Source organism: Luteimonas sp. RC10 (assembly GCF_014192745.1).
In the GTDB taxonomy this organism is placed as follows: Bacteria; Pseudomonadota; Gammaproteobacteria; order Xanthomonadales; family Xanthomonadaceae; genus Luteimonas.
In genome coordinates this window covers 170,587-226,962 of record NZ_JACHYJ010000001.1, presented here as the reverse complement: position 1 = coordinate 226,962, position 56,376 = coordinate 170,587, and the positions used below count along the sequence as shown (strand labels likewise).

Annotated in this window: 48 protein-coding genes (2 of these 48 cut by a window edge); 24 read left to right on the top strand and 24 right to left on the bottom strand. The window is 68.6% G+C overall.

Annotation, left to right across the window (positions count from 1 at the left end; translation table 11 throughout):
- Window positions 1-952, bottom strand: partial view of a pteridine-dependent deoxygenase gene (locus FHW73_RS00930; RefSeq protein ID WP_183425345.1) — the 5' portion only. The gene continues 59 nt to the left of window position 1, outside the view; only the first 952 of its 1,011 coding nucleotides appear in the window; its start codon is at window positions 950-952; its stop codon lies beyond the left edge, outside the window.
- 17 nt (window positions 953-969) lie between these two features.
- Window positions 970-2,337, bottom strand: coding sequence for an NAD(P)/FAD-dependent oxidoreductase (locus FHW73_RS00925; RefSeq protein ID WP_183424835.1), 1,368 nt, complete (start codon window positions 2,335-2,337; stop codon window positions 970-972).
- 146 nt (window positions 2,338-2,483) lie between these two features.
- Here FHW73_RS00925 and FHW73_RS00920 point away from each other — a divergent pair, with 146 nt between their 5' ends.
- The 11 genes from FHW73_RS00920 to FHW73_RS00870 all read left to right on the top strand — a co-directional run bounded on the left by FHW73_RS00920 (window position 2,484) and on the right by FHW73_RS00870 (window position 10,955).
- Window positions 2,484-2,753 carry a phosphopantetheine-binding protein gene (locus tag FHW73_RS00920; RefSeq protein ID WP_183424834.1) on the top strand — a complete coding sequence of 90 codons (270 nt, stop codon included), beginning with the start codon at window positions 2,484-2,486 and terminating at the stop codon, window positions 2,751-2,753.
- Entirely contained in the window at window positions 2,750-3,433 is a 684-nt protein-coding gene (locus FHW73_RS00915) for a ketosynthase (RefSeq protein ID WP_221187381.1), read from the top strand. Before FHW73_RS00920 ends, FHW73_RS00915 begins: the two co-directional genes overlap by 4 nt.
- 109 nt (window positions 3,434-3,542) lie before the next feature.
- Window positions 3,543-4,253 (top strand): lysophospholipid acyltransferase family protein, encoded by a 711-nt coding sequence (locus FHW73_RS00910; RefSeq protein WP_183425343.1) that lies wholly within the window; start codon window positions 3,543-3,545, stop codon window positions 4,251-4,253.
- Between the two features lie 4 nt (window positions 4,254-4,257).
- Entirely contained in the window at window positions 4,258-4,566 is a 309-nt protein-coding gene (locus FHW73_RS00905; protein ID WP_183424833.1) for a hypothetical protein, read from the top strand.
- Window positions 4,563-5,543 carry an acyltransferase gene (locus FHW73_RS00900; RefSeq protein ID WP_183424832.1) on the top strand — a complete coding sequence of 327 codons (981 nt, stop codon included), beginning with the start codon at window positions 4,563-4,565 and terminating at the stop codon, window positions 5,541-5,543. Before FHW73_RS00905 ends, FHW73_RS00900 begins: the two co-directional genes overlap by 4 nt.
- Complete coding sequence (locus tag FHW73_RS00895) at window positions 5,500-6,177, top strand: LolA-related protein (protein WP_221187380.1); 678 nt, start codon at window positions 5,500-5,502, stop codon at window positions 6,175-6,177. The genes FHW73_RS00900 and FHW73_RS00895 overlap by 44 nt, the downstream gene beginning before the upstream one ends.
- Window positions 6,174-8,585, top strand: a complete 2,412-nt coding sequence (locus FHW73_RS00890) for an MMPL family transporter (RefSeq protein ID WP_255492535.1) — start codon at window positions 6,174-6,176, stop codon at window positions 8,583-8,585. The genes FHW73_RS00895 and FHW73_RS00890 overlap by 4 nt, the downstream gene beginning before the upstream one ends.
- Window positions 8,582-9,016, top strand: coding sequence for a phosphotransferase (locus FHW73_RS00885; RefSeq protein WP_183424831.1), 435 nt, complete (start codon window positions 8,582-8,584; stop codon window positions 9,014-9,016). Before FHW73_RS00890 ends, FHW73_RS00885 begins: the two co-directional genes overlap by 4 nt.
- 80 nt (window positions 9,017-9,096) lie before the next feature.
- Entirely contained in the window at window positions 9,097-9,828 is a 732-nt protein-coding gene (gene fabG, locus FHW73_RS00880) for a 3-oxoacyl-ACP reductase FabG (protein ID WP_183424830.1), read from the top strand.
- A gap of 88 nt (window positions 9,829-9,916) precedes the next feature.
- A complete protein-coding gene (locus tag FHW73_RS00875) occupies window positions 9,917-10,405 on the top strand; it encodes a hypothetical protein (protein WP_183424829.1) in 489 nt (162 codons plus the stop codon).
- An 85-nt stretch (window positions 10,406-10,490) separates the two neighbouring features.
- On the top strand, window positions 10,491-10,955 hold the full coding sequence (locus FHW73_RS00870) for a hypothetical protein (protein ID WP_183424828.1): 465 nt from the start codon (window positions 10,491-10,493) through the stop codon (window positions 10,953-10,955).
- A 75-nt stretch (window positions 10,956-11,030) separates the two neighbouring features.
- Here the strand turns inward: FHW73_RS00870 and FHW73_RS00865 are convergent, their stop codons facing one another.
- From FHW73_RS00865 to FHW73_RS00850, 4 genes are all read right to left on the bottom strand, one after another.
- Complete coding sequence (locus tag FHW73_RS00865) at window positions 11,031-12,674, bottom strand: tryptophan 7-halogenase (RefSeq protein ID WP_183424827.1); 1,644 nt, start codon at window positions 12,672-12,674, stop codon at window positions 11,031-11,033.
- An 82-nt stretch (window positions 12,675-12,756) separates the two neighbouring features.
- Window positions 12,757-13,587: a glycosyltransferase family 2 protein gene (locus FHW73_RS00860; protein WP_183424826.1), complete on the bottom strand. Its 831-nt coding sequence runs from the start codon at window positions 13,585-13,587 to the stop codon at window positions 12,757-12,759.
- The gene (locus FHW73_RS00855; RefSeq protein ID WP_183424825.1) at window positions 13,584-14,360 is read right to left on the bottom strand and encodes a beta-ketoacyl synthase chain length factor; all 777 of its coding nucleotides are present in this window, start codon (window positions 14,358-14,360) and stop codon (window positions 13,584-13,586) included. The genes FHW73_RS00860 and FHW73_RS00855 overlap by 4 nt, the downstream gene beginning before the upstream one ends.
- Window positions 14,357-15,556 carry a beta-ketoacyl-[acyl-carrier-protein] synthase family protein gene (locus FHW73_RS00850; protein ID WP_183424824.1) on the bottom strand — a complete coding sequence of 400 codons (1,200 nt, stop codon included), beginning with the start codon at window positions 15,554-15,556 and terminating at the stop codon, window positions 14,357-14,359. The genes FHW73_RS00855 and FHW73_RS00850 overlap by 4 nt, the downstream gene beginning before the upstream one ends.
- 126 nt (window positions 15,557-15,682) lie before the next feature.
- On the opposite strand from FHW73_RS00850, the gene FHW73_RS00845 reads away from it, so the two are divergent.
- Window positions 15,683-16,378, top strand: coding sequence for an ElyC/SanA/YdcF family protein (locus FHW73_RS00845; protein WP_183424823.1), 696 nt, complete (start codon window positions 15,683-15,685; stop codon window positions 16,376-16,378).
- 58 nt (window positions 16,379-16,436) lie between these two features.
- Here the strand turns inward: FHW73_RS00845 and FHW73_RS00840 are convergent, their stop codons facing one another.
- The 3 genes from FHW73_RS00840 to FHW73_RS00830 all read right to left on the bottom strand — a co-directional run bounded on the left by FHW73_RS00840 (window position 16,437) and on the right by FHW73_RS00830 (window position 21,110).
- Complete coding sequence (locus FHW73_RS00840) at window positions 16,437-18,242, bottom strand: DUF885 domain-containing protein (RefSeq protein ID WP_183424822.1); 1,806 nt, start codon at window positions 18,240-18,242, stop codon at window positions 16,437-16,439.
- 67 nt (window positions 18,243-18,309) lie between these two features.
- Window positions 18,310-18,762 (bottom strand): cytochrome c oxidase assembly factor Coa1 family protein, encoded by a 453-nt coding sequence (locus FHW73_RS00835; protein WP_183424821.1) that lies wholly within the window; start codon window positions 18,760-18,762, stop codon window positions 18,310-18,312.
- 71 nt (window positions 18,763-18,833) lie between these two features.
- On the bottom strand, window positions 18,834-21,110 hold the full coding sequence (locus FHW73_RS00830) for a S9 family peptidase (RefSeq protein WP_183424820.1): 2,277 nt from the start codon (window positions 21,108-21,110) through the stop codon (window positions 18,834-18,836).
- A 1,224-nt stretch (window positions 21,111-22,334) separates the two neighbouring features.
- On the opposite strand from FHW73_RS00830, the gene FHW73_RS00825 reads away from it, so the two are divergent.
- From FHW73_RS00825 to FHW73_RS00815, 3 genes are all read left to right on the top strand, one after another.
- Window positions 22,335-22,727, top strand: coding sequence for a hypothetical protein (locus FHW73_RS00825; protein WP_183424819.1), 393 nt, complete (start codon window positions 22,335-22,337; stop codon window positions 22,725-22,727).
- Between the two features lie 88 nt (window positions 22,728-22,815).
- Window positions 22,816-23,115, top strand: a complete 300-nt coding sequence (locus FHW73_RS00820; RefSeq protein ID WP_255492534.1) for an RHS repeat-associated core domain-containing protein — start codon at window positions 22,816-22,818, stop codon at window positions 23,113-23,115.
- Window positions 23,116-23,898: 783 nt separating this feature from the next.
- Window positions 23,899-24,255: a hypothetical protein gene (locus FHW73_RS00815; protein WP_183424817.1), complete on the top strand. Its 357-nt coding sequence runs from the start codon at window positions 23,899-23,901 to the stop codon at window positions 24,253-24,255.
- Window positions 24,256-24,328: 73 nt separating this feature from the next.
- On the opposite strand, the gene FHW73_RS00810 is transcribed toward FHW73_RS00815, so the two are convergent.
- The 3 genes from FHW73_RS00810 to FHW73_RS00800 all read right to left on the bottom strand — a co-directional run bounded on the left by FHW73_RS00810 (window position 24,329) and on the right by FHW73_RS00800 (window position 28,356).
- The gene (locus tag FHW73_RS00810) at window positions 24,329-24,679 is read right to left on the bottom strand and encodes a hypothetical protein (protein ID WP_183424816.1); all 351 of its coding nucleotides are present in this window, start codon (window positions 24,677-24,679) and stop codon (window positions 24,329-24,331) included.
- Window positions 24,680-24,755: 76 nt separating this feature from the next.
- Window positions 24,756-25,451: a glutathione binding-like protein gene (locus tag FHW73_RS00805; protein WP_183424815.1), complete on the bottom strand. Its 696-nt coding sequence runs from the start codon at window positions 25,449-25,451 to the stop codon at window positions 24,756-24,758.
- A 295-nt stretch (window positions 25,452-25,746) separates the two neighbouring features.
- Window positions 25,747-28,356: an exo 1,3/1,4-beta-D-glucan glucohydrolase gene (locus tag FHW73_RS00800; RefSeq protein WP_183424814.1), complete on the bottom strand. Its 2,610-nt coding sequence runs from the start codon at window positions 28,354-28,356 to the stop codon at window positions 25,747-25,749.
- A 195-nt stretch (window positions 28,357-28,551) separates the two neighbouring features.
- Here FHW73_RS00800 and FHW73_RS00795 point away from each other — a divergent pair, with 195 nt between their 5' ends.
- The gene (locus FHW73_RS00795; RefSeq protein ID WP_183424813.1) at window positions 28,552-29,559 is read left to right on the top strand and encodes a LacI family DNA-binding transcriptional regulator; all 1,008 of its coding nucleotides are present in this window, start codon (window positions 28,552-28,554) and stop codon (window positions 29,557-29,559) included.
- Between the two features lie 176 nt (window positions 29,560-29,735).
- On the top strand, window positions 29,736-31,166 hold the full coding sequence (locus tag FHW73_RS00790) for a sugar porter family MFS transporter (protein ID WP_183424812.1): 1,431 nt from the start codon (window positions 29,736-29,738) through the stop codon (window positions 31,164-31,166).
- A gap of 164 nt (window positions 31,167-31,330) precedes the next feature.
- Here the strand turns inward: FHW73_RS00790 and FHW73_RS00785 are convergent, their stop codons facing one another.
- Window positions 31,331-32,338 carry a cupin-like domain-containing protein gene (locus tag FHW73_RS00785; RefSeq protein ID WP_255492533.1) on the bottom strand — a complete coding sequence of 336 codons (1,008 nt, stop codon included), beginning with the start codon at window positions 32,336-32,338 and terminating at the stop codon, window positions 31,331-31,333.
- Window positions 32,339-32,457: 119 nt separating this feature from the next.
- Window positions 32,458-35,418: a TonB-dependent receptor gene (locus tag FHW73_RS00780; protein WP_183424810.1), complete on the bottom strand. Its 2,961-nt coding sequence runs from the start codon at window positions 35,416-35,418 to the stop codon at window positions 32,458-32,460.
- A 221-nt stretch (window positions 35,419-35,639) separates the two neighbouring features.
- On the opposite strand from FHW73_RS00780, the gene FHW73_RS00775 reads away from it, so the two are divergent.
- Window positions 35,640-36,548, top strand: a complete 909-nt coding sequence (locus FHW73_RS00775; protein ID WP_221187379.1) for an NAD(P)/FAD-dependent oxidoreductase — start codon at window positions 35,640-35,642, stop codon at window positions 36,546-36,548.
- 57 nt (window positions 36,549-36,605) lie between these two features.
- Here FHW73_RS00775 and FHW73_RS00770 read toward each other — a convergent pair whose 3' ends face one another.
- The 5 genes from FHW73_RS00770 to FHW73_RS00750 all read right to left on the bottom strand — a co-directional run bounded on the left by FHW73_RS00770 (window position 36,606) and on the right by FHW73_RS00750 (window position 43,233).
- The gene (locus tag FHW73_RS00770) at window positions 36,606-39,269 is read right to left on the bottom strand and encodes a TonB-dependent receptor (RefSeq protein ID WP_183424809.1); all 2,664 of its coding nucleotides are present in this window, start codon (window positions 39,267-39,269) and stop codon (window positions 36,606-36,608) included.
- Between the two features lie 202 nt (window positions 39,270-39,471).
- Window positions 39,472-40,761 (bottom strand): AGE family epimerase/isomerase, encoded by a 1,290-nt coding sequence (locus FHW73_RS00765; protein ID WP_183424808.1) that lies wholly within the window; start codon window positions 40,759-40,761, stop codon window positions 39,472-39,474.
- Window positions 40,758-41,741 (bottom strand): carbohydrate kinase, encoded by a 984-nt coding sequence (locus FHW73_RS00760; RefSeq protein WP_183424807.1) that lies wholly within the window; start codon window positions 41,739-41,741, stop codon window positions 40,758-40,760. Before FHW73_RS00760 ends, FHW73_RS00765 begins: the two co-directional genes overlap by 4 nt.
- Window positions 41,741-43,048 (bottom strand): sugar MFS transporter, encoded by a 1,308-nt coding sequence (locus tag FHW73_RS00755; protein ID WP_183424806.1) that lies wholly within the window; start codon window positions 43,046-43,048, stop codon window positions 41,741-41,743. The genes FHW73_RS00760 and FHW73_RS00755 overlap by 1 nt, the downstream gene beginning before the upstream one ends.
- Window positions 43,045-43,233, bottom strand: a complete 189-nt coding sequence (locus FHW73_RS00750; protein ID WP_183424805.1) for a hypothetical protein — start codon at window positions 43,231-43,233, stop codon at window positions 43,045-43,047. The genes FHW73_RS00755 and FHW73_RS00750 overlap by 4 nt, the downstream gene beginning before the upstream one ends.
- Window positions 43,234-43,341: 108 nt before the next feature.
- Between FHW73_RS00750 and FHW73_RS00745 the strand changes: the two genes are divergently transcribed.
- From FHW73_RS00745 to FHW73_RS00725, 5 genes are all read left to right on the top strand, one after another.
- The gene (locus tag FHW73_RS00745) at window positions 43,342-45,657 is read left to right on the top strand and encodes a GH92 family glycosyl hydrolase (protein ID WP_255492601.1); all 2,316 of its coding nucleotides are present in this window, start codon (window positions 43,342-43,344) and stop codon (window positions 45,655-45,657) included.
- 367 nt (window positions 45,658-46,024) lie between these two features.
- The gene (locus tag FHW73_RS00740; protein WP_183424804.1) at window positions 46,025-46,675 is read left to right on the top strand and encodes a TIGR00645 family protein; all 651 of its coding nucleotides are present in this window, start codon (window positions 46,025-46,027) and stop codon (window positions 46,673-46,675) included.
- Window positions 46,676-46,811: 136 nt separating this feature from the next.
- Window positions 46,812-48,992 carry a DNA helicase II gene (gene uvrD / locus FHW73_RS00735; RefSeq protein ID WP_183424803.1) on the top strand — a complete coding sequence of 727 codons (2,181 nt, stop codon included), beginning with the start codon at window positions 46,812-46,814 and terminating at the stop codon, window positions 48,990-48,992.
- A 102-nt stretch (window positions 48,993-49,094) separates the two neighbouring features.
- Window positions 49,095-49,541, top strand: coding sequence for a universal stress protein (locus FHW73_RS00730; RefSeq protein WP_183424802.1), 447 nt, complete (start codon window positions 49,095-49,097; stop codon window positions 49,539-49,541).
- Window positions 49,542-49,702: 161 nt separating this feature from the next.
- Window positions 49,703-50,185 (top strand): hypothetical protein, encoded by a 483-nt coding sequence (locus FHW73_RS00725; protein WP_183424801.1) that lies wholly within the window; start codon window positions 49,703-49,705, stop codon window positions 50,183-50,185.
- A 71-nt stretch (window positions 50,186-50,256) separates the two neighbouring features.
- On the opposite strand, the gene FHW73_RS00720 is transcribed toward FHW73_RS00725, so the two are convergent.
- Window positions 50,257-50,502, bottom strand: a complete 246-nt coding sequence (locus tag FHW73_RS00720; RefSeq protein ID WP_183424800.1) for a hypothetical protein — start codon at window positions 50,500-50,502, stop codon at window positions 50,257-50,259.
- Window positions 50,503-50,686: 184 nt separating this feature from the next.
- Between FHW73_RS00720 and FHW73_RS00715 the strand changes: the two genes are divergently transcribed.
- The gene (locus FHW73_RS00715; RefSeq protein ID WP_183424799.1) at window positions 50,687-52,756 is read left to right on the top strand and encodes a S46 family peptidase; all 2,070 of its coding nucleotides are present in this window, start codon (window positions 50,687-50,689) and stop codon (window positions 52,754-52,756) included.
- A gap of 117 nt (window positions 52,757-52,873) precedes the next feature.
- On the opposite strand, the gene FHW73_RS00710 is transcribed toward FHW73_RS00715, so the two are convergent.
- The 4 genes from FHW73_RS00710 to FHW73_RS00695 form a co-directional block, all read right to left on the bottom strand.
- Window positions 52,874-53,914 carry an oxidoreductase gene (locus FHW73_RS00710; protein ID WP_183424798.1) on the bottom strand — a complete coding sequence of 347 codons (1,041 nt, stop codon included), beginning with the start codon at window positions 53,912-53,914 and terminating at the stop codon, window positions 52,874-52,876.
- Between the two features lie 8 nt (window positions 53,915-53,922).
- Window positions 53,923-54,216: a DUF2782 domain-containing protein gene (locus FHW73_RS00705; RefSeq protein ID WP_183424797.1), complete on the bottom strand. Its 294-nt coding sequence runs from the start codon at window positions 54,214-54,216 to the stop codon at window positions 53,923-53,925.
- A gap of 71 nt (window positions 54,217-54,287) precedes the next feature.
- Window positions 54,288-55,952, bottom strand: coding sequence for a TPM domain-containing protein (locus FHW73_RS00700; RefSeq protein WP_183424796.1), 1,665 nt, complete (start codon window positions 55,950-55,952; stop codon window positions 54,288-54,290).
- Window positions 55,953-55,983: 31 nt separating this feature from the next.
- Window positions 55,984-56,376, bottom strand: the end of a protein-coding gene (locus FHW73_RS00695) for a DUF3667 domain-containing protein (RefSeq protein ID WP_183424795.1). The gene runs 393 nt beyond the window's last position; only the last 393 of its 786 coding nucleotides appear in the window; its start codon lies off the right edge, out of view — the gene reads right to left on this strand; the stop codon is at window positions 55,984-55,986.

Genomic DNA, 56,376 nt, shown 5'->3' with positions numbered 1-56,376 from the left:
CGTGCAGCAGGACCCGCGGCACGTCAGTGCCGAAGCGGGCATCGAGGGCGTCGGCCACGATCGGCAGGTCCTCGGCATCGCGCACGTAGACCTTCAGCCGCGATCCTGCACCGAAGGCGTCCGGCAAGCCGGGGCGGCGGGTGCGCGCCGAGGCGATCAGCGCGTCGAAATTGGTGAAGGTCTCATCGAGTTGGGCCAGCAGTTCGCCCTCGTGCAGCGAGGCGTGCCCGACGACGCTGGCCGTGCCCGAGAGCATCAACGGCATCGGGCTGCCTTCGGGCGGCAGCATTGCCCGCGCGAAGCTGGGTGCCTGCGGCCCGTACTGTCGCGGATAGCGGTAGGCGCTGACCTGGCGCGGGTTCTCCACCGGCGTGCCGGGCAGGCGCGCGGCGAGCCAATAGATCTGGATCGTGCGCGCCGCGTCGCAGCGGCCGATCGCGGTCGCGGCCGGCAGGTGCGAGGTGTCGAAATCGCCCAGGCCGCGGGCGCGGCCGACGCAGAACTGGCGATAGCGCTCGGTGTCGCCGTCGCCCAGCGTGATCGCATCGAGGTAGTTCCAGATCCGCAGCAGATGCGGGTGGTCGCCGGCTTCGACGAAGCGCGTGAGCTGCCGGTAGGCGTGCTCGGCCGCCAGCGCGATGCCGCTGTGATCGCCTTCGCCGGTGTGGCCGGCAGGCTCGTCGACCTCGATCGCGCCGAACAGCAACGCGCCGTCGCTCGACCAGGCGATCTCGCCGTCGCGGCCGCTGCGGACCGGCGCATGCGCGTGCCAGACCTCGACCGGCGCGGCGCCATGCGGCTGCAACGGCACGCGCAGCCAGCGCGGATCGTCGATCCTGGGCGCGTCATCGCCGAAGCCAAATGCCGCGAGTACGTCGGGCTGGGCGAGCAGTTGCGCCGGGTCCTGCCCGTGCACGTACTCCACGCGCAGCCGCGGCAGTGGATGCGGCATCACCGGTGCGGGGCGGCTCACGGGTTGCCGCCGTGCAGCGTGTCGCCGCGGAAGGCGACGCGGGCCTGGCGGCGTCGCGTGCGCCAGCCGCGCAGCGCCTGCGGTGCGATCGCGATCGCATTGAGCGCATAGATCATGCGGAATACGTACAGGCGCCAGCGCACCGCCGCATTGTCGAAAACGTCTCCGGCCAGCATTGAGATCACCGCCTGCTCCAGTTGCAGATCGTTGCGGGGCGCCGAGAACAGCCGCTGCATGACCGGCGTGTTGAAGCGATAGATGAACCACGTGAAGTGTCGCAGACCGCGGTCGAGCCGGGCCTGCATTGCGCGCTGCAGCCTGGCCTCGCGTGCCGGCGTGCGCAGCGACGCATCGACCAGTGCCGCGGCCTGCCGGGCGCTGTCCATGGCCAGAAACACGCCCGACGAAAAGATCGGATCGACGAACGCGTAGGCATCGCCGATCAGGATCCAGCCCGGCCCGGCCATGCGCGTGGCGGCATACGAGTAGTTGCCGGTGGCGTGGACCGGGGCGATCCGCTCGGCGCCTTGCATGCGCGCGCGCACGGCCGGGTTGGCTTCCAGCGTGCGCATCAGCAGCGTCTCGTTGTCGATGCGGCCGCCGTCGGCGCTGCGCTGGCGCAAGTATTCGGGCAGGCACACCGCGCCCACGCTCATCACATCGTCGGGCAGCGGGATGAGCCAGAACCAGCCATGCTCGAAGCGCGCGATCGTGATGTTGCCGGCATCGATGCCGGGCTGGCGGGCCACGCCACGGAAATGGCTGAACAACGCCGCCGACTGGTGCGTCGGATTCTTGCGCTTGAGCCGGCGCTGCGCCGCCACGACGGTATCGCGGCCGCTGGCGTCGATCAGGTAGCGCGGCCGCAGCGCCAGCGTGCTGCCGTCGGCTTTGATTGCATCCACTCGTTCAGGCCGGCCGTCCGCGCCGAACGCCACGTGCACCACGCGCGTGCACGCGTGCATGTCCGCGCCACAGGCGCGTGCGTGCTCGAACAGCAACTGGTCGAACTGGTCGCGGCGCACGTGCACGGCGGCATCGGGGCCGGGCGTGAGCGTGCGGTTGAAGCGGAATACATGGCTCTTGGCCTCGCCGGGCAGCGGAAAGTCGGCGCCGGCCTTGTGCACGCCGATCGCGCGGACCTGGTCGAGCACGCCCAGTTCTTCGAGGATCGGCATGTTCATCGGCAACAGCGACTCGCCGATGTGGAACCGGGGATGGGCGTCCTTCTCCAGCACGACCACCTGGTGACCAGCGCGCGCGAGCAGGGCCGCCGCGGTGCTGCCGGCCGGCCCGCCGCCGATGATCACCACGTCGGCCTGCAGAGCGGGAGCATCGGTGGCAACGGTCGGGGCGGGGGTCATCCAGGGAAACAGCGGTCGGCCAGAGCAGGCGCGCATCATAGCGGAAGGCCGGTGGACCGCTGCGCGGCAGGGGCGGCGGCACCGGGCGCTTGCGCGGCCAGGCCCGATGCCGGATCGTGGCGACCTGCCCACCGATGGAACACCGCATGTCCGCACAAACCGAGGCCGAGCACGCGCTCGCGCAGTTGCTGGTCGAAAGCCTGAACCTGGAAGATGTCCAGCCCGGCGACATCGATCCCGAGGCGCCGCTGTTCAATGCCGGGCTGGGCCTGGACTCGATCGATGCGCTGGAGCTGGCATTGGCAGTGAGCAAGCGCTACGGCTTCCAGCTGCGTTCGGACAATGACGAGAACCGCAAGATCTTCGCCTCGCTGCGGGCGCTGTCGGCGCACGTCGAGCAGCACCGCACCACTTGATCGCCCTGCTGCAACTGCTGCTGGCCCTGGGCTACGCGGTCCTGGCCCACCTGGCCAGCCTGTGGCAGCACGACGGCTGCGCGCTCGCCGCGCTGGGCCTGCTGATCGCGATGCTGCTGGTCGAACCGCTGCTGCACCGCCGGCTGTGGGCGTTTGCGGCGCTGCCCCTGGCCGGCTGGGGGGCGTACGCGCTGTACGACGCCGGCCAGGCCGCCTTGCCGTTGCTGCTGGTGCCGGTGGTGTTCGTACTGGCGATCGCCTGGATCTTCGCGCGCACGCTGCGCCCCGGCGTCGAGCCGCTGATCACCCGGATCGTGGCCGGGATCGAGGGCGGCGATCCGCAGGACATCGCACCGGATCTGCGGCGCTACACCCGCAGTCTGACCGCGGCCTGGGCGGCGGTGCTGGTGGTGATGGCGGCGGCCAACCTGGGATTGGCGCTCGTGGCGAGCCCCGGCGGGTTGCTCGAGCGCCTGGGGATCGCCTCACCCTGGCCGATCACCCCCGAGCAGTGGTCCTGGTTCGCCAATCTGCTCAACTACGGGGTCATTGGCGGCTTCTTCGCGCTCGAGTTCATGGTCCGCAAGCGGCGCTTCCCGGGCCGCTACCACAGTTTCGCGGATTTTCTGCGCAAGCTCGTGGGCCTCGGGCCGGTGTTCTGGCGCGACCTGCTGCGCTGAACCCGGGGGAGCACGCGCAGTCCGGGCGCGATCCCCGTATCCTAGCGCCCCAATGGAATACCGACAGACCCGCGCCGAGACCGGAGCGGCGACCTTCACCGCCCTGCCGATGCTCGCGTTGAATGCGCTGCAGTTCCTGTTCACCCTGCTCTGGACGGCGGGCTGGATCAGCGTGGCCCTGTGTCTGCAGACGGTCACCGGACGCAGCGGGCTGGCGCTGGACATGGCGCGCACGCGCTGGGCGCCGGGCCTGATTGGGCCGGCTGGCGGGTTGACGGTCGAAGGCGCCGACGCGGTCGACTGGTCGCGGCCGTATCTGGTGGTCGCCAACCACGAGTCGCTGCTCGACATCTGCGTGTTGTTCATGGCCGTGCCGGTGCCGCTGCGCTTCCTGCTCAAGGAGGAAATGCGGCGGGTGCCGTTCCTCAATCTCTACGCCCGCGCGACCGGCATGCTGTTCATCAGCCGCGACGACCGCCGCGCCGGCCCGCAGTTGCGACGCCAGGTCGCCCAGGTACTGGGGGCGGGCCATACGCTGTGCCTGTTCCCCGAGGGCACGCGCTCGCGCGACGGCCGGCTCGGCGAATTCAAGTCCGGCTCGTTCCAGGCCGCGATCGATGCCGGTGTCGACGTGCTGCCGATCGCGTTGCATGGCACCGGCGCGGTGCTGCCGGTGCAGGGGTTCTTCCGTGTTCGCCGCGGGCCGATGCGCGCCGTGGTCGGGCAGCCGATCCCGGTCGCCGGCCGCACCGGCGCTGCCGGCCGCCAGGCGGTGGCGCAACAAGCCCAGGCCGCGGTCGCCACGATGCTGGAGCGTTGAGGTGGTGGCTGACGCTCTCCTCGTCGAGGCGACGCATCCCTGCCTGCCCGGCCATTTTCCCGGGCGGCCGGTGGTGCCGGGTGTGGTGATCCTCGACCGCGTGGTCGCGGCGATCGAAGCGCTGCATGGTCCCTTGGGTGCGCTGCGCCTGCCGCAGGTGAAGTTCGTGCAGCCGCTGCTGCCCGAGCAGACCGCGGCGATCCGGCTCGAGCCGATCGCGGGGCAGGGGCCGCGCTGGCGGTTCCGGGTCGAGCGTGACGGCACGCTGCTGGCGTCGGGCGAGATCGCCGCGGCGAGCCCGGCATCGGCATGAGCAGCGAGTGGAAGCGCCGCCGCGAGGGCGGCGGGCGGTTCGCGCTGTCGCTGATCCGCAACATCGGCCGATGCTGTGGGCGCACGCCGGCGCGCGCGCTCCTGTATCCGATCACGCTGTACTTCCTGCTGCGCCGGGGCGCGGAGCGACGCGACTCGCGGGCCTACCTCTCGCGGGTGTTCGGCCGTCCTGCGACGCTGGGCGAGGTCGCGCGCCATATCCATACCTTCGCCGCGACGATCCTGGACCGGATCTATCTGCTCAGCGAGTCCACGCGCCGGTTCGACGTGCGCACCGAGGGCTTGCCGACGCTGCACCGGCATCTCGAAGCCGGACGCGGCGTGCTGCTGTTCGGCTCGCACCTGGGCAGCTTCGAGGTGCTGCGCGTGCTCGCGCGCCAGCGTCCCGACACGCCGATCCGCGTCGTGCTCGACCGCGCGCATGGCCGTGCGGTGACTGAATTGCTCGAGGCGCTCAACCCCGAAGTCGCCGCGACCGTGATCGATGCCGGCGCCGATGGGCCTTCGGTCGCGCTGGCGATCCAGGGCGCGCTGACCCAAGGCGCGATGGTCGCGCTGCTGGTCGATCGCAGCCAGGAGGGCGGTGCGACGCTCGAGGTGCCGTTCTTCGGTGCGCCGGCGCCATTTCCGGTCGCGCCCTGGTTGCTTGCCTCGGTGCTGAAGGTGCCGGTGATGCTGGCCTTCGGCCTGTACCGCGGCGGCAATCGTTACGACCTGGTGTTCGAGCCTTTCAGCGAAGGCGTTGATCTACCGCGGCGCGAACGCATGCACGGCGTGGCCGCACTCATCTGCCGTTACGCCGCGCGTCTGGAGCATCATGCGCGCAGCGCCCCCTACAACTGGTTCAATTTCTATGACTTCTGGAAACGCGACGCCCGCGCTTCGGTGGCGGACGCCTTGCCTGCTGCTGGCGATGCTGTGCCTGGCTCCGACCTGGAGCGCGGCGCAGACAGTTGATGCCCCGCTGCGTGCCGGCCAGTCGCGCGATCGTGTGCCGACGCCGTCGGCCGTCGCGCCGCGCAGCGTCGATGCCGACTGGATCCTGCAGCGGTTGACCCAGTCCGGGCCGAGCGCGACGCCGTTCGTGGAATTGCGCACGTCCTCGATGCTCAAGCGGCCGCTCGCTCTGGTCGGCGAGTACCGCCGCCCCGATGCCGGCACGCTGGTACGCGAGGTGCGCAGCCCCTACGCCGAGACCACGACGATCCGCGCCGGCGCGGCGACGATCGCGCGCGAAGGGCGCGCGCCGCGCACGTTCTCGCTCGCACGCGTGCCCGAGCTGGCGGCACTGCAGGACAGCTTCGGCGCGCTGCTCGCTGGCGATCGTACCGCGCTCGAGGCGCTGTATGCGCTCCAGGCCGATGGCGTGCCTGCCGACTGGACCTTGCGATTGACGCCGCGCGATCCGCGCGCCGCCAGCCGGCTGACCGCGATCGTGCTGCGCGGCCGCGATGCCGAGCTGCGCTGTATCGAGACCCAGCCCAAGCAAGGCGATCCCCAGCCGACGCTGCTTGGCGGAGCCGCGGCCGATGCCGCGGCGGTCGATTCGCCCGAGGCCGCGCGGCGGCTGTGCCACGACGTGCCGCGTTGAGCAGGGGGCCGGGCTTTCGCGAACGGCTGCTGCAGCGGCCGCGCCTGCGGCTGGGCCTGGCCGTCGCCTGGCTGCTGGCGCTGGCTGCGCTGAGCTGGGTGGCCGGGCAGGCGCTGGAGTTCAGCGGCGACCTGCGCCGCTTCCTGCCCGATGCGCGCACACCCGAGCAGCGGCTGCTGATCGACGAACTCGGTGACGGGCCGGGCTCGCGACTGCTGATGCTGGCGATCTCGGGCGAGGCGCCCGAGGCGCTGGCCGCGCGGTCGCGCGCGCTGCACGATGCGCTCGCCGGCGATGCGCGGTTCACGCTGGTGACCAATGGCGGCGAGGCGGGACTCGAGGCCTTCCCCGAGCATCTGCTGCCCTACCGCTACCTGCTGACCGATTCCTTCGACCACGCGCCGCTGGATGCCGACACCCTGCGTGACGCGCTCGATGCGCGCTTGCAGGATCTCGGCTCGCCGGCCGCCGGACTCGTCGAGCCGCTGTTGCCCTCCGATCCCACGCTCGAGGTCCTGGCCCTGGCCGAGGCCTGGCAACCGGCCGGCGCCCCGCAGCGGCTGCACGAGGTCTGGTTCGACCGCGCCGGCACCCATGCGCTGTTGCTGGTGGAGACCCGTGCCGCCGGCTTCGACCCGACCGGTCAGCTCGATGCGGTCGGCACGATCCGCGAGACCTTCGCCGAGCAGGCCCGCGGCAGCGCGGCCAGGCTTGAGGTCGTCGGTCCCGGCGCGTTCTCGGTCGATATCGGCAGCCGGACCCAGACCGAGGCGCAGCGCATCGGCCTGGTCGATACGCTGGGCCTGATCGTGCTGCTGCTGATCGCCTATCGCAGCTGGAAGATGCCGCTGCTGGGCGTGCTGCCGCTGGCAAGCGCGGGCATCGCCGGCCTGACCGCCGTCGCACTGCTGTTTCCCGGCGGCGTGCACGGCATCACGATCGCCTTCGGCTTCACTCTGATCGGCGTGGTCCAGGATTATCCGATCCACTTCTTCAGTCACCAGCGTGCCGGCCTGTCGCCCTGGCGCAACGTGCGCGGCCTGTGGCCGGCGCTGTCGACCGGCGTGATCGCCACCTGCATCGCCTATGCGACGTTCCTGTTCTCCGGCGTCGACGGCCTGCGCCAGTTGGCGGTGTTCACGATCGCGGCGCTGGTGGTGGCTGCGTTGGCCACGCGCTACCTGCTGCCGGGGCTGGTCGACCCGTCGCCGCCCGACATCGCCGCGTCGCTGCGGCTGCAACGGCTGTGGCACTGGATCGAGACGCTGCCGCGGCCGAAGTGGTCGCTGGCCGTCCTCGCGCTGGCCTCGGGGCTGGCGATCGCGTTCGCGCCGGGCGAGGTCTGGCAGAACGACCTGTCCAAGCTGACCCCGGTCGATGCGGCGTCGATGCAGCGCGATGCCGAGCTGCGCGCCGAGCTGGGGGCGCCCGACGTGCGGTTTGTCCTGGTCGCGCAGGCGCGCGAGCGTGACGCGGCGCTGGCGGCGACCGCCGCGCTGCGCCCCGAGCTCGATGCGCTGGTCGCCAACGGGCGGCTCGACAGTTACGACATGGCCGCGCGCTACCTGCCCAGTGCCGAGCTGCAGCGCGTCCGTCAGGCCGCATTGCCCGACACTCCCGCGCTGCGCGCGATGCTCGCCGATGCACTGGCCGGCTCTGCATTCAACGACGATGCCTTCGAGCCTTTCGTCGCCGATGTCGCGCGCGCCAAGACCGCACCGCCGCTGACCCGTGAGGACCTGGCCGGCTCGCCGCTGGCGACCGCGGTCTCGGGCCTGTTGCTCGAGCGCGACGGCCGCAGCACCGCGCTGGTCTCGCTCAGCGGCCTCGACGAACCTGCCGAGATCGCCGCCATTGCCGCTCACGCCCAGCAGCGCAGCCCCGGCGTCGAGCTGCGCCTGCTGGACATGAAGGCCGCGTCCGAATCGCTGGTGGTCGAGTATCGCGGCCGTGTCGTGGCTGCGATGGCGGTCGCGCTGGTGTTGCTGATCGCCACGGTCTGGATCGCGCTGCGCAGTCCACACCGTGTCTGGCGGGTGCTGTTGCCGACCCTGCTGACGCTGCTGGTCGTGATCGCGGTGCTGCGCCTGGTCGGCGTCGAACTGACCCTGTTCCACCTGGTCGCGCTGATCCTTGCCGCGGGCCTCGGCCTGGACTACGCGCTGTTCTTCGAGCATGCCGGCGACGACCGCGACGACCAGATCCGCACCTTGCACGCGATCGTGGTCTGCACCCTGATGACGCTGCTGGTGTTCAGCCTGCTGGGGCTGTCGTCGATCCCGGTGCTGCGCGCGATCGGCAGCACGGTCGCGCTCGGCGTGGTCTTCAATTTCGTGCTGTCGTTGCTGGTCGCGCGCCACCGCGGCGCGATCGAGGCTGCACGCTCGGAACAGGGACCGACCGCATGACCGGGCTCGATCGCGACGCCATCGCCTCGATGATCCCGCACCAGGGCGCGATGTGCCTGTGGGACACGGTCGTGGCCTGGGACGCGGCCAGCGTGACGCTGCGCAGCGCCGGCCATCGCGCGCCCGACCATCCGCTGCGCAGTGACGGCCAGCTGCGCGCGCTGCATCTGTGCGAATACGGTGCGCAGGCGATGGCGGTCCACGGCGGCCTGCGCGCGCGTCAGGCGGGTGGCCGGGTGCGGCCGGGCATGCTGGTCGCGCTGCGCGGCGTGCAGCTGCACGTCGCCCGCATCGACGACCTCGCTGGTGACCTGGACTGCGTGGCCGAGGTCCTGGTCGAGTCCGACGACAGCCAGCAGTATGCATTCCGCATCCGCTGCGATGGCGTGTTGCTGGCCGAGGGCCGCGCGGCAGTCATGCTGGGGACGTGAGGGGCGCATGGCGTTGCGGATGGCCCAGCCGCCGCGACGCCCGCTTCAGCGCATCACCAAGGCGAGGCTAGAATCGCCCCATGAACACTTCCAGCAAGCGCGCGCTCGTCACCGGCGGCAGCGGTGACCTCGGCGGTGCGATCTGCCGGCGTCTCGCGGCCGATGGCCACCACGTCATCGTCCATGCCAACGGCAATCGCGCCCGGGCGCAGGCGGTCGTCGATGCGATCGCCGAGGCCGGCGGCAGCGCCGAAGCCGTGGTCTTCGATGTCGTCGACGGCGAGGCCACGCGCCGCGCGCTCGAGGCATTGCTCGAGGCCGGCGCGATCCAGATCGTCGTCAACAACGCCGGCATCCACGACGATGCGCCGATGGCGGGCATGTCCGAAGCGCAGTGGAAGCGGGTCATCGACGTCTCGCTGCACGGCTTCTTCCACGTCACCCAGCCGCTGCTGCTGCCGATGGCGCGCAAGCGCTGGGGCCGCATCGTCAGCGTGTCGTCGGTCGCGGCGGTGCTTGGCAACCGCGGCCAGACCAACTACGCCGCGGCGAAGGCGGCATTGCACGGCGCCTGCAAATCGCTGTCGCGCGAGATGGCCAGCCGCGGCATCGCCGTCAACGTGGTCGCGCCCGGCGTGATCGCCGGCAGCATGGCGCAGGACGCGTTTCCTGAGGACATGGTCAAGCAGATCGTGCCGGCGGGGCGCGCGGGCACGCCCGACGAGGTCGCCGCGCTGGTCGGCTTCCTGTGCTCGGATGCGGCCGGCTACATCAACGGCCAGGTGATCGGCATCAACGGCGCGATGGGCTGAGCCGCGGTTACGGCGCGTGACCCCGATGTCCGCCCCCGGCCGTTCGCACACGGGACCGCGCCGGCCACGGCGTCCTCGGGAGGACCCCATGCGCTACCCCCTGCTGTTGACCGCCCTGCTGGCCGCGGGCCTGCTGCCGGCCCATGCGCGCGACCTGATGCGGCTCGAGGTACCGGTGCCGGTGGTCGCGGGCGCCGACATCGACGCCGAACTGCTCGAGCGTTGCAACATCGATGGCAACTTCACCCAGGCGCTGGTGCGCGAACTGCGCAAGGTCGCCGAGCCCGCGCAGGCGCCATTGGCCGACATGCGAGGGCGCGTGCTGAGGGTCGAGATCATCGATGCACTGTGGAGCGGCAACTGGTTCATCGAGCACACCCAGACGCTGCGCGTGCGCGGCGCACTGTACGAGGACGGCGTGCGGGTGTCGGGCTTCAACGGCGTGATGCAGGGTCACGGTGGCGGCCTGACCAGTGGGTGTTTCCAGATGAATGCGAATTTCCGCGCACTGACCTGGCATATCAAGCGCTGGCTGCGCAATCCGGTGGACGGCGCCCGGATCGGGCAGGGCGGCTGAGCCGGCACCATCCACGCCGGCTTCAGGTCGGGCGGGCGATGATCGGCCGGCGCCCATCCGGGCACCTACGAGTCGAGGCACCGCCATGCGCATCGTTCGCACCCTGTCGCTCCTGCTGGCCGTGGCGGCGATCGCCGGCTGCGCCAGTTCCCACGTCCTCACCGGCACGCCGCGCGCGCCGATCGATCCGGCCCAGGTCCGGATCTACCACGGCCCGCCGCCGGGTCACTACGAAGAGATCGCGATCCTCAACACCAGCAGCGGCGCGCTGACTTACGGCGAGCAGAACAAGACCGACTCGGTGCTGCAGAAGCTACGCAACGAAGCCGCCAAGCTCGGTGCCAACGGCGTGCTGTTCCAGGGCACCGCCGATGGCGAGCGCAGCGGCGGCGTCAGTGTCGGCGGCGGCCTGGGCCGTGGTGGTGGCCGGTCGTTCTCGGCCGCGGGCGTTGGCGTGGACATCAGCCCGCGCCAGAAGTACGCCAGCGGCATCGCCATCTGGGTCGCCAATCCGCCGCCGCCGGGACCCATGCCGCCGCCGGCGCGCTGATTGCCGCAAGCCGTCGAGTCTTCGCCAGAACCGCGGCAGCGCGTCCCCGCCGGCCGCGCGGGAACGATGGCGGGGTCAGGCCGCGTCGGCGTACCAGAGCGGGGGGAGCGAGGCCGGCGTATCGCCGGTCTCTGTCAGCAGCGCGTCCAGGCCGTGATCACCGATGTGCGGGTGCTCGGCGCGGGCCCGAGTCAGGATCTCGCGGGCGAGATGGCGCATGCGCAAGACGTTGTCGCCGACGCGCGTCACGAACGCATCGGTGTCGAGCGTATCGCCCAGCGCCCGGTTCATCTCGCGGAACCAGTCGATGCCGAACTGGTCGAGCAAGCGCGTCTGCGGCGACGGTCGTCCGCTGTTGCGTTCGCCCCATTCGCGCAGCAGCGGCTGCAGCGCCAGATTGAGTGCGCGGGCTTCATTGAACGACGGCCGCAGGCGCCCCAGCGTCGCCAGATCGGTCAGCCGGTCGGCGAAGAACAATGGCGCCAGTACCGCCCAGTAGTAGGTGTAGTCCCAGATCACCTTGAGCGGCATGACCTGGGCATCGCCGAACAGCGGGTACTGGTCCTGATAGAGCGTCAGGGTGTTTTCGTAGAACGAGAAGTACAGCTGCTGGTACAGCTCGGCATGGCGGCTGACGTCCATGCCGGCATGCGACTTGCCGATCAGGTCGCAGATGTAGGTGTTGCTGATCGCGATGAAGTCGCTGCCCGGCGAGTAGAACGGATCGAGGAACAGGCCCGCCTCGCCCGTCAGTGCCCAGCGCTGCCCGGAGAACACCTGCTTCACGCCGTGGGAAAAATGGCGCAGGAACAGGAAGTCCTGCAGCGTATGCTCAGTCCGATCAAGGCTGGCAGCCACCTGCGGCTGGTGGGTGCGCAGCCAGTCCATCGCCTTGGCGTGGGTGTTCATCGTCTCGAGCGGGTGCATCTTCGCGTCGCAGACGATGCCCAGCGAATGGGCGCCCGACGATAGCGGGATCAGCCAGAACCAGTAGCCCGGGCCGCACATGTGGTTGGTCGAGCGCCAGCGGTCAGGCGGGTCGCAGCGCTGCAGCCAGCGGGTGTCCTGCGACCAGGTGTTGGGATCGACGATGCCGTCCACGCGCCACCACACCGCGTTGGCGTCGTGATCGTTGGCCTGTGCCAGCCCGAGCTTGCGCTTGAGCAGGCCGGCGCGTCCGCTGGCATCGACGACCCAACGGCAGCGCACCTCGCGCACCGCGCCGTCCTGCTCGATACGGACGACGTGGTCGCCATCATCGTCGGCCAGGTCGATGCCGCGCACGATCGCGCCGTCGTCGAAACGCACACCGCTGGCGCGCACACGCTCGCCCAGGTGGTTCTCGAACCGGCCGCGATCGATCTGCCACGATGGTGTGGGCATCAAGCGGCTCACGCCCATTTCGGTGCAGCGATCGACGCGATCGGCGCCTTCGGAGAAGAAGAAGCGGAAGCCGAACTTGCGGATCTGCTCGGTCTCCAGATGCTCGCGCAGTCCCAGCACGTCGGCGAAGTAGTGCGCGCCGATCTCGACGGTCGACTCTCCGACCTTGTGCGCCGCCTCACGTACCGGGTGGGATTTGCGCTCGACCACCGCCACCGACAACGTGGGCTCGCGGTCGCGCAGTTGCAGCGCGAGGGTCAGACCGGCGAGCCCGCCCCCCAGGATGAGGACATCGACCGGGGCGTCGGCTGTATCGGAAGCGGGAAGCGTGGGCATCGTGCGGACCGTCCTGGGTGCGTCGGGGGAAGGCATCGGAACCGGAAGCGGGAGCAGCGTAACGCAGGCGGCGCGCGATGGCTCAGCCGGCCTGCGGCGAGCCGGGCGCGGCCGCAGGCTCGGGGTCGGGGGCGAGTGCGCCGGAATCGAAGATCACCGGCGGGTGCCGGCGCTTGCGTCGGTAGACATCGATCAGATGGCCATGCGCCAGCACCTGGCCGACGACGTGCGAGGTGATCTGGTAGAGGTCGTGGAACAGCCGGAAATGGCTCTTGCGGAACTGTTCGTCGGAATCGACGCTGTGATAGCGCGTCTCGACCGGCACCGACACCACGCCGCAGCCGAGCTGGCGTGCGGCCGAAATCAGGATCTGGGCTTCGAACACGAAGCCTTCGCCAGGCACATCCTGCAGGGCCAGCACGTTGGCCGGATACAGCCGCTGGCCGCTCTGGCTGTCGACCAGTCGATAGCCGCAGCCCCAGGCGATCCCCCAATCACCGAAGTCGTTGCCCAGGCGCCGATACCACGGTTGGGTACTGCGCTTGCGCAGCCTCGCACCGTTGACGATGCAGTTGGGGTGGTGATTGGCGGCCTCGATCAGGCGCGGGATGTCGCTGGCGCGATGCTGGCCGTCGCCGTCCATCGTCACCACCGCGGCGAAGCCGCGGCGCCGGGCTTCCGCAAAACCTGCGCGCAAGGCCGCGCCCTTGCCCATCCGGGACGCGTGGCGCAGCAGCGTCACCGGCAGCGCAGCGACGATGTCCGGCGTGGCGTCGTCGGAGCCGTCGTCAACGACGATCACATGATCGCAATGCGTCAGCGCGCCACTGACGACCTCGGCGATCCGCAGTGCCTCGTTGAGCGCGGGCACGACCACCGCGACATTGCCGCGGTGCAGAGGGAGCGCGGTCATCGCAGAATCTCCAGCGCCAGCTCGCGGTGCGGGCCCGCACGCAGGACCGCGCCGTCGCTTCCGGTGGCCAGGGCATCGAACAGGGGCAGCATCTGCGCCATCGCATTGCGCGGTGCGCGCGCCGACAGCGGCCCCGGTGCGGCGCTGGCATCGCCATCGCGCAGCGACGCCGACAGCCGCGGGCCATCGCCCTCGCGCGTGAGCACCAGCGCGCCGCCGAGCAGGCCTTCGCTGGGCGACATCGTCGACAGCAGGCCACTGGCCGTGCCGTCGTAGGCCACCAACAGCACCGCCTCGCTGCCAGCCGCGAGCTGCAACATGGCTTCCACCAGGCCCTGCGCAAACGTGGCGTCGTAGGCGCTGATCGCGGTTGCGGCCTCGGTACATCCTGCGCCGATCGTCCAGTAGCCGGCCGCCGCGTTGTGCACCGAGTTGTGGAACTTGGTCGGCGAGATCGCGGTCGGGTCCTGTGCGAGCGTTTCGCACATGTAGTCGGTGATCGCCAGTTCGCCGTGGGTGGAGGCGAAGACTGACGGCAGCGACGCCGGGTCGCGGCCGGCCGCCTGGCAGGCGGCAAGCGCCACCTCCAGTGCGACCGCGACCGAACCGGGCGCACGTCGTCGCTCGTTGGGTGCGAGCAACTGCGGCGATGGCCGGGTGGGTGCGGCGTCGGGCAGCGCGCCGGTGGCGGCGAAGGCCTGCGCGGCGGACCAATCGGGCAGGCCGTCGTTCCAGAAGCCGATCCCGGCGATGCTGGCAGTCAGCGCGCTCATGCGGCCGCCTTGCCGAACAACAGCGCGCAGTTGTTGCCGCCGAAGCCGAACGAATTGTTCATGGCGTAGTCGATCGTGCGCTGGGCATTGTCGAACCGGATCTGCGGCCCGCATGCCGGGTCGCGCACCTGCGATTCGAGGATGCCCGGCAGCAGGCCGTGCTCGAGCGCGGTCAGTGCGAACACCGATTCGACGATGCCGGCCGCGCCAAGTGTGTGGCCGGTCCAACCCTTGGTGGAACTGGCGTGCAGGGTGGCGGGGAACAGGGTGTCGACCGCGCGCGCTTCGACCGCGTCGTTGGCCGGGGTCGAGGTGCCATGCAGGTTGAGATAGCCGACCTGGCCGGCATCGATACCGCCACGAGCGAGCGCGCCCTGCATCGCCAGGATCGCGCCCAGGCCTTCGGGGTGCGGCGTGGACATATGGTGTGCATCGCTCGATTCGCCGTAGCCGCGCAGTTGCAGGCCGTCGTCGCCGCGCGCCGGGCGCTCGAGCAATGCGAAACCGCCGGCCTCGCCGAGCGACAGCCCGTCGCGCGCGGCATCGAAGGGCCGGCAACGCTCCCGCGAGACCAGCCCGAGTGCGTTGAAGCCGAACAGCACGCTGCCGCACAGCGTGTCCACACCGCCCACCAGCGCCGCGTCGACCACACCCGCCTCGATCATCCGCGCCGCCTGCGCGAAGACCTTCGCGCTCGACGAACACGCGGTCGCGACCGTGATGCAGGGGCCGCGCAGCCCGGTGGCGTGTTGCAGGAAATCGCCCAGCGAATGCGGGGTATGCACGATCGGCCGGGCCAAGTCGTCCGGGAACCGGCGGGTGCCGTCGTCGCCGGTCACCGCGCGCGCGTAGGCCTCCTCGCTGGCGCCGATGCTGGCGGTCGAGGTGCCGACCACCAGCGCGACCCGGTCGGCGCCGTGGCGTGCCACCAAGGCCTCGAGCGCGTCGGGCAGGCCGTCCTGCTGCAGTGCCAGCCAGGCCAGCCGGTTGTTGCGGCATTCCCAGCGCGCCAGGGCGGCTGGCAGCGCAGCGTCCTCCAGCCCGTCGACGCGGCCGATCCAGGTGGGCAGCGGCGTCGCACCGAAATCATTGCGGCGCAGACCGCCCCTGCGTTCGCGCAGGGCCTCGCGCTGCGCCGCTGCGCCGCGGCCCAGTGCGGTGGTGGCGGTGTAGGCGCGGATGGCGACGGGCGGCATCGGCGGCAACGATTGCGATGGGGGCACGCGGGGGGTCCGGCTCGGGAAGCGGCCGAGTATAGCCACCGGGCGTGAGGCTAGAATTCAGGGCGCACCCCAGTACCGCCGCCGCGCAAATCCCTTCCCATGTCCCGTCCTCGCCTGCTGCATCAGTTGCGCCTGCTCGTCGATCGCGATGCGCTGCATGCGCTGGTGGTGGCGGGCAGTGCCTGCGTGCTCAGCCTCGGCCTGGTCTACGTGGGCTACGTGGTGCACGTGTGGCGGGTCGCGCGCAATGCCCCCTGCGCGCCGGCGCGCGGGGACTGCGTGTTGCTGTTCGGCAAGCACGCGCCCGGTGGCCGGCTCGACGCGGATTTCCAGGCGCGCCTGGCCCGGGCCGCGACACTGTGGGATGCGCGCGCGCCGCGCAGCCTGCTGCTGCTTGGCGGCGGGCCCCAGGGTGCCCCGACCGAGGCGGCACTCGCCCGTGAGGCGCTGCTGGCGCGCGGGATCGCCGCCGATGCGCCGCTGCTGCTGGAGGACCGCTCGCGCGACACCCTGCAGAATCTGCGCAACGCGCGTGCGCTGTTGGCGCAATCGACCGGGGCGCCCGTGGGTCAGGTCACCCTGCTCAGCAGCCGCTACCACTTGGCGCGCTGCGCATTGCTTGCTGGCCACCTGGGCCTGGACTGGGAACTGTGCGCCGCCGAGCCCGCGCTGTCCTGGCGCCCGACGACCTGGTGGCGGATCGCAGGCGAGGCCGCGTATCTGTGCTGGACCGACGTGGGGATGCGCTGGGCCCGGCTGATCGGTCACCGCCGGATGCTCGCGCGGCTGGGCTAGAGCGGCGATCCACCAGACCACGCTCGCGGACGCGCTTTGCGCCCGCGAGCGGCCGACGCTAGCGCGCTGTCCGCCCCCGTTGCGCGGGCACGAACCGGGTCTCCACGGCCTCCGCCAACTGGTCGGGCGGCAGCAGGCCCTGGTCGAGCAGGAAGTTGTTGAAGGCCAGGCGATCGAAGCGCTCGCCCAGTGCCAGCTCGGTGCGCATGCGCAGTTCGAGGATGCGGGTGTAGCCGTAGAAGTAGCTGGTCGCCTGGCCGGGTGCATTGACGGTGTAGCGGTCGAGTTCCTGACGCGCCATCGCCGGCGACAGCATCACCTCGTCGGTCAGCACGCGGCCGGCGCGCTCGCGGTCGATCAGGCCCAGGTTGAGCATCGGATCGAGCATCGCGCGGGCGGCGCGCAATAGGCGGAACTGCAGCGCGATCAGCTGGCCGTCGAGCGGCTCGTAGGGCACCAGTTCTGCCTCGGCGTACAGCGCCCAGCCCTCGACGTTGACCGAATTGAACGCGAACATCGAGCGCGCCAGCGACACTCCGCGCTCGACCATCGCGGTGAACTGCAACTCGTGCCCCGGGCGGCCTTCGTGCGCGGACAACGTCCAGCGCACCGCATCGAAATTGAAATCATCATAGGCCGCGTGCTCGCCGTCTCCGCCCGGATTGCCCAACGGCAGCACGAACGTGCCCTGCTGGCCGGTATTGCCGACCAGCGGCGCCGGGCGGAAATGCGGGGCGGGTTGCGCGGCCGATTCCGCGGGCGAGCCCAGGCGCATCTGCATCGCCCGCTGCGGCACGTCGACAATGCGCTCGCGCGCGATGATCGGATCGATCGCATCGATCACGTCCCGATAGCTCGCCTCCAGACGGTCGTCGGGAATCGCATCGCGCTTGAGCGCGGCGATCACCTCGCGATAGTCGGTGGCGGTGATGCCGTTGTCCTTGGCGACCAGCGGCGCGAGCTGTTGCATCTGCGCGCGGATCTCCATGAAGGCCAGTTGCGCGCGCTGCATCAGCAACTGCGGGTCGATATCGGTGCCGTACTGCTTGAGCCCGAAGGCATAGAGCTCGGGCGGTAGGCGGGTGTCCTCGCGGGCCTTGGGCAGCACGACGGTGCGTGTCCACTGCGCGTAGTCGGCGATCTCCTTGGCGATCGCGTCCAGTGCCGCGTCCGCGCCCTCGACCTTGTACTCAGCGAACAGGTCGCGGATGCCGGCGGCATAGGTGTCGGCGCTTTCGAGCGCGCGCTCGACCTCGCGGCGCGTGGGCGGCAGCAGCGTCGTGTCCGACAGACGCTCCTCGTAGCGCTCGCGCGCCAGCCGCGTGATCGGCACGCTGCCGGGCGCGAGGCCCGCGTAGCGTTGCAGGCGCGCGAGTGCATGGCTGCGCCGCTCGGGTGGCGTCTGTGTCGACAGCAGGGCATTGATGCCGTTGAACACCAGTTGTGGCGCATCGGTCCACGGCAGCAGGAACCGCTCCTCGAGCAGGCTGCCCTCGATGCTGTCGTCGATGCTCTTGAGCAGGATCTGCAGATCCTGGCGCACGTTGGCGTCGCGCTCGAGCTCGAGCTGGGTCTGCAGCCTCGCGCGTGCACCGGTGATCGCCTCGCGGTAGCGGCGGGCATGATCGGGACCGAGGTCGGCGACCTGGTCGTCGTAGCCGGGCACGCCGAAGAAGCCGACCGATTCGGGCTGGAACGGGGCCTGGGCGTCGATCAGGATCTGCGCGAGGTCATTGCTGCGGGCGACCCAGGCCGGCCCGGCCAGTTGCGCCGCGGACGCTGTCGCGGCGGCAGTGTCGGCATGGGCACCGGCCGCGAACGGCGTGGCGAGGGTCAGGGCGATGGCGAGGACGAGCGGCTTCATGGACAAATCCGGCGGCGACGATCGGGTCACCGTAGACGCCGCGCCCCGCGTCGGCAATGCCCGGAAGTCAGGGCGCGATCGCGGGCTCGCCGACGCCGGTTGCCTGGTCCACCAGGGTCACCATGCCGTCGTCCGTCGCCTTGATGAAGAACAGCGAGCCGTAGCGCCATTGACCGCGTTTGCGCTTGGCCTCGACATACAGCGTGCCCTGACCCTTGGGCCCGGTCAGGGTCACGATGAGCCCGGCCTCGCCGGTACCGCCGCCGAGGGTCGAGGTGTTGATACTGCCTGCCGGCAGGAAGCCCTCGGTCATCGGTTCGCCGATCAACGCGATGACCTCCCGGTCCGCACGGGCGCGCGCGACCGCATCCTGGTAGACATCCGAACCGACCAGCGTGCTGCGCACTCCGAACAACAGGACCGCGATTGCGAGCGCGGCCAGCGCGATCGCGGTCACGATGGCCACGGGCAAGGCCCACTTCCAGTGCCGCTGCCACCAGCCGCGCGAGGGCGTCGGCATGGTGTGTGGCGGGGTGGGACTGGGGGGCAACGGCGGAGGCATGGCGGACATGTGGATGGCTCGCGGTGCGGTCAGGGCGCGAGGCAGCGCTGCAGGAAGGCCTCGGTGGTGCGATAGCGATGCAATGCGTCGCGACCGCGCAGGCCGTGCTTGGCGCCGGGGTAGGTCATCAGCTCGAACGGCGTGCCGGCCGACTGCAGCTGGCTCATCAGCTGCGTGGCATTGGTGAACAGCACATTGTCGTCGGCCATGCCATGGATCAGCAGCAACGCATTGGGCCGGATGTTGTCGGCGTGCGTGAACACGCTGGCTTCGCGATAGCCGTCGCCGTTGGTCTTGGGCAGCCCCATGTAGCGCTCGGTGTAGTGCGTGTCGTAGAGCGCCCAGTCCGCGACCGGTGCGCCGGCGACGCCGCAGGCGTAGGCCTCGGGTGCCTTGGACAGCAGCATCAACGTCATGTAACCGCCGTTCGACCAGCCGTTCACCGCGATGCGGTCGCCGTCGACCCACGGCTGCGCCTTCAGCCAATCCACGCCGCGGACCTGGTCCTCGACCTCGACCGTGCCCTGGCGCCGGTAGAGCGCGCCGACAAAGTCGCGGCCGCGCCGCGGCGTGCCGCGATTGTCGAGCGAGAACACCACGTAGCCGCGCTGCGCCAGGTACTGATGGAAGCTCGCGTCTGCGCGTCCGGGCCAGGTGTCGAGCACGGTCTGAGAGGCCGGACCGCCGTAGACGTACACCACGACCGGGTAACGCTTGTTTGCGTCGAAGTCCGCGGGCCGGATCAGCGAATAATGCAGCGGCGTACGCCCGTCGGCCGCGGTCAGCGTGCCGAACTCGGTGGGCAGGTGCGCGGCCCGATAGGGCGCATAGGGGTGGTCGGCCGCGGCGAGGTCGTTGTCGACCAGCGTCGCGACCTTCGTGCCGTCGGCGCGGTGCAGCGCGATCTGCGGTGGCGTCGTGGTGTTCGACCAACTGTCGACGTAGACCGAGGCATTGCGCGCGAAGCTGGCGCTATGCATGCCCGGCTCGGTCGACAGCGCCGTGTAGGCCTGCCGGCCGTCGAGGCCAACGCTGTAGAGCCGCGACTCGGTCGGCCGGGCGACGGCCTTGCCGTCCTCCAGTGCCATGCCCGCGCGGAAGTACACACGCCCGGCGGCCTCGTCGACGGCCAGCAGCGCATCGACCGGCCAGTCGCCGCGCGTGAGCTGCGTCGCCCGGCGTCCGTCCTCACTCATCAGGTACAGGTGTTGGAAGCCGTCGCGCTCCGACGACCACACAAAGCGGCCATCGGCGAGGAACCGCAGGTCGTCGTGCAGCGGCACCCAGGTGCGACTGCGCTCGACGAGCAGCGTGCGCTGGCGGCCGGTGGCGAGCGTGGCCTCGATCAACTCCAACGTCTGCTGGTCACGAGACTGGCGCTGGAACGTCAGGCGTTGCGGGTCGCGCCACTGCACGCGGGCAAGATAGATGTCCGGATCGCGTCCGAGGTCGACGGCGGTCGCAGTGCCGCCCTGCGGCGCGATCACGTGGAGCGAGATGCGCACATTGTCGTCGCCGGCCGCCGGATAGCGCTGCTCGACGACATCGGTGCGATCGGGATAGACCTCATAGCGCTTCTGCACCGGCACCGGCGACTCGTCGATGCGCGCATACGCGATCGCGCTGTCGTCGGGCGCCCACCAGTAGCCGGTGTGCCGGTCCATTTCCTCGTCGGCAACGAACTCGGCCACGCCATTGCCGATGGTCGCGCTGCCGTCGGTGGTCAGTCGGCGCTCGGCGCCGCTCGCCAGATCCACGACCCACAGATCGCGCGCCCGGACGAAGCTCACGAAGCCGCCACGCGGCGAGACCTTCGGGTCGGTGGCGAACCCGCCGCCTTGGGTCAGCTTGCGGACCGCGTCGCGCCCGGTCTTGGCCAGATCGTAGAGATACAGTTCGCCGCCGAGCGGAAACAGCAGCGTGCGCGCATCCGGCGCCCACTGGTAATCGACAATGCCCGACTGCCCGGCGATACGTTGGCGCTCACGTCGGGCCTTCTCCTCGTCGCTGAGCGTCTCCTCGCCGGGCAGCACGACCTTCGAGTCGACCAGCATGCGGGTCTGCCCGCTGGCGATGTCGTACTCCCACAGGTCGAGCTGATTGCGGTTCTCGTCCTTGCCGCGCAGGAACGTCACCCGCGACCCGTCCGGCGCGACCTGCGGCTTGAGCAACGTCGGTCCCGACAACGGCGCATCGCCGGTGATCGCCTCGAGCGTGAGGCGGCCGTCTGCAGGCGGTGTTGTGGCGAGCGCGTCGGTGGCGGTGGTGGCGAGCATCAGAGCGGCAGCAGCAAGGACGGAGCGCATGGCGGATCCAGTGGAGCGGGGAGGGGAGTGTAACGAGCGGTGTTGTGCAGGCAGGTGGCGCATCGCACGTGGGTTTTTCAGTTCCCATTCACTGATGTGAAGTGATATCTTCACATGTGTATTGGTATCGCACTTAAGTGCGACTCCGATTAGGCACAAGCGCGTATTTGCGCGCGGACAATCAGGGGTAGAAAGACATCGAATGGGATTTCCCGCCAAGCCGAGGATGGCATGTCGAACTATGTTATTGGTGTCGCGCGGAACGGAACAGCCGCGACCGCACGATCCGGTTTGTTGACGGTGCAATGACGCAGGAAGCTGTTGATAGGAATGCTCAATTGGGAGTCGGTGTTGGTCAGATGCTGTCGCATCCTGGTCAGACAGCGGCGGCGCTAGCTGCGGTCGTTTCTAATTACCCGGTACAAGTGGCGAGCCGTTTTGGCTCGGGTGTTGCGGTAGGTGCCTTCTTTACGTCTTATGTTGGTGCAGCTACGACTGCTATGGCGGGTTATGGGTCGGCATTTAAGGCGGCTCATCAGAATCCTGGCGCCATAGCTATAGCTGCAGTTGTTGGTGAGGAGATGTGCCCGTGAAAACTTTGTGGAAGTTCTCTTGCCCATCTTGTGGGTCGCCAGAGCAAAATTTCACTGCTGTTGGGGCATTAGGGCGTGTCATTAGGAAGAATTGCGAAAGATGTGGTGCGAAAATAAAATCGGAGTTAAGTTTATCGAAGTATGTTTTTATGGTTTCCTATATTAACTTGATTGCTGCTCTAGCACTTGCTCCCATGGTGATTATGTTGGTTGCTGGGCGATGGGGTTTGGCGCTAGCGTTTGGTGCTCTGTTTTTTGTTCTGGTGTGGCCGCCGGCCATGATGATTCACGCTCGCAACGCAGTCGCTCTTGACTAAGGAAAGAGGGGGCATGGCGAGTGGTAGCGACTGTGACTTCCTTGTATCTCCTGGTGTAGGCGCTGAAGAGTTTCTGAAGATGATTCCACGCGGTGTGTGATTGCAATCGGCGATGAGTAGTGCCGTTGCGTTGGGAGCGCTTTTGGCCGCCGCTTGTACATAAGCTGGCGCTCGGTCGGTAAAACCAAAGAGAGCGATATTATTCGGTCGAGATTGGCTTTGTCAATAATCTGGGTCGGCTTCTGAGACGGTGGGGGGGCCTGGTGGAGATGCCGCTCCCCAGTTGGCCTTGGTTGCGATTCTGGAGGCGCTCGATGGGCGGTGGCCCTATATTTCTAGTCCTGATTTTTTGTGGTGCGGCAGCTGTTGCCTTTTTTGGTTGGGTAAGCAGGCTGCATTTGGTGGCGGATCGTAAGCCGGTGGACGTAGACGATCTCTATCTTTCTGTATCCAGCAAGGTAGACATCGCGGCGTTGCGCGCAGTTATGCGAGGGGTTGGTGAGTCCTATTCCATAAACCCAGAGCTTATTCGGCCAGAAGATCCACTATCTGGATTTATCAAGGCCGACTCTTGGCTCTTGGGCGCTGGAACGGAGCGTCTAAATGAATGGTTGGCTGATAACCGACTGGATGCTCATTTGGCGTCATCCTTGACGGTGCTCGAGCTCGCGCAAGCCTTGGAAGATTCCCGTCGGTCTTCCAATTGATCGGACGCCGCTGAAGCAGGTAGGCCGATAGGAGATTAAGCCAACAATGCTTGCATTGCCGAGTCATCGTGATCGGCGTGGTCACGCTATGTCGACTAAGCACTGCATCGGTCTGGCACGCAGTGCCGCCGGGCGGGCCTGGATCGCGGCATGTCATGGCGGCGCTAAGACACCGGGCTGGATCGCTGCGAACCACGCTTACGACTGCGCTGTTCTAGGCAACTCGCTGGATGATTACAACCTTGGCTTTCCTGGCCAGTACTACGATGCGGAGACAGGCTTCTGGTACAACGGGTTCCGTGACTACGACGGGCGTACAGGTGGCTATCTGCAGAGCGATTCAATTGGACTGGCAGGTGGGTTTAACACAGATGGTTGCGGCGGATGACATCCGGTTTCGTTTGTTGATCCGTCTGGATTGGGGGGGGATTTGCGAGGGTCTCCGATCCTAACTCTCTCGCTTTTCGTGTGGGTAGGGGCTTTTGTTGGCCTTACGTCAAGCGGGCAGTTATTCTTCAGGCATACCTGGGGTCGGAGGGTGGGGTGGGGCCTTTTGTTGGTGTGGGCGTCGAGGCGGGCGTCTCGTATTCCGAGTGCCCGACTCCTTCAGGTAAAAGTGAGAGCTCGCAGGCAAGAGCTTCTTTTAATTTCGGAGCTGGGGAAAGTGTTGGAGCATCTGTCGAAGGTCCGTTGCCGTGGTCGAATAGCGTCAGCGGGGGCGACTCTACTGGGGTTGGTTTTGGTCGGCTTAGGCTCGGTGCGGGGGCGGGGCTTCAGTTGTCTGGGGGCGCATCTATCACCACGACGTACGCAACTTCTCCGTTCTGGCTATGAGTAAATTAGGCGCTGGGCGCGGATTATTGTCTAGAATGTCCCCGATTTTGATCGCGACTGGGGTATTGTTTATTTTTGTTTATAATGCTGAGGATATTTTATCTAGAGAAGTAAAGGTCTTGCTTTTCTTTGTTTATGCTATCTTGGTGTTTTCTGGGATTGCGATGGTAGTGATTGAGTTTTTCAAGGTCTTGAGCAAGGTGCGCCGCAGTCGGAAGTAGGTGTGGGGGGCTATGGGTAGAGATTTTGTTTTTGGCGTATGATTGATTTTTCGCGGCACCTTTCTATGAAGCTGGCAATAATAAATATATTGACAATTGTGATATTCGGAGGAGTCATGGCTCCGATCACCTATCGCGGACTTGGTGTTGCCGATCATCCGCCTGATTTGTTGTTTGCGGCCATTATTTTGGGGTTTGGATTGTTCTCTGTTCTCGCATCAGCGTGGCGTGACTGCGTCGTCGGGGTGCGTTGGGTGAAGCCATCCCTGGCCAAATCGATCTTCGTATCTGCCGGGAATCAGCAGCGCCACTTCATGACGGGGTTGGCCCTCGTCTATGTCGGTTCGCTCATTTTTTTTCTCGGGCGAGAAGATGGGCCCGAATGGAGTGGTTGCCTTCTCTTGTTCTTGGGAGTCGGGATGTTGTCGGGTGTGGCGGCATCCCTGAATTTGATGAAAGAGAACTACGACTAACAGACTGAATGGGGCTCAGGCTCGCTGGCCGATAATGATCGCTTGATCGCGCCGCACTGGGCCATGCGCCGCATCAGCCTGCCGGACAGACCTCGCTCCGCGCGGCACTGCCCGACCAGCTCCACATGCGATGGATCTGCGGCTGGAAGGTGTGCAGGACGTGGCCGCAGGGGGCGCCGGCCTCGGGTGGCAGGCACGCGGCGTGCCGGCCGTCGTCGGCGACATACCAGCGCGCCTGTTCCGGAGGCGTGGTGATATAGGCGAGCGCGAGCAGTTCGCTCGCGACTTGGGGCGCCGGGATCCGCCGCCAGCCGTCGCCGGCGAGCGCGTCGCAGCGCGCGGCATCGGCGATGGGGGCGTGGATCGGCGTCGATGCGCACGCGGCCAGGAGGCAGGCCGCGGCGCCTAGGGGGATCGCTCGCATCGGGCGCGTCCTTGGGTCCGGATTGGAGCTCCGATCCTACGCAGGGTGTCCGAGCTGCGCACCCGGATGCATTGCGTCAGCGGCGCCCCTGCCCGAACAGCTGCGCCTTCTCTTCTTCGCTCAGCGGCTTGCCGGCGTTCGGATTGACCTCTCGCGCCTTGGCGTAAGCGCGTTGCGTAGCCGGGCGGGCCTGGATCGCGGCGTGCCAGCGGCGGATCTCGGGATAGGGCGTCATATCGATCGGGGCCTTGTCGTAGACGCCGATCCACGGGTACGCGGCCATGTCGGCGATCGAGTACGCATCGCCGGCGATGAAGTCGCGGCCTTTCAAGCGGGTGTCGAGCACCTGCAGCAGCCGGTTGGCCTCGTTGGTGTAGCGCTCGATCGCATAGGGAATCTTCTCGGGCGCGTAGACACTGAAGTGGCCGTACTGGCCGGTCATCGGCCCCAGGCCTGCCATCTGCCAAAACAACCATTCGATCGCTTCGATGCGCGTGCGCGGATCGGCGGGCAGGAAGCGGCCGGTCTTTTCGGCCAGGTACAGCAGGATCGCACCGGATTCGAACACCGTCTGCGGCGCGCCGCCATCGGCGGGGGCATGATCGACGATCGCCGGCATCTTGTTGTTCGGCGAGAAGGCGAGGAACTCGGGCTTGAACTGGTCGCCCTTGCCGATGTTGACCGGCTGGACGCGATAGTCGAGGCCGGCTTCCTCGAGGAACAGCGTGACCTTGTGGCCGTTGGGGGTGGGCCAGTAGTGCAGGTCGATCATGGCGACGCTCCGAAAGACAGGTGCGTCGAGTCTAGGCATGTCGCCGTCACGCGGCGTGGCGACGCGGCGCACGCTGCGTTGCGGTGGTGTGGCTTGGGAGCGCGGAGGCGAGCAAGCAGCCCTCCCCCGCCGGAGCGGGGAGTGTTGCGTGGGGAGAGTTCGCTTTCACGGGTTGTCGCTTGCCCCCATCCCAACCTTCCCCCGCGAGCGGGGGAAGGGGCAATCTACTGTCCAGCCTTCCACCCGTGAAGGGCGCAATGCCCGCGAGCGGTGGAAGGGGCAAGCGACTGCGCGCTTACTGGGTTTTGCAGTCCAGACGGTGCGTGGCGTCGGTGCCGATGCGGACATCGGCCACGCCCAGGGTCAGGCCGGCCGGTGCGCGCAAGGCGAAGGGTGTGCTGACGCGGGTGGCGTCGAGACCGGCGGCCGTGAGGCACTTGAGCGGCACGCCGACGGTCACCCATTCGCCGCGCGGCAGGGTGCCCAGCCACGGGCCGATCGGCAGTTCGGCCTGGCAGCCCTCGCCACAACGGGCGAACAGCGTGACGTCACCGGCGGCGGGTACGGCGTCCACGCGCACGGTGGCGAGCAGCAGCGAATCGCCATTGGTCTCGCGGCTGAGGTCGAACGGCGAATGCGACAGCAGTTCGGCGGTGGCATTGCCGGTCCAGGTCAGCAGACGTGCGCCTTCCTGGGTCTGGTAATCGACCGCGGCCAGCGTCAGCGTGCCGTCTGGCGTGGCGACGCGCGGGTGCAGCACGTCGGCGCCGCGGCCGTCGTTGCCGGTCACCACCAGGCGCAGGCCAGGGCCGGGCACGCCACGGGCGAAGTAGCCCGCGTCCTTGCCGTCTTCGGCGCTGACGCCGGCATCCTCGGGCAGCGGCGCAAGATCGCCGGCATCGGCGTAGGTCAGGCCGAAGCCGAAGGGGAACAGCGGGTCGTAGCCGTCCATGCCGACGTTGTTGACGTACTGGTCGGCGCGACGCGGCCACGAGAAGCCGAGCTTGCCCTTGAAGTCGTGCTGCGGCTGACCATCGGCGCCGCGCAGCAGCACGTCGGCGATGCCCGCGCCCTCCGAACCCGGCAGCCACGCCGCAACGAAGGCGTTGGAGGCGTTGATCTCGCGGTTCATCCACAGCGGGCGGCCGCTCAGGAACACCGAGACGACCGGGATGCCATCGGCGCGCAGGCGCTTGATCAGCTCGAGGTCGGCGTCGTTGCCGGGCTTGTATAGCAGGTTCGGCAGGTCGCCCAGGAACTCCGCATACGGATCCTCGCCGAACACCACGATCGCCACGTCGGGCTTCTGCCGGTACGCGCCGTCGACCGCGAGCTGTGCGCTGCCGCCCGCGGCCTCGACCTGGGCGCGGATGCCGTCCCAGATGCTGTCGGCGTTGGGATAGTCGGCGCGCTTGGTGCCGGTGCCCTGCCAGTTGAGGGTCCAGCCGCCAGACTGCTTGCCCACGTCGTCGGCGCCGTCGCCGGCCACCAGCACGCGTTGCTTGGGCGAGAGCGGCAGCACGCGGCCTTCGTTCTTGAGCAGCACCAGCGACTCGCGCACCGCGCGACGCGCGACTTCGCGATGTTCGGGGGCGCCGAGCAGTTCGAACTTGCCGCCGAGCGCACGTTCCGACGGGCGCGGCTTGTCGAACAGCCCCATGCGGAACTTGACCTTGAGCACGCGACGCACCGCGTCGTCGAGGCGGGCCATCGGCAGCTCACCGGACTTCGCGTGCGCGAGCGTGCTCTCGTACAGGCCGCGCCAGCTGTCGGGCGCCATCGCCAGGTCGAGCCCGGCGTTGAACGTGGCGGCGCAATCGGTGGTCGTGCAGCCCGGCAGCTGGCCGTGGCCATTCCAGTCGCCGACGACCAGACCGCCGAAGTTCATCCGCCCCTTGAGCACGTCGGTGAGCAGCGCGTGGTGGCCGTGCAGGCGCTGGCCGTGGAAGCTGTTGAACGAGGCCATGACTGCCTGCGCGCCGGCGGCGATCGCCGGCGGATAGCCGGCGCCGTGGATGTCGCGCAGCTGTGCGTTGGTGACCTGGGTATCGCCCTGGTCCTTGCCGCCGACGGTGCCGCCGTCGCCGAGGTAGTGCTTGACCGAGACCATCACGTGGTGGTCGTCGAGGAAGTCCGCCTGTCCGGGCTCGCCCTGCATGCCCTTGACGACGGCCGGCGCGAATGCGGCGACAACGTCCGGCGATTCCGAGTAGCCCTCGTAGGTGCGGCCCCAGCGATCGTCCTGCGGCACGGCGACGGTCGGCGCGAACGCCCACTCCATGCCGGTGGTGCGGGTTTCGATCGCGGTGACGCGGCCGATCTCGCGCATCAGATCGGGATTGCGCGTCGCGCCCAGGCCGATGTTGTGCGGGAACAGCGTGGCGCCGACGATGTTGCTCTGGCCGTGCACCGCGTCGATGCCGAAGATCACCGGAATCGCCTTGCCGCCGCCGGTCGTGTCCATCGAGGCTTCCCAGAACGCGTCGGCCAGCGCCAGCCATTCGGCGGGTGCGGCGTCGTAGCGGCCGCCGGGGTCGGAGTTGCCGCCCGCCAGGATCGAGCCGAGCCGGTACTTGCGCAGGTCCTCGGGCGTGATGTCGGCGATGTCGCCCTGGATGATCTGGCCGACCTTCTCCTCGACGGTCATCGTGGCCAGCAGCGCGTCGACCTTGGCATCGAGTTCGGTGTCGTCGAACGGCCAGGTGACTTCGGGCCACTGCGACGGATCGACGGCGTTGGCATCGGCGGTGGTGGCCGCCTGCGTATTGGCGCCCGTTGCGGCGTCGGTCGCCTTGGGATCGTTGCCGCAGCCGGCCAGTGCGAGCGCGGCGGCGAGGGCGAGCAGGTGCTTGCCGGCGGGTCGAGTGGCGCGCCGGCGCGCCGCCGGTGTGGGCTGGATGGACATCGTCGGGTTCCCCTCCGCTACGTGGTCGTCAGTTCGGCTGACAGCGTTGTCATGAGCGCCGCAGAATACCGCAACCTGTCTGCGATGTTTGCTGCAGAGCGGCAAAACCGCGACTGGCCCGGCACCGCCATCATGGAATCGGTGCCGGTCTGGCAGAATCTGTCGCGAAATCGCACCGACTCTGGATTCCATTACATGCGTGTCCGCATCGAGGACGTCGCCGCAGAGGCCGGCGTGTCCATGAAGACCGTCTCGCGGGTGCTCAACCGCGAGCCCAACGTCGCCGCGGCCACGCGCGCGCGGGTCGAAGCCGCGGTCGGCAAGCTGCGCTACACCCCTCACCCGTCGGCGCGCACGCTGGCCGGGCGCCGCTCGTACCTGGTTGCGATGCTCTACGACAACCCGTCGAGCAACTACCTGATGGAGGTCGAGCTCGGCCTGCTCGATGCCTGCAAGGCGCATCACTACAACCTGATGCTCGCGCCGCTGGTCTACGACGCGCGCGACATCGTCGACACGGTCGAGGCGATGGTCGAGCAGTCGCGCCTGGACGGCGTGGTGCTGACGCCGCCGATCACCGATGACGCGGCGTTGCTGGCGCGGCTCGACGAGCTCGACGTGCCGTACGCGAGCATCTCGCCGATGGAAGCGCACCGCCGGGTTGGCGTGACCGTCGACGAGGGCAGCGCCGTACGCGAGATGATCGCGCACCTGGTCTCGCTCGGGCATCGCCGCATCGCGCACATCAAGGGGCACCCCGCGCACGGCGCGACCGGTTGGCGCCTGGCCGGCTATCGCGCCGGATTGCGCGAGGCCGGCCTGGCCTTCGATCCGGCGCTGGTCGTGGACGGCGAGTTCTCGCACGAGTCGGGATTCCGCGCCGCGACACGACTGATGGCGCTGCCCGAGCCGCCGACCGCGATCTTCGCGGCCAACGACGACATGGCCGCCGGGGTGATCTGCGCGGTCTACGAGCTGGGGCTGCAGGTCCCGCGCGATGTCTCGGTCTGCGGCTTCGATGACACCCCGATCTCGCGCCACATTCATCCCGCGCTGACCACGGTGCGCCAGCCCACGCGCGAGATGGGCCAGCTGGCCGGGCTGGAACTGCTCAAGGCGCTGCGCGATCGCGACGAGGCCGGCATGGTCGAAGTGCCGTACACCCTGCAGCTGCGGCGCTCCACCGGGCCGGCGCCGCGCTGAGCGACGCGCCGATGGCCCCCACCCGGGTCGCTCCCGCCGGTTCGCGGCCGCGTCGCGGCGACAGCGCATGCGCCGGCGCACGCACAATCGCCCCGCAAGCCGGTATCTTCGACGTTCGAGCCTGACCGGCGCCGGCGCATCCGCCGCGTCGCACACGTCACTCCGGGGATATGGATATGAGCAGCCCAAGCATTGCCGGCGACGCCTCCGCGCGCGCTGCCGAGAACACCCGCTTCATCGTCCTGATCAGTTGTGTGGCCACGATCGGCGGCTTTCTGTTCGGTTTCGACAGCGGCGTCATCAACGGCACTGTCGATGGCCTGCAGCAGGCGTTCGGCTCGAGCAAGGCCGCGCTGGGCTTCGAGGTCGCCTCGATGCTGCTCGGCTGCGCGATCGGCGCGTTCTTCGCGGGCCGGCTCGCCGACCGCTGGGGGCGGCGCAGCGTACTGATCATTTCCGCGGTGCTGTTCCTGTTGTCCGCGATCGGGTCGGGTGCGGCCACCAGCTCGTTGATGTTCATCGCCGCACGCGTGCTCGGCGGCTTCGCGGTCGGCGCGGCCAGCGTGATGTCGCCGGCCTACATCGCCGAAGTGGCGCCGGCGCGCTACCGCGGCCGGCTGGCGACGGTGCAGCAGATCGCGATCATTTCCGGCCTGTTCGCGGCGTTCCTGAGCAACTACCTGCTCGCCCGCAGCGCCGGCGCATCGACCGACGCACTGTGGCTGGGCGCGCCGGCCTGGCGCTGGATGTTCTGGATGATGGCGTTCCCGTCGCTGCTGTTCCTGGCGCTGTTGATGCTGATTCCCGAGAGTCCGCGCTATCTGATGGTCAAGCGCCGCCACGGCGAAGCGCTCGCGGTGCTGTCGCGGCTGTACGGCCCGGCGCAGGCGCAGACCACGCTGAGCGAGATCGAACGTTCGCTGGCCGGCGACCAGCACCGTCCGCGGCTGTCGGACCTGGTCGACCGGGTCAGCGGCCGCATCCGGCCGATCGTCTGGGTCGGCATCGGCCTGGCGACGTTCCAGCAGCTGGTGGGCATCAACGTGGTGTTCTATTACGGCGCGGTGCTGTGGCAGGCCGTCGGCTTTTCGGAAAGCGATGCGCTGCTGATCAACGTGCTGTCGGGCGCGCTGAGCATCGGCGCCTGCCTGATCACCGTGGTGTTGATCGATCGCATCGGCCGCAAGCCGTTGCTGTGGATCGGCTCGCTCGGCATGGCGGTGTCGCTGGCCGTGCTGACCTGGGTCTTCGCCAGTGGCGCCCTGGTGGACGGGCACCTGCAGTTGCCGGACGGCATGGGCACGGTGGCGCTGATCGCGGCCAATGCCTACGTGGTGTTCTTCAACATGTCCTGGGGCCCGGTGATGTGGGTCATGCTCGGCGAGATGTTCCCCAACCAGATCCGCGGGTCGGGCCTGGCGGTCGCCGGCGCCGCGCAATGGACGTCGAACTTCGCGATCACGATGAGCTTCCCGGTCCTGCTGGCCGGTATCGGCCTGGCCTCGACCTATGCGATCTACATGGTCGCCGCGTTCATCTCGGTGGGCTTCGTGCTCAAGTATGTCCGCGAGACCAAGGGCCGCGCGCTGGAGCAGATGGAGGGCTGAGGGCGTGGTCGGTGGGTTTGGCGAAGGCGCGGTCCGCGGATCTCGCCTTCGTCATGCCTGGGGGAAGCCGATTGGGGCGTGCCGCTCCGGAGTTTCGAGGCGATCGGCATCCGCGTTGACGTAGGTCCCGCTCGTCGGCCTGCACATGTACGCGCCGGTACGGCTCAACGCGATAGGCGCTCGTGCAGCCGCGCCCGGATCGTTGCCGCTCGGACATCGTTGAGCGGCGCTAGGACACCGCGGGCCTCTTCGGGGATGTGATCGGCCGTTTCCGGTCCGGACTCGAACACGTAGTGTCTGAAGATCTCCTGCCAGGTCGCGCGCTGGTCGGCCGGCAGGTCGCGGATCGACAGCAACGCATGCATCAGCGCGTTCATCGGCGTCTCCATCCAGTCCGGCGTGCGACGCCACCAGTAGTTGATCAGGACGTTGAAGCCGTCGAGGGCCTCCATGTGGTGCCACCACATGCTCGGGATGAACACCGCGTCGCCCGGTTCCAGGATCGCCGTGCGGGCGTGGCGCATCGCCTCGGCGAAGCGCGGGAAGCGCGCGAGGTCGGGCGCGGCGAAATCCACCAGGCTGACCGGCTGCCCTGCGGGGGTCACGTCGAGCGGACCGACGTAGAGATTGGCCAGTTGGTCGGGCGGCAGCAGCGTCACGCGCCGCCGGCCGGCACAGACGCAGGCGAGGTTCTCGGGCAGGTCCTGGTGGGCGGGCACGCGCGTGCGGTTGCCGATCCAGATGCTCGCCAACGGATCGTCGACGCCGAGCGCGAGCGGATGTTCGGCGCGCAGGCCGGGCAGGAACGTGTCGAGCGTGGTCGCGCCGAGGTAGATCATCGGCGGGTCGGCGGCGTCGAGATATTTGACGAGGGTGTTGAGCGCCACGGTCAGCGGCACCTGCTCGCGTCGGAAATTGAATCCCTGCAGGTCCGGGCCGTAGCCGATGCGGCCGCGCTCGGAGGCCGGCGCCGTCATCGCGTTGGCGGGCATGCCGTCGTTGGCGAACCGGCGCAGGTAGGCGGCGGCTTCGCGGCTGGAATGACGCGAGGCCCGGACCAGCGGCCAGTCGGCGAACCGGCCACGCAGGACCAGCGGCGCATCTTCGCGCACCGCCTGCGCGAGCGGCAGGTCCGGGGCCGCATCGGGAATGCACCCAGCGATGGCGGACATCTCAGGCATCGATCGTCGTCAGCAACGGTCCGATCGCAGCATAGTCCAGACGCTGCAGGTCGATGTGCGTTCCGCGTAGCCCGCCTCCGGCCAGGTGGCCGGAGGCGGGAGAGGTCGGATCAGAACTTGTAGCGGAACCCGAACATGTAGCGCGGTCCGGTCTGGGTCGCGTAGAACACCTGACGCTCGTGGCGACCATGCGAACGCATCGTCTCGTCGGTCAGATTGATCGCCTCGGCGTGGATCGTGAAGTTGTCGCTGACCTGGTAGCTGATGTTGAGATCCAGCTGGCCGTAGTCCTCGACATACACCGGGTTCGGGCGCCAGCTGTCGTAGGTGCTGGACAGGAACTTGTCACGCCAGTTGTAGGCCGCGCGGACCTGCCATGGCCCCTTGTCGTAGAACGCAACGAGGTTGGCCGAATCGCTCAGCCCCACCAGCGCGAACTGGTCGCCCAGATTGTAGTTGTCGTAGGTCAGGTCGGAGTCGACGATGGTGTAGTTGGCGGCCAGGCCGAACCCGCTCTCGCCGAAGACGTGTTGCGCACTGATCTCCCAGCCATCGAGCGAGGAGGATTCCTTGTTGACCGGAACGCTGACGCGGAACACGGCCAGCGGATCGCCCGGCTGCCCTTCGATCGTGTTGTTGGCTTCGTCCACGCCGGGCGCACCGGCGAAGTTGTCGAAGATGTACTCGCGCACGCAGCGGCGGAACGCGGTCGCGCCGGGCGTGCAGCCGGCGGCGACGGCCTGGTTGTAGTAGGCGCCGCCGACGGGTGTGCGGATGTCGAACGGCGAGATCTCGACCACCGACGTGCCGATGTAGTTGTCGATGTCCTTACGGAACCAGCCCACCGAAACGTAGCTCGATTCACCGTAGTACCACTCGACCGACAGGTCGAAGTTCTTCGACTCGAGCGGGCGCAGGCCCGGATCGCCCTGCGAGCCGGTACCGCCCTCGAAGGCGGCGAACGAGTCGAGCGTCTGACCGCCCTGGATATGGTTCCACTGCGGCCGGCCGATGCTGTGGCCATAGCTGGCGCGCACGACCAGCTCGTCGGTGACCTCGAGGCTCAGGTCGACGCTGGGCAGCCAATAGTCGTAGCTGCCACGCAGTTCGGTGAAGTCGGGATCACCGAACTGCACCGCGAACTCGTTCTCCCCGGTCCAGGTCATGCCCGTAGCAATCGGCACCAGGGCTCGCGAGGTGACGTCCGTTTCCTCGTAGCGGACACCGACCGATGCGTGAAGCGGCATCGCCAGGTCCCAGGTGTTGTTCCACTGCACATACGCGCTCTTGGACTTCTCGGTCGCGCGTCGATCGGTGCTGAACTCGTCGGGCGGCAGATACGCGGAGACATCGCCACCACGCGCGGCGATGGCGGCGTCGCGGACCTGACCGAAGTCGAACAGATAGAACTGGCCGAACATCCCGCCGCTGCCGGGAAACTGGTCGAAATAGCGACTCATGTCGTCGGCGATCCAAAGATCGTCGGCGTAGTCGCCGGCCCGATTGCCAAAGCCACCCCAGTCGTCGCGCTGTGTGAAGCTGTAGGCCGTGCGGTTGTTGACTTCGGTGAACGCCGCGCCAAATTGAAGGCTGGAGTAGTCGCCAAACTGGAACTTGCCGCGAACCTGCCCCTGCTCCACCTCCGACTTCATATAGCTGTTGCGGAAGGACGACCCGGTAACCATCATCCGATCAGCGCCCACGCGGGTCATGCCCGGCGGAAGCTGCACGCCGAGTACGGGGAAATCACCGCTGAAGTCGACTGTCGTGTTGCCGCGTACGAAGGCGGCCGCGCCGATCACATTGTTCGAACCCCATGGGCCGTCGGCGCCCGATTCTGCACTGGAGGAGTGGTAGTCGAACTCCAGGTCAAGGCTGTCCGTCACTTCCCAGGCGACATTGAAGCCGAGGGACTTGTTCTCGTTTTTGGTCGCGAACTGCGCGCCGGCCATCGCCAAGTCGCTGCCCTCGAGCACGCCGTTGACTGTCTGGAAGTCGATGAACTCGGTGTATGAGGTGGGGGCAGCGATCGGGCCGTCGGTCCATGATGTCCGCGAGGCCGCCTGATTGAACCAGGTGGACAACTCGTGGCGCTGTTGCTGGATGCGGTTCTCCGAGTACGTATAGTCGAGCGTGGCGGTGATGCGGTCGGTGGGTGCGTACTGCAACGTACCCTGCGCGTTGGTGCGCTGGCGCTGGATACCGTTGAGTGCATACACCAGGTTCTGCGGCACGGAGTAAATATCACCGGCGCCAGGGGGATTGGTCGCGTTGGCGGCAGGGCCGGGCAGCGCCAGCGGGCCTTCGTCACCCGGGAATGCGTACCAGCCACCGCCCACGGCTGCCTCGTTATAGCCCGAGTCGCGCTCCTGGTAGCTCGCGCTGACAGAAACGCCGAGCTTTCCGTCGGCGAAGACGTTGCTAAAGATGCCCGACATTTCACCCGTGGTCGAATCGCCACGCATGCTCTTGGGAAGATTCTCGGCCGACGTGTCGTGCACTGCCTTCATGCCGACACTGATCAGTTCGCCCATGTCTAGCGGACGACCTGTCTTGATGTTGATCGTCGCGCCGATGCCGCCCGTGGGTGTAGCCGCGCGACTGGTCTTGAACACCTCGATGCCGGAGATCGATTCAGACGCGAGATTGGCGAAATCGAACGCGCGCGAGTTGGAGGCATTCGTTGCCTCGATGCTGGAGGCAGGCATCTGCCGACCGTTGAGCAGCACCAGGTTGAAGTCAGGGCCGACGCCGCGAACGGTGACCTTGGACCCTTCCCCCATCGAACGGTCGATCGACACTCCCGAGATGCGCTGCAGCGACTCGGCCAGGTTGGTGTCGGGGAACTTGCCGATGTCCTCGGCGACGATGCCGTCGACGATGCCCTGCGAGTCGCGCTTGAGGTTCATCGACGAGGTCAGGCTGCCGCGGATACCGGTGACGACGACGGCGTCGAGTTCGGTGGCGTCAGACGGCGGGTCGGCGACCTGGGCAAGCGTCGGCGAGGCGAGGGCGAGCAACAGGGCGGACGTCAGCAGCCGCTGCTTCGGCGCGGCACGGAATGGCTTCATGGATCTTCCCCTCCCAAGGGATCTCACGAAAGTCGATCGAATTGTGGGCAGCGCACCGCGCGCGGAACACGCCGTGAGCCACGGCTGCATTAGGAAGCGAGACTGACAGCGTTGTCAACTGGGCTGCGCGACCTGCACGGGCGCCGTCCGCAGCGGCAGTGGTGCTCACCGGCGATGCACGCCGCCATCGCCAGTCTCGACCGCCCATCCGGAGTGTGCAGATGATTCAGGACATCGATGTCGCGGTGGTCGGGGGTGGACCAGCGGGGCTGACCGCGGCGACCTATCTGCGCCGCTTTCTGCGCAGCGTGGTCGTCATCGATGGCGGGCGCAGCCGGGCGCGCTACATTCCCGAGAGCCACAATTGCCCCGGGTTTCCGCAAGGCGTGTCCGGTACCGGGCTATTGCGTCGCATGCGCGAGCAGGCCGAGGCGTTCGAAGTCGAGATCACCACCGGCCACGTGGATACGATCGTCCGCGAGGGCGAAGGCTTCGTCGTTACCGCGGCTGGGAGGCGCTGGCGTGCGCGCAAGGTGATCCTGGCGACCGGTCTGGCCGACCGATTGCCCGAGGTGCCTTGGGCGGAAGCGGCGATCGCCTGCGGCGCGCTGCGTCTGTGCGCGATCTGCGATGCCTACGAGGCCAGCGACCAGGCGATCGCGGTCTACGGCCCGGGCGCTGTGATCGGCGGCCATGCCGCGTTCCTGCGCAGCTATTCGGCACGCATCGCGCTGCTGCCCACCGATGCGGACCTGGCGCACGAGGCCATCGCCCAGGCACAGGCGCTCGGTGCGACCCTGTTGCCGCCGGGCGGGACGCTCGAATTCGATGGCGTGCACTGCCACTACCGCACGCCCGACGGCGGCGTGCACCGCTTCGACACCGTCTACCCGTACCTGGGCTACGAGGGCGGACCGTCGTTGCCGACCGGACTGCGCCTGGACAGCGACGACAGTGGCGCGCTGGAGGTCGATGCGCATCAGCAGACCCGGGTGCCGGGGCTCTATGCGGTCGGCGATGTGGTCAGCGGTCTCAACCAGATCTCGGTCGCGGTCGGCCACGCGGCGATCGCGGCCACGCATGCGCACAACGCGCTGCCCTTCGTGCCGCGCGCGGCTGCGCCCGGGTAGAACCCGGGCGCAGGAACACGTCCTTCCGATGTGGCCGGCGAGGCCGCCGGCCGGGGGTCAGAACTGGTAGCGCACGCGCAGGCCGTAGGCACGCGCATCGTTGAGGAAGCGGATGTTGAGCCGCGATCCCACGATCGCCTTCTGCGACACGTCGTTGTCGAGCAGGTTGCTGCCGTAGAGCTCGTAACGCCAGCGCCCGTCGAGCGAGGTGAGACCGATGCCGGCATTGAGCGTGACTTCGCCGCGCTGGCGATCAGGGAATCCGGCCTCGGTTGCGCTCTCCTGCCGCACGAAGTTGCCGCCCTGGTCCACGTACACCACGTCGCGGTTGTTGTACTGGGTCAGGTAGTAGGCCGAGCGATAGGACGCCAGCAGCTGCCAGTCGAGCGAGCCGAACGACAGCTCCGTCATCTGCTGCAGGCGGATGTTGCCGGTGAAGCGCGAGGCCAGCGGCAGCTCGTTGCCGGTCAGATCGATCAGCGACGTCACGCCGCCGGCGCCGTAGTTCTGGCTGCGGGCGTCGCCGACGGTGCCTTCCTTGATCTCGCTGTCGAGCGCCAGCGCGTTGATGTGCAGCATGAAGCCTGCGCCGAAACGCGTCACGCTCTCGGCTTCGATGCCGTAGATCGCCGAGCGGCCGATGTTGCGGTTGACCAGCGAGTAGCCGGCCGGCTCGCCATCGTTGTTGAGCGAGATCACCGTCAGGTCCTGGAACACCTGGTCGGTGTAGTCGTAGTAGAACGCGCTGATGTTGAAGTTGCCCGGGCGCCCGAACCAGCGGTGGCTCATCTTGCTGCCGATCTCGTAGGCCTTGATCGACTCGGGGCTGAAGGTCTCCGGGATCACATTGACGTCGAAGGTGTCGTTGAAACCGCCGGACTTGTGGCCGGTGGAGACCGTGGCATAGAGCATTTGGTCGTCGGTCAGGTCGAACTCAACGCCGGTGCGCCAGTCAGTGAACTGGAAGCGGCTTTCGCCGAACTGCTGCGACGGAATCGAGTTGACCTGCACCCAGGACTGATAGGGGCAGTCGATGGTGTCGCCGCCGATATCGGGACGGTCGACGCAACCGAAGTCGCCGCCGTTCGCCACGCCCCCGATCTGCTCGGCGATGGTGTCGCGCTGGCCATGCTGCAGGATGCCCTGCAGCAGGAAGCGCGCCATGTCTGCCTGGGACGTCAGGCCGGTCACGTCGAAGTTCGGGCGCTTCATGAAGGCGGGGGCGAAGCCCTCGGTGCCCAGGCGGGTGGCGAAGTCGCCGCCGACGCCCGGCAGGCCCAGCGCCCAGTTGCCGCCGATGCCGTAACGCGACTTGGCCTCGCGGGTGCGGCGCACGCCGGCCTTCAGGCGGGTGCGGTCGTTGACTTCGAAGGTGCCGTCGGCGAACAGCGCGGTGGAGCGCCCGTTGACGCGCGGCATCGTGAACTCGGTGCCGGAGAACCAGGTGCCCTTGTCCGACAGCGACAGGTAGCCGACCTGCTGGTCCTCGTTGAAGTGGAACGCGCCGCCGGTCCACTGGAAGCGGCCGTCACCCGACGAGGACAGACGCAGTTCGTGGGTCGTCGATTGCGACAGCGTCTCCCAGTACTGGGTCGAGAAGTTGTCGTAGTCGAAGCCGCCGGGATTGTCCGGTCCGCGCGGACTGACGTCGCGGCCCGGCCACATGATGCCTTCGCTGGCAGCGTTGGTCTGGCGGTAGTCGACGTCGCGATAGCTGGTGTTGTACTCGGCGACGATCGGCCCGAAGTCGTAGCTCACGTTGGCCATCGCGCCCCAGTTGGTGCTGTCGAGCGTGCCCTGCGGGCCGCGATAGACCACGTTGCGCAGGTCGAGATCGTCGGGCGAGAGGCCGGGGCTGTTGGGGCAGGTGTCGGGGTCGGCGCTGCCGCAGGCCGCGGTCCAGATGTTGGCACCCGGATAGCCGGTGCCGCCTTCCTTGCCCATGTCGGCCATCGCGAAGACGCTGAGCTTGTCGTCGGGCTGGTAGAGGAACGACACGCGGCCGCCCTTCTCGTTCTGGATGCCGGCCGGGTCGAGGCGCGGGTCGCCCGCATTGCGGAACGAACTGTCCTTCTCGACCTTGTAACCGGCAAAGCGCAGCGCCGCCCAGCCGCCGAGTGGCAGATTGAGTGCGAACTCGCCCGCCTGGTGGTCGCGGTTGCCGGCCTCGAGCTGCACGTAGCCACCGAACGCCTCGAGGTCCGGGCGCTTGGTGACGATGTTGAGCGAGCCGGCGAGCGCGTTGCGTCCGCGCAGCGTGCCCTGCGGGCCCTTGTTGATCTCGACGCGCTCCACGTCATAGAACATGCCGCCCAGGCCGCGCGGACGCGCGATGTAGGCGCCGTTGATATGCGGCGCCGCGCCCGGATCGCCGAGCTCGGTGTTGTTGGCCGAGCCCACGCCGCGGATGAAGATTTCCAGGTTGCCTTCCTGGTTGGCCATGCTCAGGCCCGGCACGACCGCCTGGATGTTGCGCAGCTCGTTGTTGATGCCCAGGGCGCGGGCGTCGTCGCCGGAAATCGCCTGCGCGGTACCGGCGTACTTCTGCAGGTCCTGCTCGCGGCGCTCGACGGTGACGATCACCGAGTCGAGCGTCTTCGCCTCATCCCGGTCGGTGGTGGTCGACGGTGCGGTGGTCTGGGCGGTAGCCGGCAGGGCGCCGAAGGCCAGCACGGTGGCGATGGCGCAGCACAGGGCGCGCCGCGGATGCGGTGTGTACATAGGGTCCCCTCCCAAGGGCGTGCCGGCGCATCACGTATCGGGATGCGCTCGAGGGGCGCATTTAGCTTGGCTTTGACAGCGCTGTCAAATCGGTGGTGACAAGGCGTGAGGCGGCGGCGTCGTATGTGCAAAAACAGACGGCCACGCGGCCGCGTTTGGTGTGCACTGCAGCATGATTTCGCGCAGCGACGCTGCGTGCTGGCTAGCGCCGGCGGGTGTGCCCGCGCATCACCGCCAGCACGTCGTGACAGGCGCCCATCGTGTGGTAGTCGGTCTTGCCGGCCGGGCTCTTGAGATCGTCGATCTTGCGGTTGCGGCGGTCGAGGATGCGGTACCAGGCCCCATGCGTGTGATCGACGAAATGCGCCCAGGCGTAGGCCCACAGGCGCAGGTAGTCGTCGCGGTAGCGCACCTCACCCGTGGCTTCGAACAGCCGCCAGGCCGCGGCGATCGCTTCGGCCTGGACCCAGAAATACTTGTCGTCGTCGCACCAGAACATCGGGGCGGTCGCCAGGTCCGGAGGCGTCGCGCCAGGGGCGGGCGAGGCCTCGCGCAGCGCCTGCGGCGCAAAGCCGTAGACGATGCCGCCGTGCGTGGTGTCCCAGCCATGGGCCAGCGCGGCGTCGTAGAGGTGGCGCGCGGTCGGCAGCAACCAGTCGGGCGCATCGGGCCCCAGGTGCGCACGCAGCGACAGCAGCAGCTTGGCCCACTCGACCTGGTGACCGGGCTGGAAGCCCCAGGGACGGAACAGGTGCTTGGGGTCGTCGCGGTGATAGTCCCAGTCGACCGACCAGTCCGCGTGCCAGTGCTCCCAGACCAGCCCGCCCGACAACGCCGCCTGGCGCCGGGTCATGTGGTCGGCCAGCGTCAGGGCGCGCGTCAGGTAGCGATCGTCGCCTCCGGCCTCGTGCGCGGCGATCAGCGCCTCGCACAGATGCATGTTGGCGTTCTGGCCCCGATAGGGCGCGTAACGCCACTGTGCGTCGGCCTCGTCGCGGTACAGCCCGTGCGCCGGGTCCCAGGCGTGCTGCTCGAGCAGGTCCCAGGTCTCGTCCATCTCGGCCGCGGTGTCGAGCCCGGCCTTGCGTGCGCTCGCCTGCGCCAGCAGCACGAAGGCCAGCCCATAGCTGTGATGGGTGCGGTCCTCAGGCGCGCCGTCGCGCAGGGTCCAGGCGTAGCCGCCGCTCGCCGGGTCGCGATGGGCCTCGCGCAGGAAGCGCAGGCCGTGCAAGGTCGCGGCGCGGTCGCGCTCGGCATCGGGTCCGTCCGCGAACTCAACGGCGGCCATCGCGAAGTCGTAGACGAAGCGGGTGCTGCTGACCAGGTGGCGGTGGCTGCGGTCGTAGACCGTGCCGTCATCGCGGAAGTAATGGAAGAAGCCGCCGGCCGGGTCGAGCGCGCGCGGACGGTAGAACGCCATCGTGTCGGCGATGTGCGCGCGCAGCGTCTCGGGCGAGGTGAAGTCGGGAGCGGGCGTTGCGGGCAACATCATTGCGCAGTCTCGAGCAGACGATCGACGGCGTCGCGCGCGGGCATCGCGTCGAAGGCGCCGTGTCGGGTGGTGGCCAGCGCGCCGGTGGCCGCGGCGTGCGCCAGCAAATCGGCGCGCAGCGCGGGGGTGTCGAAGGCGGCGCCCAGGGCTCCGGCATCGACCGCGCGGTCGGCCAGTCGCCACAGCAGTCCGGCGACGAAGGCGTCGCCCGCAGCGGTCGTGTCGACCGCGCAGACCGCGAACGTCGGCGCCGTGCCGGCGTCCGTGCGCGTCCACCAGCGGATCGGTGCGGCGCCGTCGGTGACGACGAGCACGCTGGCCGTCTGCAGAATGCGCGCAACGGCTGCGGCCGGGTCGCCGTCGCCGGCAAGGAATGTCAGTTCCTCCGCGCTGAGCTTGACCAGGCCGGCCTGTGCGAGCGCGCGCCACAGCGTGGGCGTCGGATCGGTTCCCGCCCGCCACAACGCCGGACGCAGATTGAGATCGAAGCTCACCAGCGCGCCCTCGCGTGCGGCGCGTGCCATGCCGTGCAAGGTGGCCTGGGCGATGGCCGGTTCGGTCAGGCTGTTGGAGCAGGCGTGCAGTGCGGTCACGTCGGCGAAGGCCGCGTCGGCGAAATCGCGTTCGGTGAACAACAGGTCCGCAGCCGGTGGGCGGTAGAAGCTGAAGCTGCGCTCGCCGTCGTCGGCCAGCGAGACGAAGGCCAGCGCCGTCGGCGCGGCGTCGGTGCGTCGGACCTGCGAGGTGTCGACGCCGTGCCGCCGCAGTGCGGCCTCCAGGGTGTCGCCGAACATGTCCTGCGCCAGCATGCCGACGAAGCGCGCCGTGCCGCCGAGCGCGGCGACGCCGACCGCGACATTCGCCGGCGCGCCGCCGGGCTGCTCGACGAACCGCCGCGCCTGGCCGGCGGCTGCCGGCTCGGCGCGGAAATCGATCAGCGCCTCGCCGAAGCAGGCGATGGTGCCGCGCGTGCCCTCCATCAGTGCATCGCGCTCGGGCGCGGCGCCGGCGTGCCGGCGGGTGCGAGCGCATCGCCCCGCACCCGCGAACCGCGCAGCCCGTACCAGATGATGTAGACGTAGCAGACCAGCGGAATGACGAACGACAGCTGGATGCCGACCCGGTCGGCCAGTGCGCCCTGCGCCAGCGGAATCAATGCGCCGCCGACGATCGCCATCACCAGCAGGCTCGACGCCTTGCTGGTCAGCGTGCCCAGGCGCTCGATCGCGGTGGTGAAGATCGTCGGGAACATGATCGAGTTGAACAGGCCGATCGCCAGCGCGCTCCACATCGCGATGCTGCCGCTGCTGGTCATCGTCACCGTCAGCAGCACGCACACCATGATCGCGGCGAACGCGAGCAGCCGACGGGCGTCGATCTTGGTCATCAAGGCCGCACCGATGAAGCGGCCGACCATCGCGCCGCCCCAGTAGAACGCCAGGAAGCGCGAGGCCGCAGCTTCGCTCAGCCCGCCGATCGCGGGCTCGGCCATGTAGTTGATCAGGAAGCTGCCGATCGCGACTTCCGCGCCGACGTACATGAAGATGCCGAGCACGCCCCAGCGCAGGTGCGGGTGTGCCAGTGCTTCACCGAAGGTGTGCGGGTCGCGGGTCGATGCGCCTTCGGCGCGCAGCGAGGGGATCCGCATCGTCACCACGAACACCGCCAGCAACAGCAGGCCGCCGGCCAGCATCAGATAGGGCAACTCGACCGAGCGCGCCTCCGAGGCGCGGTAGGCGATCTGGTCGGCCATCGGCATCGCGGCGATCTGGTCCGCCCCGAGCACCGTGCCGGCCAGGATCAGCGGGCCGATGAAGTACGGGAACGCGGTCGTGCCGAACGAGTTCAACGCCTGGGCAAAGGTGAGCCGGCTGTGCGAGGACTCGGGCGGGCCCAGCAGCGCGATGTAGGGATTGGCGGAGACCTGCAGCAGCGTGATGCCCGAGGCCAGCACGAACAGCGCCGTCAGGAACAGGCCGTAGGACGGCAGGCGGGCCGCCGGGAAGAACAGCGCCGCGCCGGCCGCGGCGACCAGCAGGCCGACCACGATGCTGGCCTTGTAGCCGATGCGCGAGACCACCGTGCCGGCGGGGATCGACATCAGGAAGTACGCGCCGAAGAACGTGAACTGGATCAGCAGCGTCTGCACGTAGTTCATCGAGAACACGGCCTTGAGATGCGGAATCAGCACGTCGTTGAGGCTGGTCAGGCCGCCCCAGGTCAGAAAGATCAGGCTCACCACCGCGATTGCGGCGGAATTGGACATCGTGGAACGGGATGTGCTCATGCGTCGGCTCCGGTGGCCTGAATCGGGACGTTGGAAAAGGAACGGCGGATACGCACGCGCAGCGCCGTGCGGGTCATGGGGGAGGCGGTGGCCTCGGGCGGCCGCACACGCCGAAAGCCCGGCAGGATCGTCCCTTGAACCGATTGAAGGTCGGACATGGTGACGCTGCCGGAGTCGGGCGGCATCTTGCAATGCAGCATGCGGAAAACAGGGTCGGGTGCTAGGGTCGGCCGAATTGAATCGATACAAACGAGGGCGCGATGGCCAGGGTGGGGGCGGCGATGACGGTGGCGATGAGCGCGTTGTTGGGCGCAGGGGCAGCGCTGGCCGATCCGGGCCCGGTGGGCGACAAGGCCTACGGCTCGGTCGATCCATTCATCGGCACCGGCGGCGAGGGCCATACCTATCCCGGCGCGACGGTGCCCTTCGGCATGGTCCAACTCAGCCCCGACACGCGCATCCAGCCACGCGAGAAGGGGTACGGCTGGGCGGCCGGCTACCGCTATGACGACACCAGCATCGTCGGCTTCTCGCACACACATTTCTCGGGCACCGGCCACTCCGACCTCGGTGACGTGTTGCTGATGCCCATGACCGGGCCCGAGCGGCTCGAACGCGGCGATCCCGACCGTCCCGGCAGCGGCTACACCTCGCGCTTCCGCCACGACGATGAGGTGGCGCAGCCGGGCTACTACGCGGTCACGCTCGACGACTACCGCGTGCGCGCCGAACTGACCGCCAGCGCCCGTGCCGGCGTGCATCGCTACACCTATCCGGCGGGCGAGGACGCGCGCGTGCTGCTGGATTTGCGCACGTCGATGTACGACTACCCCGGCAAGATCCTGTGGTCGCGGCTGCGGCGCATGCCCGATGGCACGATCACCGGTTTTCGCGAGACCCGGGGCTGGGCGCCGGGCCGGCAGCTGTACTTTGCGATGCGCTTTTCGCGGCCGCTGCAGGGCCATGCCTTCCACAACACCGAGACCGACATCCTCTACAAGGGCTTCGCGCCGCCGGCCGATCGCAGCCCCGGCGAACGCGCGCAGATCGAGGGCCGGCAACTGGTGGGGACCTTCGATTTCGGCAAGCTCGACGCACCGCTGGTGGTCAAGGTCGCGATCTCGTCGGTCGACGAGGCCGGCGCGATCGCCAATCTCGACGCGGAAGTGCCGGATTTCGACTTCGATCGCGTGCACGCGCAGGCCCGGGCGCAGTGGACGCAGGCGCTGTCGGTGCTCGACATCGACGCGCCCGAGCACGACCGCCGCAGCGCCTACACCGCGCTCTACCACACGCTGCTGGGCCCGACGCTGTTCATGGACGTCGACGGACGCTATCGCGGCCCGGACCAGGCGGTCCATACCGCCGACGGCTTCGCCCATTACTCGACGTTTTCTCTGTGGGACACCTACCGCGCGCTGCATCCGCTGCTGACGCTGGTGCAGCCCGAGAAGCGCAATGCCGATTTCGTCGACTCGCTGCTCGCGCACCGCCGCCACAGCCCGTACGGGATCCTGCCGGTGTGGTCGTTCCATGGCCAGGAGACCTGGACGATGATCGGCTACCACGCGGTGCCGGTGATCGCCGACGCGTACCTGAAAGGCATCCGCGGCTTCGATACCGACGCCGCGCTCGAGGCGATGACCGCCAGTGCGTCCTACGGTCCCTACGACGGGCTGCGCCAGTACATGGAATTGGGCTGGGTGCCGATCGATGAAGAAGGCGAGGCCGCCTCGAAGACCCTCGAATACGCCTACGGCGACTGGACGATTGCGCGCATGGCCCAGGCGATGGGACGCGAGGACGTCGCCCACGAGTTCACCCGCCGCGCCGCGAACTGGCGCAACGCCTTCGACCCTGCGACCGGGTTCATGCGGGCGCGCAACCGCGACGGCAGCTTCCGGACCCCGTTCGACCCGACCGCCAGCGGCTACGGCACCGACTACACCGAGGGCAATGCCTGGCAGTACTCCTGGTACGTGCCGCACGACGTCGCCGGTCTGGCGGCCGCGCATGGTGGAGCCGACGCGCTGCTCGACAAGCTGGACGCGGTGTTCGAGGCCGAGGTCGATCCGGCGATCTTCGAGCACATGGAAGACATCACCGGGCTGATCGGCTGGTACGCGCACGGCAACGAGCCCAGCCACCACGTGGCCTATCTCTACGCGCATGCCGGCCAGCCCTGGCGCACCCAGGCGCGTCTGGGCACGATCATGGCGAGCCAGTACGCCGACCGCCCCGACGGCCTGGCGGGCAACGACGACCTGGGCCAGATGTCGGCCTGGTACCTGTTCACCGCGCTGGGCTTCTACCCGGTCGCGCCGGGCAGCGGCGAGTACGTGATCGGCCGACCGTTCCTGCCGCGCGCCGCACTCGACCTGCCCAACGGCAAGCGTTTCACCATCGTTGCCGACGGTCTGGCGGAAGGGCACGGCTACATCGGCGCGGCGACCCTCAACGGCCAGCCGCTGCGGCGCGCATTCCTGCGTCACGACGAGATCCTGGCCGGCGGCGAGCTGCGCTTCACCATGCAAGCCACCCCCAACCGCGACTGGCCGGGCGCGGACGCCGAGGCGCCGTACTCGATGAGCACCGCGCCGGCGCGTTGAGCCGGCGACGGTTTTTCGTGCAGCCGCGCCCTATACGCGCGGCCGCGCGCTGTCGCGGCACGTCGGCAACGGCCGTCTCGCTCGGCATCCTCGACCCTCCCAGATCTGGAACACGCGGCGCCTGATGGCGCCGCCCGGTCCTTGTACGAGGGCATGACAACGCTGTCAACGTGCGTCGATTGCCTGGAACAGGTCAGATCGATGCGCGGGCGTGTCGACATGGCCTGGAGCAGAGGGCTCAAGTGGCGCGACCGGCCCGGATCGATGCTCAGCGCGCAGGTGCCGCATGCCAGTCCCCCCGGGCCGCGACGATTGGCAAAGTCACGGACCCTCGTTACGCTCCGCGCACCTCCCGCAGGCTCCCCCCATGTCGACCCCGCTGTCCGTGCCGCCGCGCCTCAATCCGCTGTCCTACGTGATCTTCGGATCGCGCTGGCTGCAGCTGCCGCTGTACCTGGGCCTGATCGTTGCCCAGTGCGTCTACGTCTTCCTGTTCGTCAAGGAACTCTGGCACCTGGTCCACGGCGCCAACACGCTGACCGAGCAGGGGATCATGCTGCTGGTGCTGGGTCTGATCGACGTGGTGATGATCTCCAACCTGCTGGTGATGGTGATCGTCGGCGGCTACGAGACCTTCGTCTCGCGCCTGGGCCTGCAGGGTCACCCCGACCAGCCCGAGTGGCTGAGCCACGTCAACGCCAGCGTGCTCAAGGTCAAGCTGGCGATGGCGATCATCGGCATCTCGTCGATCCACCTGCTCAAGACCTTCATCGCCGCCGGCGAAGTCGGCCTGCCGGTGTGCGGCACCGCCGACGCGATCGCCGCGGCCGCCGCCCACGCCCAGGCGATTGCCGGCGGACTGTCGCTCGCCGCGCCGGCCTGCACCAAGGTCACCACTGCCGGTGTCATGTGGCAGACGATCATCCACGGCGGCTTCATCCTGTCGGCGATCGGTATCGCCTACACCGACAAGCTGATGACCGGCAGCAGCGCCCGCCGCGAACACGCCGCCCACTGACCCAAAAACCGGGGTCAGAGTCGATTTTGCAGCCGACGCTGACTCTGGCTTCCGGGCTCTGATGGGCGACTTTGGTTCCGGCCGCGACGATCAATCGACTCTGACCCCGGTTTTGGGAGGGGCGTAGAATGCGGGGATGGATGTCTCGCACCTGCTCGATGGGCTGAACGCAGCCCAGCGCCAAGCTGTCTCGGCGCCCGATTCGCACTATCTCGTCCTGGCTGGCGCCGGCAGCGGCAAGACCCGCGTGCTGACGCACCGCATCGCCTGGCTCAACGAAGTCGTCGGGGTGCCGGCCTACGGCGTGTTCGCCGTGACCTTCACCAACAAGGCCGCGGCCGAAATGCGCCACCGCGTGGACGCGCAACTGCGCAATGGCGCGCGCGGCATGTGGATCGGCACCTTCCACGGTCTGGCGCACCGGCTGCTGCGTCTGCACTGGCAGGACGCGAAGCTGCCCGAGGGTTTCCAGATTCTCGACAGCGACGACCAGTTGCGGTTGGTCAAGCGCGTGGTCCAGCAGCTCGAGCTCGACGATGCACGCTTTCCCCCGCGGCAGATCGCCTGGTGGATCAACGCGCAGAAGGACGAGGGCAAGCGGCCGCAGCACATCCAGGATGGCGGCGACGAATGGTCGGGCGTGATGCTCAAGGCCTACGCGCTCTACCAGGAGCGCTGCGACCGCGCCGGCCTGGTCGATTTTGCCGAGATCCTGCTGCGCGCACACGAGCTGCTACGCGATACGCCGGCGCTGCTTGCGCACTACCGCCAGCGCTTCGGCCATCTGCTGGTCGACGAGTTCCAGGACACCAACGCGATCCAGTACGCGTTCGTGCGCGTCCTGGCCGGCGACACCGGCAAGGTGTTCATCGTCGGCGACGACGACCAGGCGATCTACGGCTGGCGCGGCGCGAAGGTCGAGAACGTGCAGCGTTTCCTGCGCGACTACCCGGGCGCGCAGACGATCCGGCTCGAGCAGAACTACCGCTCCAGCGCCAACATCCTGGGCGCCGCCAATGCGGTCATCGCGCACAACCCCGACCGGCTCGGCAAGCAACTGTGGACCGACAGCGGCGAGGGCGATCCGATCGACCTGTATGCGGCCTACAACGAGATCGACGAGGCGCGCTACGTGGTCGAGCGCGCACTGCAGTGGGTGCGCGACGGCGGCAGCCACGGCGACATCGCCGTGCTCTACCGCAGCAATGCGCAGTCGCGCGCGATGGAAGAGCAACTGGTCGCCGAGCAGGTGCCCTACCGCGTCTATGGCGGCGTGCGCTTCTTCGAACGCGCGGAGATCAAGGACACGCTGGCCTACCTGCGGCTGATCGCCAACCGCGACGACGACGCCGCGTTCGAACGTGCGGTCAATACCCCGCCGCGCGGCATCGGCGAGCGCACGCTCGACGAGGTGCGCCGGCAGGCACGCGAACATGCGATCCCGTTGTGGGAGTCGGCGCTGCGCTGCGCGCAGGGCGGCGGGCTCGCGGGCCGCGCGCGTAACGCGCTGGCCGGCTTCGCCCAACTGATCGATGCATTGGCCGGCGAGGTCGCCGAGCTGTCGCTCAAAGACAAGATCGACCACGTGCTCGCACGCTCCAACCTGCGCGTGCACTACGCCAACGAGTCGAAGGGCAGCGCCGATTCGCGGGTCGAGAACCTCGACGAACTGGTCTCGGTGGCCTCGCGTTTCGTGCGCGGTGACGACGAGGAGAGCGCCCAACTCACCGAGCTCGTCGCGTTCCTGGCTTATGCCGCGCTCGAAGCCGGCGAAGGCCAGGCGCAGGCCGGCGAGGATGGCGTGCAACTGATGACGCTGCACAGCGCCAAGGGTCTGGAGTTCCCGCTGGTGTTCCTGGTGGGCCTGGAGGAAGGCCTGTTTCCGAGCGCCCGCACCGCCGAGGAGAGCGGGCGACTGGAGGAGGAGCGCCGGCTGGCGTACGTGGGCATCACCCGCGCCCGGCAGAAGCTGGTGCTGACCTACGCCGAGGCGCGCCGCCTGCACGGCCAGGACATGTTCGGTGTGCCGTCGCGCTTCCTGCGCGAGATCCCGGCAGCGCTGCTGCATGAGGTGCGACCGAAGGTGCAGGCCACGCGTGCGACGTTCCCGCAGCGGCAGCGTCCCGACTACGGCCATGCCAGTCTGGCGCCGTCGGTCGGCGTGCGGCTGGGCCAGAGCGTGACGCATGCGAAGTTCGGCGCCGGCACCGTGACCGACATCGAGGGCGATGGTGCGCATGCGCGCGTGCAGGTCAACTTCGACGAAGTCGGCAGCAAGTGGCTGGTGATGGCCTACGCGAATCTGCAGCCGGCGTAGCGCACACCTCTGGGGACGCGGGTTGCGACGTTCGGCCGCGCCGACCCGGTCGGGTGACGGGGGTATAGTCGAGACGACCCTCGTCATCCCCGGGAGCAGGCCATGTATCGCAATATCCTTGTCGCCACCGATGGATCCGATCTGGCCGCGCGCGGTGTCGAGCATGCGGCCACGCTCGCCGCAGGCCTCGGTGCGTCGCTGACCATCGTCACCGTGTCCGAGCCCTGGAACACCGCATTGACCGATCCCAGCGGGCTGGTCGGCTTCGACGAATTCCTCAAGGACTACCGCGCCGCCGCCCAGGCCCGTGCCGACGACGTGCTCGCCGCGGCGAAGCAGGCCGCATCGCGGCATGGTGTCGAAGCGACCACGCTGTTCGTTGCCGAGCAGCCGCCAGCCGATGCGATTCTCGAGACCGCGCAGGCGCGCGGCATCGACGTGGTGGTGATGGCCTCCCACGGACGGCGGGGGCTGGGCCGGCTGTTGCTCGGCAGCCAGACCCAGGCGGTCGTGGCGCGCAGCGAACTGCCGGTGCTGATCGTGCGCTGACAGCCTCGATCGATGCACAGCGCGTCGGCGTGGAGGCGCGTGTTCGCACGTGTCGAGCCAGCGCTTGGCGTTGTCCGGTCGTTTTTGTAGGCTCGCCGGCCATCGACGGCCTGGGGCCATCGATCACGCTCGACTCCATCCGATAGACAACCTTGGCAATGATGCAATCCATCCGGCATGCGCGTAGTGCGCGAATCGATCTCGGCGCAGCGACGTTGCTGCTTGCGCTCGCCGCGCCTGCAGCGCATGCGCTCGACCCGGCGCAGTGGCAAGCCGTCGCGCCGATGCTTCAGGCGGCGGTGGAATGTCGGGAGCGGCCCGATACGACCAGTGCGGCATGGCGGGCGCTGCCCCATGACGAGTACGGCCAAGTCGAGCCGGTCGTGCCGCCGATGCCGTTCACCGTCTTCGGCCTGCCGGTGCGAGAAGTCTCGGTCTTCATCGACGAGAGCGGCGAGATGGGCGAGAGCTACACCGCCGAGTTCGCGGTCGGTGCGCCCGCGGTGCGCAACGCAGCCAAGCTGAGCAGACGCGGGGAGCGGGCCACCCAGCTCGGGGCGCTCGCGCTGAGCAACGATCGCCCGGCGACGCTGACCTGCACCGTCGCCGGACGCTACGACGAAAGCGGCTACGCAGAACCCTGACCGCGATCGCCAGGATCGCTCGTGCTGTCGTCCGCCATCCGGTCGCATTCGCGCATGCCTGGTCTTCTGAGCTACTCGCGCAGCGCGAACCCCGGTGTCTCGTTGAGCCGCCCGTCGCCTTCGACCACCAGCCAGCGCGGACCGGCCTTCTCGAATACGACCGGGACGGGGTCCCGGAACAGTGGGCGGCGTACGAAGCGCAGTTCCCAGCCCAACGCCTCGAGGGTCGCGATCGCGGCCGCCTGCTCGGGCGTCAGGCCCCGGCGCAGGATGGCCGGATCGGCCGGGGCCGGGCGGCGACGTTCGGATCGGCTCATGCGGGCTCTCGCTCGGGACGCGGCGGATGCAGCGCGGCATCCGCTCGCCGCATCGTACGTGAAGGCGCCGGGCCCGCAAACTTCCGGCCCGCGTCATGACCTCCGGGTCTCGCGCCACCACCACGTCAGGCCCTAGGCTGTGCAGGTCCGGCCTGCGAGGCCAGCTCAACCCGGAGAGTCGCCCATGGCGTCCCAGACCCCTTCATCGCCGCGGCTGCTGTCGCGTACGCGCGTCGCCGTTCTCGTTGCACTGGCCTTGCCGTCGGTCGGCCAGGCTGCCGAGGGCATGTGGACGCTCGACAACCTGCCGCGCGACGCGCTCAAGGCGCAGTACGGCTTCTCGCCCGACCAGGCCTGGGTCGATCACGCGATGCAGTCGTCGGTGCGCCTGGCCGGCGGCTGTTCGGGCTCGTTCGTCTCGCCCGACGGCCTGGTGCTGACCAACGCACACTGCGTGGTCGGCTGCGTGCAGGGCCTGTCGTCGCCGCAGCGCGATCTGCAGAACGCGGGCTTCGTCGCCGATGCCCGCGGCGAAGAGCTGCAATGTCCGGCCGAGGAGCTCAACGTGCTGCGCGCGATCACCGATGTCAGCGCGCGCGTGGCCACGGCCGCCGAGGGCAAGCAGGGCCAGGCTTACGTCGACGCGCGCAACGCCGAGAAGGCGCGCATCGAGTCCGAATGCGTCGGCGATGCGGCCGAGACCACGCGCTGCGACGTCGTGGAGCTCTACAACGGCGGCCAGCAGCATCTCTACCGCTACCACCGCTATTCGGACGTGCGGCTGGTGTTCTCGCCCGAGTACGCGGTCGGCTTTTTCGGCGGCGATCCGGACAATTTCAATTTCCCGCGCTACAACCTCGATGCCGCGCTGCTGCGTGCCTATGAGGACGGCAAGCCGGCCACGGTCGAACACCACTTCACGCTCAAGCCCGAAGGCGCGCAGGCCGGCGACCTGGTGATGGTCGCCGGCCACCCGGGTCGTACCCAGCGCCAGCTCACCGTCGCCCAGCTGGAGACGGTGCGCGATGTCAGCCTGATCAATACCCTGCTGTGGCTGGCCGAGCGCCGCGCGATGCTCGGCGAGTACGGCCGGCTCGATGAAGAGGCCGCCCGCCAGGCGCAGTCGGATCTGACCTTCACCGACAACAGCTACAAGGTCTATCGCGGCCAGTTGCAGGCGTTGCTCGATCCGCAGGTGTTCGCCGCCAAGCGCGCGGAGGAAGCGCAGCTGCGCGAGGGTGTCGATGCCACGCCGTGGCGCGAGGTCGAGGCCGCGCAGGCCACTGCGCGGCAGATCGCGGTGGCTTACATGCTGCTCGAGCAGGGCCGGGGCTTCGACTCGCGGCTGTTCTCGATCGCGCGCACGCTGGTGCGCGGCGCCGACGAGCGCGCCAAGCCCAACGACGCGCGGTTGCCGGAGTTCCACGACGCTGGCCAGGGACGCCTGCGCCAGACGCTGTTGAGCACCGCGCCCATCTACCCGGCGTTCGAGACCGCCAAGCTCACCTGGTCGCTGACCAAACTGCGCGAACTGCTCGGCAGCGACGACCCGCTGGTCAAGTCGGTGCTCGGCGACCGCTCGCCGGCGCAGGTCGCCAAGGCCCTGGTCGAGGGCTCGACGCTGGCCGATGTCGCCGAGCGCGAACGTCTGTGGACGGGCGGCGCCGCGGCGATCGCGGCGTCAGACGACCCCTTCATCCAGCTCGCGCGTGCGGTCGATGCGCCGGCGCGTGCGGTGCGTCAGCGTCAGGAATCGGAGGTGGGCGCGATCGAGTCGCGCGCCGCCACGCAGATCGCCAGGGTGCGCTTCGACAAGCTCGGCACCACGGTCTATCCGGATGCGACGTTCACGCTGCGGCTGTCGTATGGCGATATCGCCGGCTGGGAGGAGAACGGCAAGACCATCACGCCGTTCACGACGATGGCCGGGGTGTTCGCCCGCAACACCGGGGCGGCGCCGTACGCGCTGCCGCAGCGCTGGCTGGATGCCCAGGCCCGGATCGCCGGCGACACCCGCTTCAACTTCGTCAGCACCAACGACATCATCGGCGGCAACTCCGGCAGCCCGGTGATCGATCGCGACGCGCGGGTCGTCGGCCTGGCGTTCGATGGCAACATCCATTCGCTGGGCGGCAGCTTCTGGTACGACCCGACGCGCAATCGCACGGTCTCGGTGCACAGCGGCGCGATCGTCGAGGCGCTGAAGTCGGTGTACGGCGCCGATACGCTGGTGGACGAACTGCTGCGCAAGTAACCAGCCGCGGCAATCGATGCCTGCACGGCGCCTCGGATTCCCGGGCGCCGTGTGCGTTTCCTGCGATGACCGTGACCCGCGGCCTCACATCCGGCGCCCGCAGCCCCAGCGTCGTCGCTACAGCGTGACGACCTGCCCGCGCGCTGCGCTGTCGATGCCGGCTTGCAGCACCCGCATGACATCGAGCGCCTCGTCGAGCGTGGCCGGAAGGCGTGCGCCATCGGCGATCGCCGCACGCAGACCTGCGTAGTAATGGCGATAGTCGCCAGCCGGGGTGGGCGAGGGCGCCTCGTGCACCGTGCCGTCATCGCCGACGCGCAGCAGGTGGCCGGGCGCCGGATCGACGCCCCAGTCCGTCCCGCCCGGACGCTGGCCGGCGCGCAGCGCGGCCTCCTGCGGATCCAGCCCGTGCTTGAACCAGCTGCCGCCGGTGCCGTGCACGGCAAAGCGCAAGCCGGCGCCCGGGACCAGTGCGCCGGCGTGCAGCACCACGCGCAAACGGCCGTAGCGCAGCACGACGTGGAACCAGTCGTCGACCTGCGCAGCATCGCGCTGCAGCGCGATGTCGGCCTGCACCGCATCGGGCAGGCCGAACAGCTGCAGCGCCTGATCGACCAGATGCGGCCCCAGATCGAGCCAGATCCCCGCACCGGGCTCGGCGCGGTCGCGCCAGCGGTCGGGGACCTCGGGCCGGAAGCGGTCGAAATGCGAGTGCACCTCGGCGATGCGACCGAGCGTGTCCGCCGCCACGAGCGCGCGCAGCGCCAGGAAGTCGGCATCCCAGCGCCGATTGTGGAACACGCTGAGCAGGCGGCCGGATGCGCGTGCCGCCTCGGCAACGGTCCGCGCCTCGTCTAGATCGATCGCCATCGGCTTGTCGATCACGACATGGCGGCCGGCAGCGAGCGCGGCGATCGCCAGCGGTGCATGGGTGGCGTTGGGCGAGGCGAGCACGACCAGGTCGATTGCCGGGTCGGTGAATACGGCGTGCGGATCGGCGCACACGCGCGCATCGGGATGGTCGGCGTGCACGCGATCCGGGTCGCGGGAGACCACCGTGTGCAGCCGCAGGCCGGGCGTGGCCGCGATCAGCGGCGCATGGAACACCCGGCCGGCGAGGCCGTACCCGACCAGCGCGACCTGCAGCGCGTCGCCCATTGCGGGGCTTACCAGCCGAACAGCTTGAAGTAGGTCTGCGGGACGTCGTCGCGATCGCTGTCGATGCTGCCGTCGCCATCGCGGTCGTAGAGGAAGTACGCCGGACCGCGCGAGGGCACGACCTGCACCGCGCGCAATTGGCCGGCCACGCGGAACTCGGTGATGCGGTCGCCGTTGGATTCGGTCCGGGTCACCTGCTCGGCGTCGGCCGGGATGCCGTCGGGCAGCGCGCCGCCGGGACTGACGCAGGCGGACAACCCCAGCAGCGCGATCGCGAGCACAGCGGTACGGGAGGCGGACATGGCAGATCTCCAGCGAGCGGACCGCCATTATGCGCGCACGGCGTGCAGCCGCCGTGCGCGCACCAGCGGGGCTATTGCAGCGGGTCGTAGCTGAAGAGCCACAGTTGCGTATTGCCCTGCTGCACGCCGGCGCTGCTGTGGAACTGGCCGGGCGTGGTCAACTCGCCGACGAAGGTGTAGCGCCGTCCGGCCTCCAGCCGGCCACCGGGCATCAGCTGCTCGGTCTGCGGCTGCATGTACAGCGTGACCTCGTTGCCTTCGTCGGTTTCGACCACGAGGGCGCGCCAGCGGCCATCCTTGAGGATCGCCTCGTTGACCTTGAACTGCGCCGGTGACGGCTGCAGGTCCTTGACCGTCGCGCTGAAGCGCACCAGTGCGCCGATGGTCTGATCACGCGCGTCGTCCCACGGCCGTCCGGCCGCGCGCTCGGCCTGGCGCTCGGCGGTGTAGTCGACGATCTCCTGGATGTCGTTGAAGCGGATCCGGAAGGTCCGGCCGCTGCTGGTGAGCACCCGCACCTGGGATTCGACGATGTTGAGCAGGCTCCGGGTCGAGATCCCGCAGCCGTCGTCGTCCAGGCAGTAGCGCTGCCAGGTCTCGGCCGTCCAGCTGTCGAATTGCTTGGGCGGGTTACCGAACTCGAGCTGCTTGGCCACGCCGGGTGCGTAGGCGACGGCCGAGGTGCCCTGGTTGGGGGCGACGACGAACACGCCGCCGTTGCCCAGATCCAGCTTGCCGATGCGCAGCTGGCGCAGCATCGTCCAGGCGTAGTCCTGCGCACTCATGCCGTGCAGGTCGTCGACGACCAGCAGCGCCAGCTCGATGCCCTGCTTCTGGGCCAGGTCGTAGAGTGTGGCCTCCAGGCCCTTGAGCAGTTCGGGATCGAGCCGGCCGGTCTCGTCGACGACGAAGCGGCCGTACTTGAGTGGAATCGTCGTCGCCGATGGCGCTGGCAGGTGGACGGTGGCGCTGCGGGCCGGGGGCGGCGCCTGCGGCGGCGCGGTGCCGGTGCCCGCGCCGGCCTGGCAGCCGGTCTGGCCGGCCTGGGTGCAGGCCTCCATCCAGCCGTCCTGGATCGCCGCCAGCCGGTCGTTGCGGGCCGGGTGGGTCGCGGTGACGTGATCGGCGCCCAGCGACTGCATCGCGCTCTTGGCATCGGCGAGGCTGGCGCCCATGCGCTGCAGCACGAAGCCGCTGAATTTGTCGGCCTCCAGCTCGATCGGCGGCTGGCTGCCGGTGCCGGTGATCGTGTGCCCCGACAGATGATGGCCGATCTCGTGGGCCATGATGCTCACTGGCGCCCAGGGGTTGCCGTTGGTCGCCGCACGGACCTCGCCGAGGAAATCGCGGTTGAAGGCGATCACCCGCTGCGGGACCCGCTGTTCGTCGAGCAGGATCACTGCCGCGGCATTGGCGACCGGGCCCTCGGTGACCACGAAGTTCTGCGGCAGGCCGGTATAGCCCATGACGCGCTCGACCATGCTGCGGCAATCGGCTGGCGGCGTGCCGGTCAGCGTTGCCGGGTCCAGACGTTCGGGGCGGCCATCGTAGGAACAGGCCTGCAGCGTCGAGGCGAGCTGCTCGACGAGTTCGGCGCGGCTCGGAGCCGCCGTGCCGGACGCGGCCGTGGGCGCGGCGGGCGCCGCATCGCGCTCGCCGCAGGCGACGAGCAGCAGGGCCAACGGCAGCGCGGCCGGCAACGGGCGGACCAGGCGGTGCAGGGCGCGTCGGGACATGGGCATTTCCTCTGGCAGTCGGTCGGGAAGATCAGGCGGCGCGCGCATACAGCAGCGCGACGATGGCATGGACGTAGGCGCGTCGCAGCAGCCAGTCGACGGCGACGAACACCGCCAGTGCCAGCGCCAGGCGCCAGGCGTCGCGGCGCAGGTCGAGTTCGAAGAACTGGTGGAACGCGAGCGCCAGCACGACGCCCTTGACCGCGTACATGTACCACTTGGCGGCCTCGCGCCAGGGCAGCACCAGCGCCGGGTCGCGGACGACCAGCAGCGGCAGCTGGTTGACCAGATTCGGGCCGATGATCACCGCGTACGCGTAGGCGGCCAGCACCAGATGCTCGACGAGGTTGTAGCGGCGACGCCCGAGCACCAGCATCGAGCTGGCGACGACGGCGAAGATGCCCAGGGTGAACGTCCAGTTGGC

Bases quoted from the DNA above. Each gene is read 5' to 3' on its own strand.
- FHW73_RS00925 (WP_183424835.1), bottom strand. From the start codon at position 2,337: ATGACCCCCGCCCCGACCGTTGCCACCGATGCTCCCGCTCTGCAGGCC.
- FHW73_RS00920 (WP_183424834.1), top strand. From the start codon at position 2,484: ATGTCCGCACAAACCGAGGCCGAGCACGCGCTCGCGCAGTTGCTGGTC.
- FHW73_RS00910 (WP_183425343.1), top strand. From the start codon at position 3,543: ATGCTCGCGTTGAATGCGCTGCAGTTCCTGTTCACCCTGCTCTGGACG.
- FHW73_RS00900 (WP_183424832.1), top strand. From the start codon at position 4,563: ATGAGCAGCGAGTGGAAGCGCCGCCGCGAGGGCGGCGGGCGGTTCGCG.
- FHW73_RS00895 (WP_221187380.1), top strand. From the start codon at position 5,500: ATGCTGTGCCTGGCTCCGACCTGGAGCGCGGCGCAGACAGTTGATGCC.
- FHW73_RS00885 (WP_183424831.1), top strand. From the start codon at position 8,582: ATGACCGGGCTCGATCGCGACGCCATCGCCTCGATGATCCCGCACCAG.
- fabG (WP_183424830.1), top strand. From the start codon at position 9,097: ATGAACACTTCCAGCAAGCGCGCGCTCGTCACCGGCGGCAGCGGTGAC.
- FHW73_RS00875 (WP_183424829.1), top strand. From the start codon at position 9,917: ATGCGCTACCCCCTGCTGTTGACCGCCCTGCTGGCCGCGGGCCTGCTG.
- FHW73_RS00870 (WP_183424828.1), top strand. From the start codon at position 10,491: ATGCGCATCGTTCGCACCCTGTCGCTCCTGCTGGCCGTGGCGGCGATC.
- FHW73_RS00865 (WP_183424827.1), bottom strand. From the start codon at position 12,674: ATGCCCACGCTTCCCGCTTCCGATACAGCCGACGCCCCGGTCGATGTC.
- FHW73_RS00860 (WP_183424826.1), bottom strand. From the start codon at position 13,587: ATGACCGCGCTCCCTCTGCACCGCGGCAATGTCGCGGTGGTCGTGCCC.
- FHW73_RS00855 (WP_183424825.1), bottom strand. From the start codon at position 14,360: ATGAGCGCGCTGACTGCCAGCATCGCCGGGATCGGCTTCTGGAACGAC.
- FHW73_RS00850 (WP_183424824.1), bottom strand. From the start codon at position 15,556: ATGCCGCCCGTCGCCATCCGCGCCTACACCGCCACCACCGCACTGGGC.
- FHW73_RS00845 (WP_183424823.1), top strand. From the start codon at position 15,683: ATGTCCCGTCCTCGCCTGCTGCATCAGTTGCGCCTGCTCGTCGATCGC.
- FHW73_RS00840 (WP_183424822.1), bottom strand. From the start codon at position 18,242: ATGAAGCCGCTCGTCCTCGCCATCGCCCTGACCCTCGCCACGCCGTTC.
- FHW73_RS00835 (WP_183424821.1), bottom strand. From the start codon at position 18,762: ATGCCGACGCCCTCGCGCGGCTGGTGGCAGCGGCACTGGAAGTGGGCC.
- FHW73_RS00830 (WP_183424820.1), bottom strand. From the start codon at position 21,110: ATGCGCTCCGTCCTTGCTGCTGCCGCTCTGATGCTCGCCACCACCGCC.
- FHW73_RS00825 (WP_183424819.1), top strand. From the start codon at position 22,335: ATGGGCGGTGGCCCTATATTTCTAGTCCTGATTTTTTGTGGTGCGGCA.
- FHW73_RS00820 (WP_255492534.1), top strand. From the start codon at position 22,816: ATGTCGACTAAGCACTGCATCGGTCTGGCACGCAGTGCCGCCGGGCGG.
- FHW73_RS00815 (WP_183424817.1), top strand. From the start codon at position 23,899: ATGGCTCCGATCACCTATCGCGGACTTGGTGTTGCCGATCATCCGCCT.
- FHW73_RS00810 (WP_183424816.1), bottom strand. From the start codon at position 24,679: ATGCGAGCGATCCCCCTAGGCGCCGCGGCCTGCCTCCTGGCCGCGTGC.
- FHW73_RS00805 (WP_183424815.1), bottom strand. From the start codon at position 25,451: ATGATCGACCTGCACTACTGGCCCACCCCCAACGGCCACAAGGTCACG.
- FHW73_RS00800 (WP_183424814.1), bottom strand. From the start codon at position 28,356: ATGTCCATCCAGCCCACACCGGCGGCGCGCCGGCGCGCCACTCGACCC.
- FHW73_RS00795 (WP_183424813.1), top strand. From the start codon at position 28,552: ATGCGTGTCCGCATCGAGGACGTCGCCGCAGAGGCCGGCGTGTCCATG.
- FHW73_RS00790 (WP_183424812.1), top strand. From the start codon at position 29,736: ATGAGCAGCCCAAGCATTGCCGGCGACGCCTCCGCGCGCGCTGCCGAG.
- FHW73_RS00785 (WP_255492533.1), bottom strand. From the start codon at position 32,338: ATGTCCGCCATCGCTGGGTGCATTCCCGATGCGGCCCCGGACCTGCCG.
- FHW73_RS00780 (WP_183424810.1), bottom strand. From the start codon at position 35,418: ATGAAGCCATTCCGTGCCGCGCCGAAGCAGCGGCTGCTGACGTCCGCC.
- FHW73_RS00775 (WP_221187379.1), top strand. From the start codon at position 35,640: ATGATTCAGGACATCGATGTCGCGGTGGTCGGGGGTGGACCAGCGGGG.
- FHW73_RS00770 (WP_183424809.1), bottom strand. From the start codon at position 39,269: ATGTACACACCGCATCCGCGGCGCGCCCTGTGCTGCGCCATCGCCACC.
- FHW73_RS00765 (WP_183424808.1), bottom strand. From the start codon at position 40,761: ATGATGTTGCCCGCAACGCCCGCTCCCGACTTCACCTCGCCCGAGACG.
- FHW73_RS00760 (WP_183424807.1), bottom strand. From the start codon at position 41,741: ATGGAGGGCACGCGCGGCACCATCGCCTGCTTCGGCGAGGCGCTGATC.
- FHW73_RS00755 (WP_183424806.1), bottom strand. From the start codon at position 43,048: ATGAGCACATCCCGTTCCACGATGTCCAATTCCGCCGCAATCGCGGTG.
- FHW73_RS00750 (WP_183424805.1), bottom strand. From the start codon at position 43,233: ATGCCGCCCGACTCCGGCAGCGTCACCATGTCCGACCTTCAATCGGTT.
- FHW73_RS00745 (WP_255492601.1), top strand. From the start codon at position 43,342: ATGAGCGCGTTGTTGGGCGCAGGGGCAGCGCTGGCCGATCCGGGCCCG.
- FHW73_RS00740 (WP_183424804.1), top strand. From the start codon at position 46,025: ATGTCGACCCCGCTGTCCGTGCCGCCGCGCCTCAATCCGCTGTCCTAC.
- uvrD (WP_183424803.1), top strand. From the start codon at position 46,812: ATGGATGTCTCGCACCTGCTCGATGGGCTGAACGCAGCCCAGCGCCAA.
- FHW73_RS00730 (WP_183424802.1), top strand. From the start codon at position 49,095: ATGTATCGCAATATCCTTGTCGCCACCGATGGATCCGATCTGGCCGCG.
- FHW73_RS00725 (WP_183424801.1), top strand. From the start codon at position 49,703: ATGCAATCCATCCGGCATGCGCGTAGTGCGCGAATCGATCTCGGCGCA.
- FHW73_RS00720 (WP_183424800.1), bottom strand. From the start codon at position 50,502: ATGAGCCGATCCGAACGTCGCCGCCCGGCCCCGGCCGATCCGGCCATC.
- FHW73_RS00715 (WP_183424799.1), top strand. From the start codon at position 50,687: ATGGCGTCCCAGACCCCTTCATCGCCGCGGCTGCTGTCGCGTACGCGC.
- FHW73_RS00710 (WP_183424798.1), bottom strand. From the start codon at position 53,914: ATGGGCGACGCGCTGCAGGTCGCGCTGGTCGGGTACGGCCTCGCCGGC.
- FHW73_RS00705 (WP_183424797.1), bottom strand. From the start codon at position 54,216: ATGTCCGCCTCCCGTACCGCTGTGCTCGCGATCGCGCTGCTGGGGTTG.
- FHW73_RS00700 (WP_183424796.1), bottom strand. From the start codon at position 55,952: ATGTCCCGACGCGCCCTGCACCGCCTGGTCCGCCCGTTGCCGGCCGCG.